Source organism: Marinococcus sp. LNHM5E3-2.1 (genome assembly GCF_056034365.1).
In genome coordinates this window covers 1-57,671 of record NZ_JBQLIB010000004.1, presented here as the reverse complement: position 1 = coordinate 57,671, position 57,671 = coordinate 1, and the positions used below count along the sequence as shown (strand labels likewise).

Sequence of the window (57,671 nt, the reverse complement as noted above, 5' to 3'; positions counted from 1 at the left end):
TGCAGCATTTTGTCGTGTATGCCCACTTGCCCGTCGCAGCCGCTAACCGCACCACCTGGAGGGCCTTTACTGCAGCACACGGGGCTTTTTTGTTTTTCAGCCGGCCAGCCTACGACCAGGCCGGGGGTCATGCTGCTGTTAAACAGGCGCTCGTGGATGATATGGCACTTGCCCAAAACATAAAATCAAAACACTTAAAAACACTGCTCGTTTCTCCGGGCCCTGCGGTTACCTGTTATATGTATACGTCCAGCCGGGAAGCGTGGCTTGGCTTCAGCAAAAATATTTTTCCGGGGATCGGCCGCTCGGCGATCATTGCTTTGGCCGTCATCGCTGTTCATACTCTTTTTTTTATCGTCCCGGCCTTTCTTCTGCTGGCTGCCATTGCCATGTCCGAGTGGCAGCTCGCTGTCCCATACGTGCTGACGGCTTTGCTTCGCGCCGGGATTACGATAAAAGCTTCCCATCCGTGGTGGACAGTACTCGTACAGCCTCTATCTTCGGGAGTCATGATTGCTGTGCTGCTGTATTCGATTTATCTGGACAAAACGAAAAAAGGCTATTCATGGAAAGGGCGGACCTATCAATGACAACTACTGCTGTTATCGGCGCCGGACTCGGAGGCTTAAGTGCTGCCATTGTACTCGCTAAAACCGGGGAAAACGTTACTGTATACGAAAAAAACGAACGGGCTGGAGGAAAACTCCGCCCGTTTCAGCTGGGAAATCATACATTTGATTATGGTCCTAACACCATTACGATGCCGGATATATTTCACCGCGTACTTGCTTTTGCCGGCAAGGATCCCGGGCAGCTCCTTCCGTTCAAACAGCTGCCGGAACATACCAGTAATTACTTCCCTGACGGCAGCATGCTCAACGTCTCCTCAGATGCCGAAGAAACAAGACAGGCCATCGCCCGTCTTTCAAAATCCGACGCCAGCCGGTACGATGACTACCTTCGGGAAGTGAAACGGCTTTACATCCTCGCTACTGAAAATTTTCTGCAGCGCACCTTCGAGTCGCCGCTGGATTACCTTTCACCGGGGCTCGCCCTTGCCCTTCGCAAAGTGCGTCCGGCCACTACCATGCATGCTTTCCACCGGCGGTTTTTCGAGCATCCGGATGTGCAGCAGGCGTTCGACCGTTATGCGACCTATATCGGCTCTTCGCCGTATGATGCTCCGGCAACATTCGCGCTGATTGCCCACCTCGAGCTCGCTGACGGCGTGTACTATACTCCGGGCGGAAACGTAAAGATTGCCGACGTGTTTTATGAAACAGCCAAAGAGCTTGGCGTTACCTTTTCGTTCAATGATCCCGTATACCACGTTTCCACCCGCAATGGACGTGCTCAAACCGTGCATGCAGCCTCAGGATCTCTGGAAGTGGACAGTGTATTATTAAATGGGGATCTTCTCAGCCAGTATCCGTTACTTTTCCCGGGCTTCAGTCAAAAGAGCCGGACCGTTCCAGATCATCCCGAGCCATCTATTTCAGCATTTGTGATCATGGCCGGACTCAACACCCGCCTTCCGCAGTTAAAGCATCACCAGGTCTACTTTTCTGCCAATTATCCAAAAGAGTTTGAGCAGCTCAAGCACGGAGCATTTCCAGATGATCCGACCATTTATATCAGCAACTCCTCCTACAGCGACCGCGGCCAGTCCCCGGACGGCGACAACCTGTTTATTCTTATTAACGCACCAGCACTTCCCGGCGGCGCCATGACAGAAGAGGAAAAACAATCGTACAGAAATCTTGTCTACGACAAGCTTGAGGAGTTTGGCCTTTTTCTCCGTCCGCATATTGTGGAGGAACGAGTACTCGGTCCGTCTTATCTGGAAGAAACGTTTGGCGCTTACAGGGGCTCCATTTACGGTCTCGCATCCAACCGGCGGCAGGATGCGTTTCTACGGCCGTTTAACCGCTCCCAGGATTTTAAAAATGTCTACTTTGCCGGCGGTTCCACCCACCCTGGCGGCGGCTCGCCCATGGTGACCACCAGCGGCGTTCTTGCTGCCTCCGCCCTCCTTAAGGATAACGGTGTCTTGCTTGATTTCTGGGGGAAAAATTAAAATGAGAAGCTTTCTGCTTTTCTAATAACACCAGCGCATACAAGCAGCCCCGCTTTTATCGTAAGCGGGGCTGCTTGTAATAGAAAGATGAGAATTATTCCTCTCTCTCCTCTACCGGAATCCATATCTCACTTTTGAAATCAGGCTTATCAAACTGATCCCCCTCCATCCAAAGCATTTCTGGACCGAATGCCTGCTGATAACTGGAAGAAGGAAACCATTCCGAATATACTTGTCCCCACGTTGTTTGAAGATGACTTGGAAAAGGTCCCTCAGAGGTAAATACAGCCCAGGTGGAAGCAGGCACTTCCAGCACGTCCCATGTTCCGGTACTTTTTTTATCAGTGACTGCGCCAATATAATGATCCAGCCCTCCCTGTTCTTCCATGCGTGCTTCAGAGAAATTCACGGAAGCTTGAATGAGCCCCGCCGGTTCACGGTTTGACAGCGCAAGTAATTCATTTATTTTCTCCTCGTTCAAGGATTTCCACATGGCATTAATTTCAGGGTTCTCTCCCTCAAAGATGATAGGAACTCTTTTACTTATACCGACGATTCGAAAAGCTTCTTTTTTCTCTATACGGTAGTTCATTTCGTTTCCTCCCTGGACAGATAGTTGAAAGGTCATCCCTGGATATGCTTTTAAAGAAATTCCGTGCCGTTTTACTTCTGAAGGAGTTACACCGTGCAGCTTCTGAAAGGCCCTCGTAAACGAATCGGGCGAATCATAGCCATATTTTAACGCTGTATCGATAACACGTACCTGGCGACGCTGAAGATCAAGCGCTGCCATCGTTAAACGGCGGCGCCGGATATATTCCGATACCGGGACGCCTGCTAAAGAAGAAAACATCCGCTTAAAATGGTACTCCGAGCAGCAGGCGATACGGGCCACTTCCTGAAAATCGATTGCCTCCGTTAAGTGATTCTCAATATAACGCAGGGCGTTATTCATTTCCTGTAAACTATCCATAATAATGACCTCTCTTATTTAGAGAATATCAATCCCCTGAAATACGTGCCCTGCTTTTCGTGCCTGATAAAGTCGGATGATAACTATTAGCTTTCTGATTAAGAAGCGCACCGGACTATGTATATCATAAAAAAGAAATAGAAGCCCCCTTACGGGAAAACTTCTATTCCTTTTCATTATTTGTTTTTAAAATCGCCTTTTTTATCCTGGGCGACGCCTTTAAGCTTGTCTTTCTTTCCTTCGCGCTGCATCTTTGAATTGTTTGTGGCGCTTCCCATACGGTCTTTTGCTTCCCCTTTAACCTTGTTTGCGTTTCCTTTCAGTTTGTCGCCAAAACCTTTTTTATCGCTCATCTGTGATCCCTCCATGATGTCTGTCTACATCAGCAGTTCCCTTCAGCAGGCAGCGTCAAACAGAAGACTTTCCCACCGTGCATATTTAATTGGCAGACTGCTTCGGGGCCAGGCTGGCCATCAGTGCCTGTTTTATGACATTGGTGATAACGAGTGAAACAAAGCAGGCACCTTTCTGCTGTGCCTGAAGCACCTCTTCCCGGGAGCTTGCAATCGTACCGAGGGGCATTTTCATTTCTGCACTTTTTTGATACAGCCCTGTAAGCACCTCCTGCACTTCCGGATTGTCTGCTCCGTCTCTATACCCCATATTAACGGACAAATCTGTCGGTCCTAAAAACGCCATGTCGATGCCGGGAACCTCCATAATTTCTGTAAAATTTTCGGCCGCTTCCGGGGTTTCAATTTGAACGCTCACTAAAATTTGTTCATCGGACGCATTCATAAACGCTTCCCCCCCGTGAAAGCCGTAACCCGCAGCCCTCATTGAAAATGCGGTGCCCCGTTTCCCGTGCGGTGGGTATTTTGCTGCCTGTACCACCTTTGAGGCCTCCTCTCCGGAGTTTACCATCGGTACCTGGATGCCCAGAGCCCCACGGTCCAATGCCTTTTGAATGCTCGAAGGATCATAGCTCACGCGTATAATAGGCACCATTCCGACTAGCCGGGCAGCTCTGATCATTTCTTCCATTTCTGCCCCGCTGTAGGCACCGTGCTCGTCGTCCATAATAATAAACTCATAGCCTGCGTATCCGAGCATCTCTACGATTGCCGGCGAATAAAGGCTTGTGATAGCCCCCTGGGTCAGCTCGTTTTTTTTAATCTTATCTTTAACCTCGTTTTTCAGCATTTTCATCTTCCTTTGTTAGTTTTCCTGAAGCCAATAGGATAAAACTGCTGTTACTGCTTCGGGCTGGTCCAGAGGACTTAAATGGCCGCACTGGTCAATCAAAACCAATTTTGCACCCGGTATTTTCTTCGCGAGATCTTCCTGCATGGAAGGCCCGCACAGCGCATCCTGCCTGCCTGCCAAAACCAGCGCCGGACACTTTACAGCAGAAAGCACGTCTACCGCCCCCGGGCGCGTTTTGTTAGCTTCAAGCTGCCTGTAGTAGCCCTCTTCCCCGACCTCCTGACTCATTTGCCGAATTACTTCTTTAACGCTTCCGCCGGCACGGGCCTGAAATACAGCACCAGGCAGGAACTGCTCCGAAACCATTTGTTCGAAGCCGCCTGCCTGCAGCTGCTTCTGCTGATTATCCCAAAGCTCTATCTGTTCTTTAGTCGGGGGATAGGGATTGGTATCGAGCAGTGCCAGCTTGTTCACCCGGTCCGGAGCCTCTTTCATTATTTCCATAGCCACAATGCCGCCAAGCGACAGCCCGGCAAGCGAAAAGGATCCGGAAACACTGCCAAGTATTCGCTCCGCCATCTCCTTCACGGAGGCGTCCCGGGTCATGTCTGGAATGATGATCTTTCTATCAGCAGAAAAAGCACGGTGTTGATGCTCCCATAACGCTGACGTACACAACGTACCGGGAATTAATACAAGAGGTTCCATGCTGCTCCCCCTCCTTTTGGAGTACTTATTTTTCCAGCCGCACCTCTGCCGACAAACGGTGCCCTTCCAATCCTTCAATTTCGGATTGTGCTGTAGCATAAGCGGCCAGATGCTGGGTGCCTCTGCCTGTAATTTCCTGATGGGTGGCGATTTTCACAAAATTCCCTACCCATAGTCCTCCGGTGTAACGGGCGCCCCGCTGCGTTGGCAGGGTATGATTGGTTCCTGAAACCTTGTCTGAGAAGACCACGGAGCTTTCTTCCCCTAAAAATATGGAGCCGTAATTGCTCAATCTGTCCTTAATCTCCTCATACGATCGCAGGTGCACGTGCAGATGTTCGATAGCGTAGTCATCACACACGTCGATGCCCTGGCTGGTGCTGTCTACAACAACAACCTCTCCCGCTTTTTCCCATGCCGCGTGAGCCGGTGAATCTTCAGAAAACTGCTTCAAATATTTTTCCACCTCAATGATTGTCTGGGCGGCCTGTTCTTCCGAGGTGGAAACAAGAATGGCTCTGGCATTTGGATCGTGTTCTGCCTGGGCTAATAGGTCTGCTGCGCACCATTCGGGCTTTGCATGCTCATCGGCAAACACGAGCACTTCACTCGGCCCGGCAATCAGGTCGATGCCCACTTTGCCGAACACCTGTCTTTTCGCTTCTGCTACAAACCGGTTGCCCGGCCCGGCAATGACATCGACCTCCGGCACCGTTTCTGTTCCTGTCGCCATTGCTGCCACAGCCTGCGCTCCGCCTATGGCGAAAATATCCGTTACCCCCGAGCAATGGAGCCCGTACAATACCGCCGGATGAATGCTGCCCTTATAATTAGCCGGACTGCACGCAATAATTTGTTTTGCACCTGCCACTTTGGCAGGCACCGTTACCATCGGTCCGGAGGAAAGCAGCGGAAACCGGCCGCCAGGCACATATGCTCCCACCTTTTCCACCGGTATTACCCGGTGCCCCATCCGGATGCCTTCCCCAAAGTCTTTATCCAGGGGCTGCAGGCATTCGAGCTGAGCTTCAGCAAACGCCGACACCCTCTCCACTACTCTTTCGATCAACCTCTTCGTTTCATCTGAAAGAGAAGCAATGCTTTCATTCAGCTCTTCTTCAGAAATACGAATGGGCCGTGCGGAGTCACTGAATTTCTCCTCATAGCGTTTAACCGCTTCATCGCCCTCCTGCTTCACGTCTTTAATAATTTGTTTTACAATCTGCTCTGTTTCCTCCGTCACTTCGGACGAAATGGCATCAGCTTTCTTTAAATACTGCATAAACGCCTCCCAGGTTCTATAAATTATTTCACTGCTCCTGCACTCATACCTTTAACAAACTGCTTCCGGACGATAAGCATAAATATAATCGTCGGCAGCACATAGATAATGCCTGCAGCAGCCATTTCATTCCAGATTACACCGTTCTGGCCGACAAAGTAGGACAGAGCCACCGGTAATGTTACGGCTTCCTCGTTCGTTAAAATAAGCGCAAACATGTACTCATTCCACGTAATAACAAAGCAGAAGACGGCGGCAGTAATAATACCCGGCCGGGCCATCGGCAGCAGTATATGCCATATGACACGGAGCCTCCCCGCACCGTCAATCATTCCTGCTTCCTCCATGTCCTGCGGAATGCTGTCGATGAAGCCTTTAATCAGCCAGATCGCATACGGAATCGTGTGGCCAAGATTTACAATAATCAGCGCCAGTGTAGTATCGAGGATCCCCCAGTTCCGGAACATAATGAAAAATGGAATCACGTTGACGATTAAAGGGATAAACTGCGTTGCCAGAATCGCAAACATGAATACCTGTTTCCCCTTCATGTCAAAGCGGGAGATGCTGTAGGCTGCCAGTACACTGACCGGCATAGTGATCAGCAGCGTGAAAAACACGACTATGGTACTGTTGGAGTAAAACCTCCCAAAATTATACTCTGCGCTGAATATTCTGCTGAAGTTTTCCAGGGTCGGCTGGAAAAACACGCTTAACGAATACACTTCCGATACCGGCTTGAAGGCAGTTAAGGTGATCCAAAAAATAGGCAGAAACAAAAACGTTACGACGAGCAATACGCCAATGGTTTCCACTACACCCAGCGTTATTTTTCGTTTGTGCAGTGCTTTGGCTTTCTTCTCTTCCGTAGCAGGTGCCGCTGTAGTATTCATTAGTTCCACTCGCCTCCTTTCACGAGTTTCCTCATGTAAATAAGAACGAAGCCGATCGTTATAATGGCGAGAATGTAGCCAAGAGCCGCTCCGTAACCCATGTCATAATACCTGAAGGACGTATTATAGATGAGGAAGTTCAAAACTTCGGTGGAATTCCCCGGTCCCCCGCTGGTTAGTGTGACAATGGGGTCAAACTGTTTCAGGGCAAACATCGTCATCAGAATAGAGGCGATCAAAATGATCGGCTGCAGCATGGGCAGGGTGATACGGAAAAGCGTCTGAAAAGCGGAAGCTCCGTCGATTTTTGCTGCTTCAAATACTTCTCCTGGCATGCCCATTAATCCGCTGATAAACATGAGACTCATGAACGGCAGCCATATCCAGACAGCAACGGAAATTAGTGCGGCCATTGCCGTAGAAGGGTTGCCGAGCCAGACGACATCTGACAGCGGCGGAACCAAAAATCCGACAATCCGGTCAAACAGCCCGTAATCCGGGTTCAGCATAAACCGCCAGGAATACCCTACCAGCGCCGGACTTAAAGCAAAAGGAATGATCAGCACAGCCCGCAAAAACGATAAATGCTTTTTTTCTTTACTCAGCAGCATACCTACAGCTATTGCGGCTGCAATGGTGATAAAAACAGTGCTTATGGTGAATATTAGTGTCACTATGACGCTGTTCCAGAAATTTCCGTCCGACATTGCCTGAAGATAATTATCAAACCCTACAAAGGGGCCGGTTTCAAGCGTTTCGGTTAAATCCCATTCATGGAGACTGATCCAGAGTGAACGGACCAGCGGGAACACGGTAATCGTTCCAACGATTAAAAGTGCAGGGGCGAGCAGTATATATTTAAAATACTTATTGGTCATGCCTTTATCCTCCTCTTTGAGGCCGATGCCGATAAAACATTGTTAGGGAGCCCCCTTCACCGTAAGGGGGCTGAATGGTTTTATTCGTAATATCCTTCTTCATCCAACAATTGTTCTACTTCCGCAGCCGCTTCATTCGTCGTTTGTTCTACCGGAGCTCCGGCTGCCATGTCTGAGATGGCACTGCTGATAATGTTTGAGACTTCAGGCCACTCCGGAATTTTTGGAAGTGTCTGGGCGTTTCCAAACGCTTCTCCGCCTACTTTGAACAAATCGTCGCCCGCTTCATTTAATTCTTCGTCATTAAAATTCTCCGTCTGGGAAATGTCGGTGGAGAATTGATCAGACGGCGAGTCTCCATTCAATGCATCCAGGACGATCTCTTTTTCGTTTTCCGGCTCGCTTACCCATTTCATGAATTCCCAGGCGGCTTCTTTATTCTCTGAATCCTTCATCATGCCCAGTGGGAAAGTAGAAATATTTGCGGTGCTGCCTTTTCCTTCCCAGCCGGGTACAGTAGTAAAGCCGACATTACCCTGAACTTCCTCGTCTGCTGAATCACTCAGGTTAAAGTCGGAATATACCCACCACCAGCCGACCCACATGGCGGAATTTCCCTGTTTAAAGTCAGTTCGTGCATCCTGCTCCCCAAAGGAAACAGAACCCGGGGAGGCAATTTCATCTTCCACTAACAGGTCAACGTACCTCTGGGTCGCTTCGATACCTTCCTCAGAGTTAAACACCGGCTTCATATCCTCGTCGAAAATATCGGCTCCGTTGCTCCACAAGTAAGAGGTCCACATGTACATGTTCTGCCCGTTGTTTCCGCCCTGGTAATAAGGGGAAATTGCTGACATTTCTGTATTTTCTGTAATTTCTTTACCTGCTTCCTCTAATTCCGTCCATGTCTCCGGTGGATCGATACCTAAATCCTCAAAAACATCCTTACGGTAAAACATCAATTGCGCGTTTGCCCGGACCGGCAGACTGTGTACCTCATCGTCAAATGTGGATAAATTTAACGATGATTCCGGAAAGCGGTCAAAATTATAGTCGTCCTCGGCAGCGTACTCATCTAACGGCTCCAGAAACTGCTGCACGGACGGTCCCATCGTGTCCAGGTACGTGACCAGGTCAAAGGTGCCCTCTCCCGAAATACCTTCAGTAGTAATGCGGTCAAGCAGATTATTGTAAGGCACCCCGATGAATTCTACTTCGATGCCCGTTTCTTCCGTGAATTCTTCACTTCTCGCTTCCCATGCATTAAACTGGCCGATATCTCCTTCGGTAACTGCTACAGTGACTGTCTCCCCTTCTAAATCTTCATCCCCTGAAGAATTACCGCAGCCGCTAAGCGCCAGTGACGAAACCAATGTTCCGGACAGTAGTAACAGTGATGGCTTTTTATACATTTTTATACCCCCTATTTTTTATGCCTGCAAGCTGTAAACCAATTTCACTGCTGATTCTGCAGCATTATTTGCCGGCAGTTGCACATTGCTTGTTTCTCTGCTCATAAAACGGTGTTAAAAACAAACGTTCATATTCTTCAGCAAGCTGCAGCACGGTTTTCTCCTGATGCCAGCCTCCAACTAATTGAATCCCCACTGGCAGCTGACCGCCCGAAAGGCCGCCGGGCATGGACAGAGCCGGATGCCCTGTAATGTCGAACGGGCACGTGTATCTGATCATTGCTTCGTTTATATGCTCCCCGTCCAAAACCTGGTTTTCTCCCAGACGCGGCGGGGTAACAGGAAGAGTAGGAGTTACTAAAATATCCATCTGTGTAAATAGTTTGGAAAGTTTGAGTGTCATTTCTTCCTTCTGTTTAAGAGCTTCCAAATATTCTAACGCCGAAGCTTTTTCTCCCCGTGCAAACGTGGGGCCGATATCTTCTGCGTAATCTTCAAGGGATGCTTTTCCCTGATGTACAAGTGTAACCTCCGGTGCGGCAATTTTCCGGGCCAGCTCAATGGAGCTGTTGAAGAAAGCCGTGTCCACTTCTATTAGCTCGGCTCCCATTGAACGACAGTTTCCTAAAAACTGGTCGTACACCTTCTGCACCTCCGCACTAAGGTTTTCATTAAAGTACTGCTTGGGCACGCCCAGCTTCAGTGGTCTTCCAATATTATTTGAATAACCCGAAGCTTTTTTTTGCATGCCGTGAAGCAGCAGTGGGATGTCTGATACATAATTAGCCATTGGTCCTGCATGATCCATCGAAGTGGATAACGGAAAAATGCCTTCGTTGCTGATGAGCCCATACGTCGGCTTTAACCCGGTGATTCCTGTACATGAGGACGGTATTCTGATGGACCCTGCGGTGTCCGTGCCAACGGAACCGCAGCAAAAGCCGGCAGCTACAGCCGCCGCCGAGCCGCCGCTGGACCCGCCTACCATATAGTCCTCATGCCACGGATTGAGAACGTCCCCGTAAAAGGGATTTTTTGATGTAATCCCAAACGCATACTCATGTAAATTGTTCTTCCCCAAAGTAATGGCCCCGCGGCTTTTTAGATTCGTTACCACTGCAGCGTCTTCACTGGGAACGTAATCCCTGTCAATCCAGGATCCGTTGGTCGTTTTTGTTCCTTTTGTATTAATAATGTCTTTGTAGGACACAGGAATTCCCGCCAGCTTGCTTTCGAAATGGCCCTTATTAAATTCTTCAGTTATGTTTTTTGCTTCAAGTACTGCTTCTTCTTCTGTTATGGAAATAAAGGAATGAAGTTCGCTGTCCCGGGCTTTTATTTTTCGCAGGCAGTCCGTAACTATTTCCGCAGGAGAAAACCATTTATGATGATATCCTTCGTGCAGCTTGCGGATGGAATTCATGATACCTCCCTCCAATGATTGTTATGAAACACCGGTAAAGTTACCGTCCTCAGAGGAAAACTGGTTGTCGCCGCCCTCATTATCTTCGTCCATTTGAGCATAGATCTGGCGCAGCACTTCCATGCCGTCAAACAGCATCCATTCCTCCTGAATCTTTTTGTTGCGGACTTTGAAATGATTCATCCCGTTGATTTCCACCGCTTTTCCGCTTGGTGAACCGAAATAGCCAATACCGCCATGTACACCTTGAATTCTCCAGCGCACAGCTACATCCCAATCGTCATCCGAGCCTTTTTTGTTGCACGTCACACGGTCAAGCAGCACCTTGGCATTCGGTACAGAGGCAAACAGGTTAATGAACATGCCCTGGATTTCACTATGTCCGACCATGTCTTTATTGCATACATAATGAATCACGGCATTGCTTTCGTAAAAATTCTTTACATAATTAAACGACCGGCGCTCCCACACTTTGTTGAACATTTCGAGTATAAAATCACCAATTTCAAATTCTTCGTGCTGCGGGATATACTCTTTTGGCGGAAGCCCTTCCTCTGCCGACTGGGACAGGCTGAACTGCAGGTTAGGAGCCAGCTGCTTTGTCTGCTTCGCGGTACGCTTAGCTATTTCCAACGGATCATAGCCGAGCTGCTGCACGAGGTGGTGCGTATCCATCACGAGCCATTCTTCATATATTTTGTTTTCATGAATCAGGCAGTCGGCGGTTGTCCGGAAAACGACTCTTTTCCCTGTTGCAGGACCATAAAGGGTGTCACCAATATTAGTCGCTACGGACCTGCCGCGGTGGGAAGTGAAAAAGCCTTCTTCATCATTGCCGGACCATACAATGCTCCACCCGAGGCCTGTACGGTCTGGAAAAGCCTGCAGGGTTTGCAGCGTCCCCGAGATTACTTCGTTAACGCCGTGGCTGTTAATGAGTCCGCGGTGGATCTGCACGCCGTGACTGTACGTATCATAAATAAGTCCAATGTCCTTCTCCTTCCAGATCTGACGGGTAATCCGTACAATATAGTCGACGATATTGTGGTAATCCCCGTAGCCCTTCATCGATTGCTTTTTGATTTCATGCTCCGGGATACGCAGATAATCCTCATCATCCCGGGCGTCCATCGCGTTTACTTCACTGCCGTCAGCGTAATGTACTAGATGCTTATAAACGGTAGCCTTTCCGCCTTTTGTTTCTGCCTTCGGGCTTTGTGTCACTTCCTGGACCGGTTCTCCGTTTCCGGCTGTCAGAGCCTCTTCCTGTTTCTTACCTGTTTTGGCTGCATTCTTGTTTTCCATAAAATACCCTCCTGAGCATTGGTTGTGTCCCGCTTGCCTATAGACTCTCGTCTACGTAATTCTTCTATTATATATTTTTTCACTCTCCCATTTTCAATTTTTCTGCCATTTCTTTTTCTCTTTCCTTAAAATCCTCCGGCGGCACCATTTTGCCTTTTTCGTCCGCATTAAACCCGTATTGGGCTGCTTGTTTCATCACGTCGGGCGCCCAGTAAGGATCCTTTCCTTCAAACACTTCATGCTGCTCGAGCACCGCAAACAGCCACGCGTCCTCATCGCTCACATTTTCCAGACCGCGATACAGCCCCTTCGGCAGTGTGATTAAATCCCATGCTTCCAAAATAGCTTCGCCTTCAATCTCGTCCGGACCTTCTCCCCAATAAAAGCGCCATTTTCCACTCAGCGGCATGAACGATTCAATATAATCGTGCGTATGAAAAGCCGGGCCGTTTCCGGGCGGAGCCTTGACCATTCCAATCTGGAAGCCATGCGGCTCGGTAATGATCGGGTTGTATTCAGGATTTTCGCTTGCCGTGTCCCCGATCACCGCGTAATTAATCCGGTTGTGGCCCGGAATGATGCTGTCGATAAACATCAACGGAATACCCTGCGATTTCATGTCCTTAAATCGTACAATTCGATCCTTCATTTGTTCATTAATGCTTTTTGTCGAGTTTTCATTCATGTACTAGTCCTCCTAAGACGATTGTTTTATTGTGTATTATCAGAAGCTCTCACCAGACGGTCCAGCCGCCATCGACGACGATCGTCTGGCCGGTAACCATATCGGAGGAAGCCGAGCTGAGAAATGCCACCGCTCCGAATAAGTCTTCAGGCCGGGCCAGTCTGCCAAGCGGAATTCTTGCAAGCACTTCCTCTTTAAATTCTGTATCCTCAAACATTTTTTCTGTCATTGGTGTTTCAATAAAGGTCGGAGCTACAGCATTAACATTGATGCCGTAAGAAGCCCACTCAATTGCCAGCGATTTGGTCAGCTGCGTAATTCCTCCCTTGCTTGAGCTGTAGGCTGTGCGGTTGTAATACCCTACAAAAGCCATCTGGGAGGACATATTAATAATCTTTCCGCGCCCCGCTTCACGCATCCATTTTCCAGCAGCCTGACAGGCAAAAAAGACGCTTTTTAAATTAATGTCGTGGATACGGTCCCATTGCTCCTCCGTGACCTCTTCTGCCGGGGCCGGGATATTCGTGCCGGCGTTGTTCAGGAGCACATCGATCCGGCCAAACCTTTTGTAAATACTTCCGAACAGCTCATCCAGGTGTTCGATGTCGGTTAAATCAAACGGAAATGAGTCAGCCGACCGGCCTTTCTCCTGAATAATCCGGGCCGTTTCCTGTAAAGCCTGCTCATCCCGTGCTACCAGGGCTACGCCGGCGCCGGCCTCAGCCAGCATAACCGCTATTTCCCTGCCTATGCCTTTATTAGCACCAGTAACGACGATGGTTTTCCCTTCTAAAGAGAATAGATTAGAGCTGATGGCTTTTCCTCCTTTTTGTATACGTATTCAAAAACAGTTAAAAATTTTATGAATACGTATACAATAACAGGCAGCATTTTATTTGTAAACGCTTTCTTTGTTTTTTTTATTATTTACGTGGTGCTCCGCTCAATTAAAATTGGCTCAATAACCTCGTCCGTATAGGCTTCCTGCTTTTCCCCGGATGCCAGTAAATTAATTAATTTTTCCACTGCCAAAAGCGACATACGTTCATGCTGCTGGGAAATAGTCGTTAAATCTATTAAAGGATTAGCCGCAAGGTTGATATTGTCAAAGCCAATAACTGCCAGATCACCCGGCACATCCAGATCCATCGTTTTACAGCTCTCCATAATGGCCAGCGCCATCTGGTCTGAAGCAGCAAATACAGCTGTTGCCGGGTCCGGGCCTTTCATTATTTCTTTTATATAATCCGAAATCGCTGTATGCTCCAAATCCCCAACGTAAACGAGCGCTGGATCATAGGGAATGCTATGTTCTTCAAGCTTATTTTCATAGCCAATATTTCTTTCATAAAGCGTCGAATACTTTGTTAACAGCGTCGCAAACCCTATCCGCTTATGACCTTTGCCGATCAAATGCTCCATCGCCATGTGAGCGCCCTTAACGTTGTCGAGTACGAAGGAATGACCCTTTTCTGAATACGTTTTTGTATTATACAAAACGACAGGGGTATCCGAGCTGTAAAGCCGGTTGATTTCTTCTTCATATCTTTCCACCGATCCGACAATGATCCCTTCCACACGCTTTCCGATCAGCGTATCTATCGCTGTTTTTAAATTGTCACTGCTGTGATTGGTATCTGTTAATATGACGTCGTAGCCTTTTTTTCTGGCTTCGGTGATAATAATTTTCGCGGTTTCCGCAAAAAAGGTATTCGCTATGTCCCCGACAATTAAACCAATCGTTCCGGTTTTTCGTTTGTTTAAACTTCTCGCGACTTCATCCGGCGTAAAGCCCATTTCGTCTATCGCACTTAACACCTTCTGCCGTGTGGCTTCCTTGATATAAGGATAGTTGTTAATTACTCTTGAAACCGTTGCCTGGGACACGCCTGCTTTTTTGGCTACATCGTTGGACGTCACAGTTAACTTCATTACTTACCAATCACCTTTTCATGTTCCCGAAATTAGTTGAATGCGTATTCAACTAATTTTAAATTAGCACATTTATCCATATACTTCAATTTTTGTGCCGCGTTCAATCGGTGGCGCTGTATCTCTGCACACGTAATGAAGCCTGGGCTTTATGACCTTTGAAGCCTTCAAGCTCGCACAGCCGTTCGGCGTATCTGCCTATTTCTACACTAGCTTCCTTCGTCACACGCTGATACGTGCAGTTTTTCAAAAACTTGCCTACCCATAAGCCGCCCGTATATTTTGCCGCCTGCTTGGTCGGAAGTGTGTGGTTGGTTCCAATTACCTTGTCCCCGTACGCTACATTCGTTTCAGGCCCGAGAAAGAGTGCACCGTAGTTTGTCATGTTTTCCAGAAAATAATCCGGATTGCTCGTGAGAACCTCTACGTGTTCATAGGCAAGCTTATCTGCTTCCTGAACCGCTTCCTCCACATCTTCTACTACGATAATTGAACCATTGTCCTGCCACGCCTGCTCTGCGACTTCCGCTGTCGGGAGTGTTTTTAACTGACGGGCAATCTCCTCCTCCAACGACTCGGCAAGCGATTGGGACGTGGTAATAAGAGCGCCCGGAGACGTCGGTCCATGCTCTGCCTGGCCGAGAATATCGGTGGCCACCATTTCCACATCGGCTGTTTCATCAGCAATGACAAGCGTTTCGGTCGGGCCTGCAAATAAATCAATGCCCACTCTGCCGTACAGCTGCCGCTTTGCTTCCGCCACAAAAGCGTTTCCCGGACCGACGATCATATCCACCGGCTGAATCGTTTCCGTTCCGACAGCCATGGCGGTCATTGCCTGGACTCCTCCCAGCAGATAGATTTCATCGGCTCCAGCCATATGCATAGCTGCCACCGTAGCTGCCGGTATTTCTCCATTACTCGGAGGCGTGCAGGCGATCACTCTTTCAACCCCGGCTACCTTCGCTGTCACAATACTCATATGGGAAGAAGCCACCATCGGATAGCGTCCGCCCGGAATATAGCAGCCTACGCTGTTCACAGGGATGTTTTTATGCCCTAAAATAACGCCGGGACGTGTTTCCACTTCAATATCCTGAATCGACTCCCGCTGATGCCTTGCGAAATTTTGAATTTGTGCCTGCGCAAAGGTAATATCGTCAATTACCTGCTGAGGGAGCTCATTGATTACCTGCTGAATGGTTTCCGGCGATAGACGGAACGCTTCCGGCGACCATTTGTCGAATTTTTCGGAGAGCTCCCGGACCGCTTCATCTCCCCGCTTTTCTACGTCATGAATGATCCCCTGCACCGCCTGCTGAACCTTCGTGTCCGCCTCCTGCTTTTCCTGATCGCTTTTACCTCTTTTCAAATAAGTGGGCATCAAGCATCCTCCTTTATTTTTGAATACGTATTCAATATAAACTAAACCACCTATTTTGTAAACGCTTTATTAAATAATCCGGCTGCTTTTCAAAAAAATACGGCACCTGTTTATCAAGAACAGGCACCGTACGATTAAAAATTAACCCCATACTTTTATTTCATTTTTGCCGGCCTGCAGCTGACCGATCGGCCCCGGGACGTCTGCGCCGTCTTTTTGTTCTCCGAAAAAGTCGGTGTCTATCCGCAGCCTGCTTCCGTCCGGATTTTCAAAATCTGCATCCACGATGCGCGCCCGCTCCAGATTGCCCGTATGCATTATCTCCCCGCGCATTTGCTCAAATCCCTCTGGCAGCTCACAGGACAGATACACTCCGTCCCCTTTTTCGATGATCGTAAGCTGGGGGTCAAAGGATTCTTTGGTGAATGCCTCATTTTCTCCTTCAAACGGAACCGCCCCGTTAAAGTAGGCGTTATGATTAATATAGACCGGCTGCTCGATACTATGGAATGCTTCATGGTCGCCGCCTACCTGGTCAACAGCTTCGATGTACTCCTCAAGCGATGCCGTATATCCGTTAAAATGGGAGGTTCCTACATTATCCAGGTCCGGTTTTCCCACAAACATGTTATTGTAAAAGCGGTCATCCCCGCCGTAGGTAGCCGCAAATCCTGCCACCTCCGTGCTGTGGGGCACGTGATACGGTGTTGCCCGGTCCAGCATTTTTTTGTGAACCATCCTGCCCGCAATCAGATTGTTAACGTAGGCTCCGCCCTGCGCATGATTATCCAGCGCGTAGTCTGCTGTTAAAATATTATGGTCCACCACGTACGGCCCGCTGCTCACTTCTACAAAAAGATCGCGGCTGTTCCTGTAAAATAGATTTTTGCTTACCCTTGTTCCCTGGGTCTGCCAGTCGAGCCATACCCCAAGCGAGCAGTCATGGATGTGGTTGCTGTGAATCTGGACATCAATTGCTGCGTGCAGTTTAATTCCGGCAATTTCGTGACCGAAAAATTCCCGCTTTAATGCGATGTTATAAATGTGGTTATGATAGATTTCGCTGAACACGCAGCCCAGATGACCGACCACCCCGTTTTGGCCGCAATCGTAAATGGTGTTATTCCGGATAATGTGAGAGCCGATACGCTCCTTGCTCCACCCAATCTGACGGGCAAGAAATACAGATTCCAGCTGGTACTGGTAGCCTGGCTTGTCTTTTCTTATCGTCCGGTAGTTATCGCCGTTCGATGCTTCCTTTCCAATACTGATCGCGCTGCATTTGGAATCGTGAATCACGTTGTTTTCAATAATCCATCCTTTGCTCCAGTTCGGTCCGATCAACCCCGGCTGATCCGCTGTCGGAGGGGTCCACGGCGTTGCTGCCTGTGCCATTTCAAACCCCTGCACCGTAATATAGTTGAGCCCCGTCTCTTCCGGGTAAAAGCAGGCCTTCCGCACGTTGATTTCCACCAGCTCTTTATTCGGATCAGCTCCCTGGAAATTGGCGAAAATCGTCGTATGGCTGCTGTCTGCTTCCGTATACCAGCGGTACGTGGTCTGCTCCGGGCGATGAACAGGAACAATCGTTTTTGTCCAGTGGTCCAGAACCTCGGTCTGCTTTTCCGGATTTATCACTTCGGCGAAGGTTTCAGCTTCGTAAAAGGACATTCCGTTTAAATATACATCTCCCAAGTGCCTGCCTGGGTTGTGTACGATCCAGTCCCCGAATATTTTTTCTGTAAACGGATTGTAGTCGCCAAATAACGTGTTTGGAATAACTGCCTTCCAGACCGTTCCTTCCACCTGTTCCCAGTAGTCAATTTGTTCCGAACCTTTAATCACTGCTTTTTCTCCGGGAGCAGCGGTATATGTAATTCTTCGATCCTCACTCCGGCCTCCATTTTTCGGCCTCACCCATTCTCTGTATTCACCTTCATGCACTACTACGGTATCGCCTGCAGAGGCTGTCGAAGCCGCTTTATTAATTGTTAAAAATGGGTTTTCCCGTGTACCGTTACTGCTGTCAGAGCCGTTTTTTGCTACATGATATTCAACTGCCATAAAGCTTCCCCCTTTTATCAATCTATTTTTATTATAGGCAGGAAGCTTCTTATGCTTCTATTCAAAAAATAGTATAATATAAGACAATATTAGTGTTTATGAAAGGGGGAACCGGCTATGGTCTTTTTTGAGCCTCACGGAGTCGAAGAGCAGGAATCATTTCAGAGCGTTACCTTGACTAATTTCAGCTTCCCGCTTCACTTTCACCGTGCCTACGAACTGATCATCGTGCATAAAGGACAGGTGCGGGTCACCATTGACCAGAAGGAGTATCTTCTGCAGCAAAACGAAGCGGTTTTTATTTTTAATAATCAGATGCATGAATTTACAACGGTCGGGCATTCCGCTATCACCATCATCATTTTTTCCCCTGAATTGATTGGCCGTTTCTTTATGGATTATAAAGGCTTTATTCCCGTCAATAATACGTTTTCTCTCTCACCGGACGTGCAGCTGCCGTCCCGGGGCTCCGTCTACAGGCAGAAAAGCTTTTTGTACGGCATATGCAGTACATTAGAGGAAAATACCGATTTCAAGCCCGTACAGTATTCCGCGAAAACAAAAATACTTCATCAAATGCTCCTGTATGTGGATAATAATTACGCCGCCGAATGTACGTTAAAAGCGGTGGCTGAACATTTGCAGTATGACTATCCCTACCTGTCCAAGCTGTTTGTTCACATGGCAGGCATGACCTTTACCGAATACTTAAACTATTACCGGATCTCGCGTGCCTGTTATTTACTGAAAAGCAGCCAGAAGCCGATCGGGGAAATTGCTGCAGACTGCGGCTACAGTAGCCTCCGCTCCTTCAACCGGAATTTCCAAGCCTTCGTGCGCGATTCCCCACGCAGTTTTCGGGAGCTTTCCTCCCAGCAGGCTTAATTACCGGCGGAGGATTTCGTGATTCGGAGAAGCGAATTCGCCTTTCTTTGAAATTCATACGAAACGGAAACCTCTTCCACCCTATGGCCCTCCGTTGTTAAATATTCAATCACTTCATCCAGGTGTTCGTACCGGTCGCCCTTCAGATCCACCATTGGAAAAATACGCACTTCCTCTTTTGCCACTCTCAGCAATTCTGTAAGCGTGGCGATATGAAAGTCATAGCTCAGACGGTCGGCGTACATAAACAGGAAATGGGCGGATAAAACCATATCGAAGGCACTATCCTTAAAGGGAAGCGCCGGAAGTTCCGCTGGCACATACCGGCCGCCTGAATGATACATATCTTCCGCACAGTCGTGCAGCGCCTGTTTGCGTCTGCTTTTTAAATCTTCAACACTACGAATGTACGCCCATTTGTAATTATCTTCGGCCTTCGTTATGTGTGCCGCCGCGTGCTCAATATCCTGCAGCCCTTTTTGTTTCAGGTCTTCGCCCCGGTGGTCGTACGCAATATCACAGGCTGTCACATCTGCCCCCAGACTGTTTCCAATAGCCGTAAACGAACAGGCCCCGGCTGGGCAATCAAGAATGCTCCTTCCCTGGATTTTTGCTTTGGAAAGTGCAAACATATCCAGGTATTCGTCAAATGTGCGCCCGATAAAAACAATACGATCCAAATCAAGCTTCGTCTTCTTCTCTTCTCTGCTCAACTCTGCTCACCTCAAATAAAAAAGATTACCCTCACGGTAGCATATGTTCTGCTACCAGGGTAATCCTTACTGGAAAAATAATCTATTTTTCAACCGTTATTTTACAGGCTGTTAAGCTAATGATCCTCCGTCAACAACCATCTCGTCCCCGGTGACAAACCGGGATTCATCAGAAGCATAGTACAGGGCGGCATAGGCAATATCCACCGCTTCCCCGTGGTGAGGCGGAAGAGGCACAACGTCCTGATTATCCTGCGAAATGGTTTTCTGCCGCTCTCCCATGATAGGTGTTCTGATCGGCCCGGGATGAATGCTGTTTGCCCGGATGTTTTCTTCAGCAAAGTGCGCGGCCACGTGCGTCGTCATCGAACGGACCGCTCCTTTTGCTGCGCTGTAGGCTGTACCGTTGCCGCCGGCCGCTCCGGATCCGGTCAGTGCAGCCATCGAGGCTATATTAATAATAGAGCCCTGCCCGGCCTTCTGCATTTCCGGAATAACCTCGCGCATGCCAAGAAAGTAGCCTGTCGAATCCACGTTCATGACTTTATTCCATTCTTCAAGAGAAGTATCCAGAATCTTGCTCGGATAATGGATGCCTGCGTTGTTTACCAGGATATCCACCTGGCCGTAGGCGTCCACCGCCTGTTGGACCGCTTTTTTCCAATTTTCCTCTGAGGTGGTATCCAGTTCAAAGGCGGTGATGTCTGCCCCTTCGTCCTGTATTTTCTTTACTTCCTCCTGCAGCAGGTCGAGCTGAACGTCAGCTGCTATCACCTTCGCTCCCTCTTCTGCAAACAGTCTGGCAGTGCCGAGGCCAATCCCACCGGCTGCCCCGGTCACAATCGCAACTTTGTTTTGTAAACGTGCCAATCTATTTCCTCCTTCAATGATTCAGACTCATCCGTTTTCTCTCGTACAAATACCCATTATGGAGAGCAGGTAATCAAGGCCCCTTTAAATGGTATACTTTAGACAAATCTGTAAAGCCTTAAGGAGGGATTCATATGGACGCGAAAAATAATTCATCTCAACACCTTGCATCAAAACAGAAGAAAGACATACTGGCCATACTCGAAGACCGTTTCGGGCAGCACATGCACCGCCATGAAGAATTAGCATGGACTTCTGTTTTGGAAAAGCTGGAGGCTGATGACGAAAAACTGTGGTCATTGAACGAGATGGAAGCAACTGGCGGAGAACCGGATGTGATTGGCTATGACCGTGAAGAAAACAAATATTTATTCTGTGATTGCTCAGCAGAAAGCCCTAAGGGTCGCCGCAGCGTCTGCTATGACCGCGAAGCACTAGAAGCAAGAAAGAAATATAAGCCCGAAACAAGCGCTGTCGACATGGCCGACGCTATTGGCATCGAGCTTTTAACCGAAGAGCAGTACCACTCGCTGCAGAAGCTGGAAAAAGTCGATACGAAAACGTCAAGCTGGATTCAGACGCCTGCGGACATAAGAAAACGGGGCGGCGCTTTGTTTGGTGACCACCGCTACGGCCGCACGTTCGTCTACCATAACGGAGCCGAAGCGTACTACGCCGCGAGAGGTTTCCGGGGTATATTGAAAGTATAAAATACTATTGCTCTTCTTCGGCGCTTCCTTTGATCCGGGTGTTTACAATTTGATTGCTGCGTACAAACGTTTCCGATTCAATCATGCTCGGTTTCCCCATAGCGACTCCCTGAATAATGCGAAAGGCGTTCCACCCTTCTTTTACTGGGGGCAACATTTTATGGGCCGTTAAATAAGCGCCTAAGGCTGAGGCAGCTACCCCGGTGGCCGGATCTTCCGGATAGCCGGCTCTCCGGGGAAACTGGCGAGCCTGCACGTATTTTTCATTTTGTTGTGAAATAGCGAAAGGATAAAATCCTGTCGTGTTGAACTCGTCACATAAATCCCAAAGATATTCAAAATCAGGATGAATCGCGTTCAATGTATCTACGCTTTTTAAAGGGATAATCAATTTATACCGGGATGTGGAAACGGACTGAACCGGCCCTTCCGCCAATTCTTCTATTCCAATATTCAGTGCCCTGCCTATTTCTTTTTTCGACGGCACGGTGTTCAGAAATTCGGGCGGGAACTGTTCGACACTTATCTCCAGCTTCGAATCACGCTTTGTCCATTCTACATTCACAGGGCCAAGCCTGGTCTCCACAATGACCGGGGAATGGCTAATGACTCCTTTGTTAACTAAAACCGTGATGCTCCCTATAGTGGCATGAACGCACATCTCCATCTCATGGGAGGGGACAAAAAAACGAAGCTTAAGATCGCAGTCCGGGCGGGTTGAAGATATGACGAAGGCTGACTCATGCTTAAACTCTTTCGTCATCTGCTGCATTGTCTCTGTGGAGAGGTGATCCGCGTTTAATACGACCGGGCACGGGTTGCCTCCTCCATTTTCTAAAGAAAACACTGTGGTGTGCACAACCTGATAGCTCACTTTTCTCCCTCATTTCGTTAGCCTTCAGGCTTATTATAGCATTTAGTACATATTTAAAACTGTTGTTTCTCTCCGGACTTTTATGCTTACTTATTAAACTTCTGTTGAATTTGCATCATCATCATAAACCTTGCCACCTCTCCGCCATTCGCCGCTGCCGCTATCAGCTGGCTCCCAAAGTTGTCCTTGGATTCTCCAGCCACATACAGCCCTTTAACGGAGGTTTCTCCGAATTGACCGACCACAAATCGGCTGTTTTCATCCCGTTCCACGTCCAGACCGCTTAAAAATTCATAATTGGTGTTCCAGTGCACGTACGTAAAAGCACCCTCCACGTCCACCGTTTCCCCGTTGGCCATTCTGATCGTCTGTAGCTGTCCCTTCTCTCCAGACATTTCGGCGATTTTCCCCAAATGATAAGGGATATTTTTATCCTCAAGCATCTTTATGTTTTCCGCCATCAAACTGTCATGGCCATCAGTGAATACTTCGAGTTTGTCTGTCCAGTTGGAGAGAAGTGTAACCATATGCATGACCGATTCATACGGATTGATAACGGCAAGCTTTTTGTTTCTCATTTCCCAGCCGTCACACCACGGGCAGTAAAAGACGCTTTGCCCGTAATAGCTTTCGATATTTTTAATGGCCGGCAGCTGTTCGATTAAGCCGGAGGCGATCAGCACCTGCTTTGATTGAAACTGCTCCGTAGACGTTTGGACGATTAAGCCGTCATTATGCTGTTGTATTGTAGTCACTCTATCCTTTAACAGCGTATTTCCCTCGTACTTCAGCACGTCTTCTCTGGCCCGCTTCCGGAACGTCTGCGGGGTCACTCTGTCCTGTGTTAAATAGGAATGCGTTTCATGCGTTACGATGTTTCTCGGCTTATCCTCATCAATAATCAGCGCCTGCTTTAAACCCCTTCCAAAATACAGGGCCGCACTCAATCCCGCCGGGCCTCCACCAATAATAATCACATCATAAATCATTTTAAAACTCCTTCCTGTATATTAAAGATTCTTATTATCCATAATTATAATAAAGTAAAAGGATTTGCTACACCGTCAAATCCTTCAGCTTTTTGTTTTTTAACGTGCTGATTAAATTGTCCTGCGCTTCCATCATGGCCGCCTGAATTCTGCATTCATTTCCGTGATCAAAGCTGTCCTCAAACAGCGTCTGCACGCCGTCGATCGCAACTACAATATCGTACACGCTCACGTTTTCCCAGTTCTTCTGCAGCCGGTAGCCGCCCTTGGCACCGCTCGTGGAAGTAATGTAATTTGCCTTTACGATACGCGTTAACACTTTGGATAGGTACGTCGTAGAGACATTCAGCGCTACAGACAGATCCTGTACCGGAATTTTCACCGTATCCCCGTCACGATGAATCATATACACCAGCGCATGCAGCGCATAATCCGTGGCTTTTGAAAATTTCATACCGCTTTTCACTTCCAATTAAAGATATTATAAATCTATTATATACTTGTATGGTTTAATTCGCAAGCTTAAATGCTAATCCAAATAAAAAGACTGATGACAGAGAATGATCTCCGGCATCAGTCCTTAAACTTTCGGGGGCCTGCCCCCTTTGATTCTTATAACAGGTTAAGCTACTGTTACATCCACTTCAATGTTACCACGTGTCGCTTTTGAGTACGGGCAGTTTTCGTGAGCGCCTTCGGCGAGTTCTTTTGCCTGCTCTTCCGAAACGCCTTCCACATGAACCGACAGCTGCACGGCCAGACCGAACCCGCCTTCGTCCTCTTTGCCAATGGAGACATTAGCAGTGATTTCCGTATGGTCCGGCTTGATTTTTTTCTGACGGGCGACCATGTTCAGGGCGCTTTCAAAGCAGGCCGCATAGCCGGCAGCGAAAAGCTGCTCAGGGTTTGTGCCCGGCTCGCCGCTTCCACCGAGCTCTTTCGGTGTACGAACGTCCAGGTTTAAATTACCGTCCTCTGAAGTGACACGGCCGTCGCGTCCTCCGACAGCGGTAGCGGTAGTTGTATAAATTGGCTGCATGTTAATTCTCTCCTTTTTGAATATGTTCCGTAATTTGGTGCAGCTGACGAAGCAGCTGCTTCGCACCTTCCTCATCAATCCCCAGCCGGGTGCCGAGGCGCGCAGGCAGACACGCTGCGTCGCGTTTTAATTCTCTTCCCTTCCCGGTGAGATGAACAAGCACGATTCGTTCATCCTCCGGAGAGCGCTCCCTTGTTACCAGGCCGGCGCCCTCCATCCGTTTGACCATTGGGGTCAGCGTCCCGGAATCAAGGTACAGCTTCTCGCCAATGGCTTTCACGGACTGATGATCCTCCTCCCAAAGGACAAGCATCATCAAATACTGTGAGAAGGTGAGCCCGAGCGGCTCCAGCTCCTCGCGATACATTTTTGATATTTCCTTGGAACAGGCATAAACAGCAAAGCACAGCTGATGATCGAGCGATAATGGTGAATCATTCATGCGGATGGCCATCCTTTACATTTGATTGTGCACAATCAAATAGTACACAATATTATACTGAAGCACAAACAATGTGCTTATATCATTCGGGCAATCGGGCTCTTACCCCTCCGGATTTTCGGGAAAAGAATAGGAGTTCAGCATACAATTGACCGTATAGAAAAACGAAATCATATAGGAGGAAAATATGAAATATGACATAGTTGTCATCGGCGCCGGACACAACGGCCTCGCCGCCGCCATTCAGCTCGCCAAACAGGGAAAGCAGGTACTCGTCCTCGAGAAGGAACCCCGGCCCGGAGGAGCGGCTAAATCCGGCGAAGTAGCTGCTCCCGGCTTTATTCATGATTTATTCTCCATGAACATCAGCTTGTTTTTAAAGTCCCGATTTTATATGGAAAATCAGCAGGAGCTTGCCGCGAACGGCTTTACCCCGGTCTACAGTCCCCACCCGTATGCAAGTGTTTTTCCGGACGGAGGCGGGCTCGCAATTGATACAGAGGCGGAAAAAACGCGCCAGAATCTCGCCAGCCATTCCCCCGCTGATGCGGAGGCCTGGAAAGAATTTGATGCCCTATACGATCAGGTAGCTCCTTATTTGTACAAACTGATGCAGCGGGAGCTCCCTTCTCTCCGAGCCGGGCTTGTCGTGTTCAGGGCACTTCTGGACTTAAAAATAAAAACCGCCCTGAGGGTTTCAAGTCAGCTTGCCAAGTCCCCGCGGCAGTTTGTCGACTCCTGGTTTGAAAACGATAAAGTTAAGTCGCTGGTCGTTCCGTGGGGCTATCAGATGGATTATGCACCTGATATCAGCGGTGGAGCCGCTTTTCCTTTAATAGAAGCCATTGGACATTACCGGGAGGGAATTCCATTTGCACGCGGCGGAATTCAAACGATGATTCAGGCAATGGTAACAATGCTCGAAGCGAGAGGTGGCAAGCTGCAAACCAATACCTGGGTGAATGAAGTGCGCGTCGAGGACGGTGAAGCCAGAGGTGTGATCCTGGCCGACGGGACGTATATAGAAGCCGGAGACGTGATTGGCACCGCTACCCCGACCCAAATAGCCGATCATCTGGTCGATGCCAAACATCTTCCAGCATCCTTTGTTTCTAAAGCAAAAAATTATCAATACGGTCCAAAAACGATGGTCATTCACCTGGCGCTGAATGAACCGCTTCGATGGGCAGCCGGCGAAGACATTGCCCAATCTGCTTATGTGCATGTGGGACCGTACGTGGAGGATCTGGCCCGTACCCATACCCAGGCACTGAATGACGTTCTTCCGGACAGCCCCCTGCTGATTGTTGGCCAGCCCAGTGCCGTCGATGCGAGCAGAGCACCGGAAGGAAAGGCAACGGTATGGATCATGGTTCGTTCTCTGCCAGCTCATCCAAAGTATGATGCACTAAATGAAATCGACCCGGGGCCCTGGTCCTCCATCAAAGAGCAATATGCCGACCGGATCATTGATAAACTGGCGGAATATGCACCTGATGTGAAGGACACTATTGAAGGCCGGCACGTCTTTTCACCAGAGGATCTGCCGAAGGAGGATCCTAATCTTGTCGAGGGTGACCATATGGCCGGCAGCCATCAGCTGTTTCAGCATTTTCTTTTCCGCCCTATGGTGGGCTACTCCCGTTATCAAACACCGATCAGCCATTTCTATATGATCGGAGCCTCCACGTGGCCCGGCGGAGGATTAAACGCAGGTTCCGGGTATTTGTTGGGGAAAAAGCTAAAAAGCAGATCCTTTTTTAAATTTTCGCCTTTATGATTGGACCGCTATTGACTATCATTTCATTGCTTTAATAGTTCATTTGGAAAACCTGCAAGAGTTTATCCACTCCAGGGAGGAGATTTATATGAAAGCTATTGTAGCGACAAAATACGGTTCAGCAGAAGTTCTTCAGCTCAAGGAGGTAGAAAAACCTACTCCCAAAAACGATGAAGTACTGATTAAAGTACATGCAACTACGGTAACAGCCGGGGACGGTGAGCTGCGCAAATTTAAAATGCCAATCTTGTTTTGGCTCCCCATGAGAATTTATTTCGGCATATTTAAACCAAGAATTAATATATTGGGACAAGAGCTATCCGGGGAAATTGAATCTGTGGGTAAAGAGGTTACTGAATTTAAAAAGGGAGACTTGGTTTTCGGTTCTACCCAGCTAAGGTTTGGTGCTTATGCCGAGTACGTTTGTTTACCGAGCAAATATGCGATAGCGATTAAACCAGACAACATGAGCTATGAAGAAGCTGCTGTCCTCCCCACTGGCGGCCTAAATGCATTACATTTCATTAGAAAAGCAAATATCCAGCAAGGCCAAAAGGTTCTTATCGTTGGCGCTGCTGGAAGTATAGGTACTTTAGCATTACAAATGGCCAAATCAGCTGGAGCTGAAGTGACTTGTATTGACAGTACGAAGAAATTAGATATGCTCCGCTCCATTGGTGCAGACCATGTTATTGATTACACTCAAGAAGACTTCACTAAAAGCGGTAAGAATTACGATGTAATTATAGACGTGGTTGGGCAATGTCCGTATGCACGAACCGTAAAGTCACTGAGCCAAAATGGACGTTTTATTTTAGGGAATCCAAGTCTTCCAGGGATGCTCAGAGGACTGTGGACTTCAGTGACATCAGACAAGAAAGTTTTATTTGAGTTAGCAGGCTATAAAAAAGAAGACTTATTTTATCTCAAAGAACTTTTTCAGGCCGGAAAGATTAAACCGGTTATAGATAAACTCTATCCATTGAACCAAATGTCAGAGGCACACAGGTATGTTGATCAACAGCATAAAAAAGGGAATATCGTGGTCACAATACCGGAACCGCCTACAGATTAAGACTATTAAGTTCCATAAATGAGTCTATGCAGCTTCTATTTATATAATTTAATGGTTTCCTCTAAGAAGCTTAAATAATTTTCAATATAGCCTAAACCTCCAAACGAATAACAAGCGATCACATCTTTATAGCAAACTTTTAAACTGCCTCCAAATAAGTCACTGGAGGCAGTTTTCAACAATTTTTTAATTTTGCACGATTTTTAACCGATTTTTCTCTATCAATGTCTTTATTTAAAACTAATGTCGGCAATGAGTGTTTCTATAAGATCTTTGCTTTTGATGTGGGATTGTTTTAACGCCTGTGATTGGTTCAAGAGTTTGAATTAATTAAAATTTTTATTGAACTTCGCGGTGACTTCTATCTTTTCTATCAGTCACTAAATCTTCAAACATAGTCGTTGGCAGGCTCTTTGCCCGATATTCTAAAAGATAACGGATTTAAGATTCGGAATGTTGTTACAGCGGATCTTACAACCACCCGGGTTAGGTATGTTCTTTGGAGAAGAGGTAGACCTTTTCGAACTTTCGAAACCATTAGATTGTTTACTCTTCTACATGCGGATCAGCCTGTAGCTTTTCATGAAACAGCACACATAAGTTCAACACTCTTTTATTCGAATTCCGCTGTACCTGCCGTCTGCTTCCCACCGCGTACAGGCTACGATTAATTTCCCAAACTGGGACCCATGGCTAATTTTGACCGGGACGCGTCCTCGGGGGAGTAATCGAAATTAAATGATCATCTTATAATCTAGGATATGTTGTATTTCCTTAGGTATTGAAAAACCCTTTTTAACAATATCCTTTCATGAGTAGTATCTTTAAATGTTGTAAATATGATACGTGAAATTTTACATTGACTTATATGACATGGCCGCTATTATTCTATGCCAACCATGTCATAATTAAAAGCAAGTCATTTATAATTTAATCCAACTTGGTTTCTCTATTTCATAAAAAGAGGTCGAAACAAGTTGTTTGTTCTTCAATTGATAAATTTTTAAATCATCAAGATTAAAATGATTAAATATTACTGTTAGAATAGATTCTCTAAACTTTTCAGGAATATATTCAGATAGGCTGATCATGGCTTGTAAATCTATGTCACTGGGTTGCAAGTTATTAGATAAGTGAGTGTGCCAATCCCCCACGTAATAAAGTTTATGGTCAGATAATCGATTAAGATTATTACAAAATTCAGTAGTTGCTTGACCATCAATGGTTACCGAAGATGAATTCATTATAGCATTTTTCCCAGGATTTGAAGCGTGAGTAATAGTTATCGTATTATTAGAATGGTAACCAACCAATGCACCGCCAACCTCTGCCTCTTCTCCAAAGCAATTTACAGTCTTTCGTATTTGAGCTTTACACTCTTTAGTAATTAAAACCTTATCAATTTCCATTACAAACACCGCAATTTTCTAAAGGGTAGAGGGACAAACGCTCTATGGTGTAATCACGTTGTCCATTTTTATTCTTTTCACTCCATCTAATATAATGAGAATCGTTATCTTCATTAAAAAGTGTATCCATAACAGCTTCAGCTATTAAACCCCCAGCTATATTGATGCTAGCCATGCCTCCAACAAATGTAGGTTGATCACACCCAGGTGCAAATTGCATTTCTTCAATTGGCGCACTTGGGGGAGTAAAGTCTCCAAAAGCTGTATTCCAACATCCCCAACAACCTGAAACATTTGGAATATACTTAAAGATTTCTGTACTCCATGCTCCATTTGTAATTGAACTTATTACCAATGGTTTTTTTTGATCAACACACAACCTATTTAGATAATGTGAAACACTATGTTCGCCAGTAGCATCAACTACAATATGAGAACCATTTATGCATTCTAAGAATTCATTATTTTTTTCTGTAATTTTTGTTTGACCAACACCAAATCTATTAATATTCACTTCCGCGTTAGGAGATAGTTCTTTAATTCTATGCTCTAACCCAAAAACTTTAGATAGAGCAAAGAAGTTTTGACCAACTTGGTGCCTAATACTATTTGATGGCTCATAAACATCATAATCAAAAAGATTAAAGTCACTTACACCCTCTTGGGCCAACGTAGTAGCAACTATCGAACCAATTGAACCTGTCCCGACTATAGTTACTTCCACATCCCGAAGTTTTATGCCACTTGGAGTGCGCATTGCAATATCATCATCACTAACAATAAAACATTGCACCCAATAAAAATTGCCCTGTATTACCTTTAGAGCAACCCAAGCCAATTTTTTATTATCTTTAACACCCCATTCATCTTCAAAAACAAAAAATATAAAATTATTAGGTTTTTTTTCTATCTTGATATTTCTTTTTTTTAACCATTCTAAAACAAGCTTTGTCTCAACAGGTGGAGGGGAATCAACTTTGTACACATTAATGTTATGCACAGTAGATTTATCATACCAAGATTGATATCCTTTATCTGCCGCTACATAATGATCGTCTATACGTAAAGACTTCAGTATTCCGCGTTTAAAATTTTTTAAATCGTATGAAAGTTTTCCTGACATTTTTCCTGGTAAATTTTCAAAGTCTAAATCCCCAAATGGAGAAGGAATTAGTATTCCACCTTCAGAGTAGTTATATTGATTTATTACAGGTTCGGGCACTTCATCGATTTCTAAAGAGCTTTCTTCATAAGATATTGGAGAATAATTTACTATTAAATCTTCTGCTTCTTGTAAAACCTCTCTAGCTGTAAAATTAGCTCTCCATCTTTCCGAAGCAAACCCAAAACAACATAAAACTTTACTTATTTTAGCTTGATGTCTCACTAATATAAGATCATCTTCCACATCGCTTATAATAGTGGGTGGAAAAGAAGGGTAACCAGATGGATATATTATTCTTAGTGGGTAATCGGATATTACAGAAGATTTTCCTATAAATTCAATCATTTTTGTGTTATTTTCATTTAAATAAAACCCTTTATTTTCGAGAATTTCTCTTTCTCTTGTAAAAATTTCAGGCATTTCTTCGTACCACAGCATTTCATCACCCATGCCTTCTATTTGGTTGCCTTCCCCAGTCACTAGTATTTCTCTTAGTTACATTCGTTGAAGAGCTATCTTGACTTGAATCTCTCGAAAAATCATTAAAAACTTTTTTCCAAGCTGATAATTCAGTTTCTTTTTCTTCTTCTACATCTTTAAGATAGCTTAAGCTTGTATATGCAGTAGTTTTCATAAAAGATTTCCTATAGTAGTCAATTGCATCTGACACTTTATTATTAGAGTTAGCAGGATCAATAAGAACTACTGTTTCAATGTTCTCTTCAATATATTCTAACACTTCTTTTAACTTATCTTTGGAAGTTATTGCTGAAGAGGATTGCAGAGCTTCTATAATTAATAGTTCTAAAGCAAAAGACTTAAACTTTAAGTGCTGATTCTTTTTCCATATTTTCATTAGTTTAATTATTTCTCGGCAACCACTATTAGTTATATGAGTTTTATGTTTTTCAATATTTGTCTTAATTCTGCTGTCTTTATCCGAAACATATAACGAGACATCATTATTAGTAGTATCATCTTCATCAACTCGTCTTCCAGGCACTACATCTACTTCAAAATCTGGTAAGCCAATTGATACCTTTTGCCTTCTTACATAATATCTATTATTCAAAAATTCATAAACTTCGTCATACATATTTTTAAGTGTATCAAATGAATCAGATTTAAAATGAACTGCAAGATCTAAATCTTTACTGGAATTAATCGCTGTGCTTTTAGCGATTGATCCTGAATATTTTATAGTTTGAACTTTATTTCCAAAGTTGTTTATAATTGCTTCCTCAACTTCATCTCTCTGTTCTCTTATTCTGACCTGCTCTGCTTCATCAATTTTTTCTTCGTCAAGCAGATTATTAAAGTAGTCATTTACAGTCATTATATTACTCACCTTTCATAAGATAATACACTAGCCAATGAAATCATATTACTAGTGAGACTTGTTGGCATATTCGCTATTGCTGAGTATGGATAAGTATCAACTATATTAGCAGTTTCACCTTCTAACTTATTGCCAAACTTAGCGTACACAATAACTGGAATAGCTTTGTCAATATCTATCAATTTTTGTAGATATTGTCTTATCGGATTATTATTTTGTTCTTCTTCATCTATCTCGTACCTATAAATCACGATATCTATTTCATCTTTCTCCACTTTGCCTTTAAAAAGTTCATATTCATCTATATTAATTATTTGTGCTTCACCCACTATTTTTCTTACTCTCATAAGCTCTAATTCTTCCATGCATGCTTTCTTATCTTCAGGAGCTACTACTAAGACTCTGCTGTTACGAAGTGAATATTGATTTTCTACAAATCTTTCCAATTCCTTATATTTCTCTTCATACTCAAAGATTTTAGGATCAATTAAATTTTTGATATTATTTTTTGAATCTTCTTCTATTTGTTCAATAGATGTCTTAATTTTTTCATCAGCCGCGGACCTGATTTCTGCTATAGAGGAATCGATAGTTACCCTCGCATTTTCTTTAACCTCATTTCTTGTTTGGCCAAAAATCCAATAAAGAACAATGGTTCCTCCAGTAACTAGTACGCCTAAGGCAACAAAAAAAAGATTTACCAAATTAAAAAAACTTTGCCGATCACTATTAGCAAAATCTTTATAATCTGCAAACTCTTCTTTTAGAAAATTAATTGTAGAGGTATTTGACTCTTCTTGATTATTGTTGTTGCTACTTAACTCTTCTATTTCGTTAGAGAGAGAAATTATATCACTCTCTAATTCTTCAATTTGTGTATTTTTTTCATGTATTATATAAGCTACGAAGAAAAAGTTGAAAACTAAAACAATTATAATTGCAATACCTAATCTCTTTCCAAATGAATCATTAAACATTTAGCCCTCCTATATTTAACCTAAGCCTATTTTATCACATAACATTCCAAATAATTAACAATTTTATATTTTGAATGAGTTCATCTTGATTTATTTAACAGACTTATATCTCTCTTTTATCATTTATGTACACAATCATTATTCAACCTGTAACATAAGACTATTCCTTAACTTGTAAATTCACTTTCATTCACTTTCAAACCGGCATGCTCTCCATAGTTTCTTCTTCGAAGGAGATAGCGCTCTGTCGTTCGTATCGACGCATGTCCCAACATATCCCGTACCGAAGCAAGGTCAGCCCCATGTTCTAACATGTAATAGGTCGTATAATGACGACACGTGTGTGGCGTAATAGGATCTCGACGATGCTGGACAAATGGATATGGAGCTGTGGCCACGAGCTTGCTGAAACGATCCCCGAGGTAGTTTACATGATAATGTCCCCCATTTTTCTATGGGGAAAAGCGCACATCGATCGATTGAAACAAGCATTACAGTGCCTCGAGTTAATATAATCTTAGCGGTTGCTCAAGTGCTCCATATTACGTTTTCCATTAGAGGAAATCCTACAGATACAATGTATATGGTTTGGATTTAGCTATATTAATTAATAACAATTTAATTATTCTGAGGAATTAAAAGATTTTCTGCTTTTTCATACACTTGATGTGTTATCGTGTGTCCTGACATAACAGGCATATAAACAATATGAGTAATTGAAAATTTGCCGTCAGGAAAAATGGTGTAGTGTAGATTATTAGTTTCAAATGCTTCAGAAAAACGATGGATTTTCTTTAAAAAATTTTTCATATCTATATTTCTAAGATCTTGATTACTGTCAAAGTCATTTAAATATATATATGTAATATCCCCATCAGGATCAACGAGTTTGAATCTCATATTTTTTTCTCTTCGACTTCTATCATACATTACACCGGCGGTTAAAAAAGCAACTTGAATACCTGCACTTATCAATTGGATCTTAGGAGGATGAGTGATGGTAGGATCTTCATCTTTAAAATAATTAATTGCTTCCTTACTATAATGAACTGCTATTTCTAAGCCAGCATACAAAAAATCCTCATAGCTCTTTTTTATTCCGCAACTAATATCAACATTATTTTGTGCAACTTGAGTTGTTTGTAAAGCTCTTTTAAATTCTTCTTCTATTTCTTCACTAACTGGATTAGATTTATGATTAATTTTTATGCTTAACATAATCATTCACCGCCTTTTTTCACAATTGTAACAAATACGCTAATGATTAAAATTATATAAGAGATTTTTCAGTATATAATCTTTATGAACAAATTAATTCTTAATGTGTACATTTTTGAGAGGCCATTTAATAAAGAAGCCGACCTTCATGAAAAAGTCGACTGCTTGACTAGATATGCTGCATAGAGAAAAAACATTCTTCTTTGGCCATGGATTTTCACAGAAGCGGTCCTACTCCCAACCATTGAAGACAAATTGTGATGAGGCTCAGCCATAACACTGTTCCCCCCAGACTCAACCATTCATACGATAATTATCTTTATTATTGCTCACCTGCTTCCATAGAGAGGTACCTACAGCCATATATAACAGGAAGCAAGGACCAAAGATCGCCAGGAAAATCAAAGGAACATAGGCGCCGTCCAGATTAATGATGAAGACCAAAGGAAGCATTAGCACCGAGAACTACAGGGAGATTTTCCGATGATTATCATTAGCATATTTCTCCGGTTATAAATTATGATTATTTTTTAGGTCAATTAAGAAACGATTCGCGTATCCCTAAGTACTTACATCAAGGACTTGATATATTACGTTATTTTGGAAATGAAGGCGCATATCCAGGTACTATCAATCTTAATGATAAAGAAAACGAAGTTTTATTTCTATTTAAGTTGATCAATCAAATTATAAGTGTCACTATTACTGAACCTGAGAACATTAAAGATTTATATTCTGATCTTCCTCCAAATTATTTAAAAAGTATTCAAAAGCGTGATTCTAACAATTAGAAACAATCAAGTTTGAATTTATGAGATGACTTATCTAGTACCTAATATACTAGACAGAAGCTGCCTAGTAGGAGATAATACCAACGAAAGTGACACTTAGTTTTCAATGAGCTAAAGATACTCTCGATTTATCTTGTGCAAAGGTCATGCGTTGTTACCATATTATTGTGCCTTAACAAATTTTGAGCACGGAAAAGGTCCTATCCCAAAAACGGGACAGGACCTTTTGTTAAAGTGATAAATCTTCTAAAAGTAATCTAAATTATTCAAAATTAATATCCATGAGCTTCTTTAGGGTCTATTTCTTTTTCTATATCTCGAAACTCACGTTCCATTTTTACGATAGCTTGAGTTATAGTTCGAAGAACTGACGCCTCTCGCTTTGAAATATTTGGTTCCTTAGTAGAGCCATGACCAGACAATGGTATCTTACCTCGTTCAATATAAACTCTTTCAATATAGGCGACTATTGGTTCAAGAAGTTTAAATTCCTCTTTATAGTGTTTAAGAATCTTACCTAAAGTTTTATTTTCAACTTTTTTATCTTTAAGAATGTCCTTAGCCAAAGTTTCAAATATCGAAGCCGAAGCGTGTAAAACATTTGAATAATCTTCATTTTGATAGGCAGTATCCATTCTTTTAAAAAGTATTCTTATATTCACTATTTCTTCTTGTTCCGGACGTTCATCATCTAGTTCATTCACAGAAGGAATTTTTATTTGCATTTCGTCATCTCTATCGCTTTCAAACTCTACGAAAATACTTCCATCTTTTAAGATTTGATTTACCTTATCCTCTTCTATTAATCCTTGATTTACATAATCCCCTATTATCTCAATTAATTTTGCAGTATTTGGCCTTTTCATTATGAGTTCAATCTCAGCATTATGAAAAGCGTGTTGGTGAGGATCATAAAACCCGGATTCATCCTCCATTAAAGTGAAAATAGGATAATGTAAGGCGTTCCTTGCTATATTAATATATTCATTCATTTTGATAATCTGTGTGTCAGGTGAAAAAGATTTAACATAATGTTTAATTAAACGGGTTAATTTAAGTCTAGTTTCATTGTCTATCAACTCATAATTTAATCTTTCTATCTGTTGGTCAGTTAATCCTAAATACATCCAGAACTTCCCTTCTTTCATTACTAAAGTTTCGTTCTTGTTATATTTATTAACATATTTTTCAAAATAATTAAAGAATAAGCTAATGTAATGAAATGAACAAAGCCTCCGAAATTAAATTTCCGAAAGCTTTTATTTAACATTTATAATGATATTTTACCGTTTGTATCAGACAGCGCTTCCCCAATCGAAAAGGTCGTGTGTAATACCTGAGCAATAGCCAAAAGGGTAGAAACCTGTGGCACCGTGATCCCTGCTTCAATACGCCCAATGGTAGATTTAGGCTTTCCAATCGCATCTGCCAACTCCTGTTGAGAAAGACCTTGGCGTCGACGCTCGGTTTTGATGGTCGCTGCCAAAGCTGCTTCTTGCTTTAGCCGATCAATGTGTGCTTTTCCCACGGCTTCTTGGTAATGATCGAATGCCTTACTCATATCAATTGCCTCCTTTATCTTAATCCTTTTTATTCGGTATCTTTGGTTAAATAAGTTTCATAGCATTGTGCAGCTGGGGCAATATCCGGTCATCGAATCGCGCCGTTATACGTCTTATCAAAATGATGCAGCAATAACACCCTCTGCCCTTCATAAATCAAAAACAACAAACGATGATTGCCTGTTTTAGCGCCATCGATCCCCCAACGATACAGTTCTTCTAGTTCCGTATTTCGATATACCTGTTTAATCGACGGTGGTACAGCGTCTCTCCCTGTTTGGAGTTCTTCCGGCGGATATGGATTATATTCGAGGATCGCTCGCTGCCGGATGTACTGATCTGCGGTTTTGCCCCAAATCCCCTGGCGATCTCGTTGCTGCCATTCCTGTGTCGCGGCATTAAAAAGCCAATCTTCGAACATAGGGACATTCCCTAATGCTTGTACATCATATGCCATCGTTGGTCCATCCATTCCTATGAGAATATCTATACCCCTATGATAGCACAAACGCTATCAATTTAATAATAAATCTACTTTTCGTTCACATACTATAATCAATGCTTTTTTTTACCTCGAATTTTTAACTAAAAAACCTGGAATTGCATAAGAAAGGAAGAATACTTCAGATGCTATCAAAGGATAAAACGTGCCGTCTGGATAGTCATTCTTGGGGTAAATTAGAAAAAGTTAATGGTGCAAAAACTAAAGAAGCCCCCAGAGATGAATACAGGAGCAGGCTGATAAGCTAACATTTTAAGACGTAGATTCTTATCCGGCTTTTTTAACTTGTATTTGTTTTCCTGCTCAATAACTTATCTAGTACAAAAGCAAACAATACAATGAAAAATGAAACGCCCAATATATCGATAAATGTTACATCTGCGCTTTGGTGAATGAAACTATAAAAAGTAAGTTGAAGAAGGAAGGAAATAATGAAATAAGCAGTGTACTTGGCAAACATTGGAAACATTCCTCATCGTACAGTGTTTTTAAGCATTAAAAAGCACATCTCGCGTCAAGCCATACTAGTGTTACAACCAAATAAACAGTCCTGCCTTTAACAGCGTCCATATTAGATTAAAATTTTGAAGCGGAAATTTTTAATGCTTTACTTTAACAAATATAGAAAAAACTATTGTATAATTATTTTAAACGTGTGGCTAGATTTTCTTACTTGTGTTTCGCAAGTAGTGACAAAAATGGGAGGGACATTTGCTTTCTCTACGTTATTTAATATATTAACGTCTTAGCAACTTCGCTTCACTTCGCCTAATGAGTGGCCACACGTTTTTCCAATAAAGGGGCGGCTTCAATCTATATGAAAAAATTACATGAAATAAAAACGCGAAACGAACTTGCAGATATTCTCGAAATACCTATAAAAAAATTAACTTACATATTGTATAAACAAAAAATTGATAACTTATACCACTCCTTTGAGATACCCAAAAAAAACGGAGGAGTAAGAAAAATTAATGCTCCTACAGAAGAACTTAAAGACGTACAACAAAAACTTTCGATAGTTTTACATAAACACCAAGTAGATAAATGGAGAGAGAAGAAAAACAATATTTCTCATGCTTTTGAAAAAAAGAAAAGCATTATAACCAATGCAAGGATTCATCGAAATAAAAGGTTTGTTTTAAACATCGACTTAGAAAGTTTTTTTGAAAGTTTTCATTTCGGACGCGTTCGCGGATTTTTCAATAAGAATAACAACTTACTTTTACCTATTGAAGTTGCTACGATCATCGCTCAACTATCTTGTTATCAAAGGAAACTACCCCAAGGAGCCCCTAGCTCTCCAGTCATTACGAATTTAATTTGTGAAATCCTTGACCTTAGATTATTAAAAATTGCAAGAAAATATCGGTTGAATTATACACGTTACGCTGACGACTTAACCTTTTCAACTAATGATAAAAATTTTTTGAAACACAAGTTAAGATTTCACGAGGAAATATCTAATGAATTAAAAAGTTCAGGATTTGATATTAATAAAAATAAAACAAGATTGCAGTTTAAAGATTCGAGGCAAGTAGTTACTGGCCTAGTTGTTAACCAAAAAGTGAATGTACCTAGAGAATATTATAAAAATACCAGAGCCATGGCGCATAAGCTTTATACTCAAGGACATTTTGAAATTGATGAAGAAGTGGGAACTGTTGACCAATTAGAAGGAAGGTTTTCTTTTATTAATCAACTTGATTGGTACAATAATAAAAGAAAGGGTAGAAACAGTAGAGATTATAAACATCGATTTGATAACTTCAAAGCGAGTGAACGTGAATATCAAAAGTTTTTATTTTATAAGTATTTTTACGCTAACCCAAAACCGCTTATTGTGACCGAAGGTAAAACAGATATTACTTATTTAAAATCAGCTTTAAAAAATTTATACCGCGATTATCCTAACCTAATTACAAAAAAAACAAATCAGACATTCGAATTCCATGTTTCATTTTTAAAAAAATCTAAAAGATTAGACTACTTTTTGAATATTAACAGAGACGGGGCTGAAGCACTTAAAAATATTTATTACTTATTTAGCAATATTAGCAATCAGGGAAGCATTCGTAATAACTATTCAAATTACTTTAAGGATATAAGTGCCTATTCTCCTAGCAACCCTGTAATTTTATTGTTCGACAACGAATTGGTTAAAGGTAAACCTCTTCAACAAATTATGAATGAGGCTAATTTCGATGAAAATAGTGAAGAAATGAAAACCCTAAAAGAGAAATTAGCAGTTAAACTTGTTGATAATTTATATCTTTTCACTGTTCCATTAGTCAAAAAGAAATTAGAATCTGATATTGAAGATTTGTTTGATGAAGTAACATTATTACATAAAATTCACGGTAAAGAATTTAATAGAAAAAACGATTCAGACAATGCAAAGTACTATGGAAAAGAAAGATTTTCCCAACACATATCAAAGAACTATTCTGAAATTAATTTTGATAACTTTAGAAGTATTTTAGATAATATAAGCGAAACTGTGAAAAAATATACAAATGAATGACTTACGTTAATAGTTACCTAAACCTTCTTTGTTGTTTATTCTTTTTTTATCAAAACATAAAGGATGCTAATTATATTGGAATTAAAGCTATCAACTTCCGATAATAATGGTTATGTTAATATACTTCTAACAAGAAAGTTTATTAGTTCTTCGCACTCTGTAATATGTACGGAGTACACGAACAAACTTATGGAATTCTGTTTCTTTTAAGGTATGCCCTGCCTGTTTAAATACTACCGATTGTGCGTTTTTCATTTTTTGTTGGTATTCTCCGGCCTCTTCTTCAGATAAAAGTGATTCTTCTCCCGTACCTCTCAGGATGAGCGTCGGACAGGAAATCTAATGAAGAGAGGAACGAAACGAGAACTCCCGGGCATCTCGTTCGATTCCCCGAACGACCTGCTCGTCCATGAGATCGCTACCTCTTTGGTCTCCATATGAGGTCTGCAAGTAATGATCAGCCCATCCCGGACCCATTTGTTTATCGACTGCGGGGTATTCGGCTAAGATTAATCCCTCCAGCCTGGAGGGTTGTCGTAGCGCATAACCCAAGGCGTAGGAAACGCCACACGAATACCCCATCAGATAAAAGCGGTGAAGGTCAAAGAAATTCGCAACTGCCTCTATATCATTCACATGGTCCTCCAAAGTATATCCTGATGTTGGCGCACTGCTTTTCCCTCTACCCCGATGCGCAAAAACAATACACCGCCGGGGCTCTAACGCCCGGATCGTATCAATATAGTTTTCAGCAGGTTCGGATAATCCCGGACTAATAAATAAAGGAGTTGTCTCCCTAGTATCCGGAGAACTGTCCAGGCAGTGTAAAACCGTATTATTGCCAGAAATCCAGTATTCTCTCATCGATAACCCCCCTTTTTGCTGAAGTTTAGCCGAATCATTATTTTTTGCTCCCGCTCTCCTCCAAACGTTTCACAAAGCTCGAGCCTTCGCGAAGATACCCATGTTTTTGATAAAACTGATGTGCCGCCTTCCGTTCATTTCGATTACCACTCGAAACTACTACACCATCACATCCAAGGTGGTTCGCCCAGACCTCTACGGCTTCGATTAAAATTGTTCCAATGCCTTGGCGCTGTTTATCTGCTCTCACTGCCATAGCTAAAATAGCTCCATATGTGCCCGTTCTTTCAAAATAATGCATATGCCCCAAGCCAACAAACCCGAAAATTTCTTCTTTATCATTTACAGCGACAATTGCTTCGTATTGCGGCAGCTGCATTAAGTGGTCCATGCGATTAACGATATCCTCTGGCGTGCTCGTGTACCCCAATACATCAAAAAGCAACGGTAGAGAAATATAGTCCCGTTTCCTGATCGTTCGGCAATGAATCATCTTAGTAACACCTCCTTGTTTAGTTATAGAAGCTTGAGAAAACTATTACAGACGATAAATGTAATCACTATACCCCGACACTAATACTTGCCGCTGATGGAGAGGCAGCCAAAAGAAAGAAAACGTCTTTCCTTCTTCCTCCCCCGGGCGGTTGATGGCTCCGTTGGTTTAACGGGGTATATTATTAGTTGAATCTCTTCTACATTTCTTCGGGTGCCTGAACACCAAGAATACGCAACCCCTCCTGCAACACAATCGCCATTGCATGTACCAGGGCCAGTCTGGCTGGCAGCTCCTCGTCCTCCCTCCGTATGCGTACCTGATTGTAGTATTTGTTGAAGCTCTGGCTTAAATGAATCAAATACTTGGCAATGACCGAAGGCTCACTCTGATGGTAGCTTCTTTCAATAACCGACGGAAAAGCTGCCAGCGCTTTGATGACATTCCAGCTCGGAGCATCCGTTAATCCCTGCTCCACTGAAGACGGCTGATAACCGGCCTTCTTTAGAATCGAAAAGGCTCTTGCATGCGTGTACTGTACATACGGCCCTGTCGTTCCTTCAAACCGCAGCATATCCTCGAATTGAAATTCGATATTATTTTGCCGTTCGTGCTTTAAGTCATGAAAAATAATCGCTCCAACACCGACTATACGCGCAGTTTCTTCCTTCTGCCCAAGCTCCGGGTTTTTCTTCTCAATATTTCGCTGCGCCAGATCAATGGATTCCTGAATCACTTCTTCCAGTAAAATCACTTTTCCTTTTCTCGTCGACATTTTCTTCCCATTTTGCAGTATAAAGCCGAACGGGATGTGGATCATTCCCTTCGCCCAATCGTATCCCATCTTTTCCAAAACCAAAAACAGCTGTTGAAAATGCAGGCGTTGCTCGTCTCCGACAATGTAGTACGATTGATCGAACCCGTACTTCTGATGCCGATAGATTGCCGCGGCCAGATCCCGTGTGGCGTATAGCGTAGCCCCATCGGATTTTCGAATCAGGCACGGCGGCAGCTGATGGTCGCTCAAATCGACTACTTCTGCTCCTTCGGATCTTACCAGCAGCTCCTTCTCTTGAATCAGTTGCGCCACCCCCTCCATCCGATCGTTATAAAAGGCTTCGCCGTGGTACGTATCAAACTCTATACCCAATAGATTATAAATCTTTGAAAATTCCTGCAGGGATTCGTACCGGAACCAACGCCAGAGAAGGGCTGCTTCTTCGTCCCCCTGTTCGAGCTTTCGGAACCACTGACGTGCCTCTTCTTCCAAATGCGGCTCAGTCTTCGCTTTTTCATGGAACAGTACATACAAATCCAGCAGTTCTTTAATCGTATTCTGCTGTACCTGCTCCTCCGATCCCCAGCGCGTATAAGCCACCATTAATTTTCCGAACTGGGTCCCCCAGTCCCCCACATGGTTAATCTTGACCGGGGTGTATCCACACTTTTGGACAATGTTCGCCATGGCATTACCGATCACCGTCGACCGTAAATGCCCCATCGAAAAGGGCTTCGCAATATTAGGTGACGAAAAATCCAGCGTAATGGTCTTCCCTCTCCCCCATGCATGCGTCCCGTAATTCGTTCCTTCTTGTTGAATGCGCTGAAGAAGTTGCTGACTGACAGCTGCTTTATCTAAAAACCCATTCACATATGGTCCATCTGCCACCACGTTTTCAAATAACGGGCTGTTGATGCTGTCGGCCAACTCGGCAGCGATTTCCTTAGGATTGGTTCGGAAATGCCTGGCCAGCGCAAAGCAAGGGAACGCCAGATCTCCCTGCCCCTCATATTTTGGATATTCAATCAACGCCTGGACCTCCTCGACATTCAACACATGCTGAATGTGCGGGGTAATGGCTTCGGCATAATGCTTTTCGTATTCGATCATCTGCTTTTCCTCCTGTTTATAGCATAAAAAAATCCCGCCTCTGTATAGAGACGAGATCTTACCCGCGGTACCACTCCGATTGTTCCGAAGAACCTCCTTGCCCATTGATAACGAAATGACCCGACGGTTCCTACTTGGTTTCAGACCGTTCCTCCGAAGTGCGCTTCATCATGCACCGTTTCCCAGGCTTCCACCGTCCCTGAGTCGCTGCCAGACCGGCCGCATCATTACTCTCTTCTTCCCCGAATATGATTTATTAATGAAGAAGTGTATATGTAAAAGATAGAAAAATCAACCTTAAAATTACAAAAATGGTTTTCGAGACTGTGCTTTTTCCATAAATTGTGATATTTTAATAACAACCATATTTAAAGCATCCAACAAAACTATTTTCACGAAAGGACGAAAGCTCATGTAGGCAGCTCATCTTCCCCATATAAAAACTAAATACAGTGGGTGATATGATGAGCAGCACACGTTCGTTCTTTTTGTTGTTGAGTAATCAGTCCATCGCCAGTGCCGGCGATATTTTTTATCTTGTAAGTATCATCAGCGTCGTTTACGAACGCACTTCTTCCGTGTTTCTCGTTTCTCTTATTCCTTTTATCAATACGTTTTCCCGGTTTCTTGGCGGCTTGTTCGCTCCTTTGATACTGGAAAAAGGGAACCTGAGATCGATTTTAGCTTCGGCATCTATCGGTAAAGGGCTGCTGTTGATGACCCTGCCCATGCTTCTTTTAACAGCTATCGGGTCTTCATTTTTAATTTGGGCGTTGATCATTGTGGGCCTGATTGCCGTATTGGACAGTTGGATCACGCCTGCCCGGAACGCTTCTCTTCCCAGAATCGTCCCTCGGCGCTTTCTGGTTTGGGCAAACAGCCTGATGTCCGTTTCTGACCAAACGATTCAATTAACCGGGTGGCCTGTTGGCGCTCTGTTCATCGTACTGTTTCCACCAGGTGCAGTGTTTATAGGCACTTCCCTTACTTTTATGATAATTCCTTTACTGCTTCTTGGTGTTCGTATTGAGAGCAGCGACGCTTCTTTGCAAACCTCGTCGGTTTCATCGATGGCAGAAACCATTCAATCGGGATGGAAGTATGTATGGAAGCATCGTCCGCTGCGCACCATGTTTATTGTCGATGGCATCACTTCTTTAACAGCAGCCATCTGGATCGCTGCGTTACTGTATGTGTATGTTGCCGATGTGCTTCAGGAAAATGAGTCGTGGTGGGGTTACATCAATGCTTCGTTTTTCGCCGGCCTGATGATTGGCGGTATGCTCTGCTTCCGGTTTGAAAAAGCTCTTCAGGCTAAAGCCCGGTATTTTTTAATCGGCAGCTCGTTTTGTGTTGCGATATTCACCTTTTGGTTCGCGTTTCCAGCTTCCAACGCTTTCGCCCTGCTCATTTCCCTTTTGATCGGTATTCCGACGCAGGTTCAGGAAGTTACGCAAATTTCTCTGATTCAAGCCCATACGGAAGAAAAGCAGCTGGCAAAGGTATTTTCTTCCAGAGACGTTATTTTGACCAGCTTTTTTGGCCTTTCTTCATTATTGGTTGGAGGACTGGCGGAAACAGCGGGAGTGCGCATCGTTTTCATCATTGCTTCCCTCCTTTTGGCCATCAGCTGTCTGATGTATATACGGCACCGAAGAATATTATCGGTTTCTGCCGAAGAACAAAAGCTTTCTGCGTATAGGACACTGAAACAATAAATCATTATAAATAAACAGCAGCGCTATCTTTCTAGAGGGCGCTGCTGTTTATTTATGCTTTTTATTATCGGCTTCGTTACTTCAGCTGTTTTATAGAATTACGACAAGCCTATTAGAAGGTCATTCCGACTCCGAATCAAGTAAATATGGCAAAGTAGTTTAATAGCGTGCCAAAACATCCATGTTCTTTTTAGAACGTGCTAAAAATAATTCAAGACCTTTTGGTACGCAATAGTGCTTTTTTAGGTCGACATATACAATGACTAAAAAGGTCTACCTTTTGCAACGCTCCATAAATAGAAATTTGATCCAAAGAATAGTTGGCAATAGTTTCCTTGTTATGTACTTGATTTGGATTATATGAAAAAATAAGTAAGGAAAGATAATCTCAATATGAAATAAAAATGATTTTTTGTAATTTACAATCATATAGGTAAAGCACATTTGGAAAAAGGAGTGTCAATAATTGAAAGATAAGACGAAAGAAGTGGGCCATGCGATTGCAAAAGGAAGTTTAAGTGCAGTTCCAGTGGCAGGAGGGCTTTTATCAGAACTTTTTGGCCAAGTGTTTGTAGGTCCTGCTACAAAAAGAAGAGAACAAGTACTCTCAGATATGGACGAGAGGTTGAAAATATTAGAAGAAGAAGGACATGATATTCAGCAATTAGCAGAGAGTGAAGAGTTTTTAACGATTGCTATGCAAGTATATAATGTGGCCTTGAAGACGCATCAGTCAGAAAAAAGAGTGAAATTAATGAATGCCCTTTCTAATACACCTAAGCTTCATATTGGAGAAAATAAAAAGCAAATGTTTCTAACTTATATTGATGAATTTAATGAATGGCATTTGAGGATACTCTATTTTTTGGATAACCCAAATATTCATTTTAAAGAGGGGAGTAAACCGAATATTTCAATGGGGGCAAAATCTTCTATACTGACCATGGCCTTCCCAGAACTAGATTCTGAACGTGGGTTTTACGATCGAATAGTCATTGATTTATACAACAATGGATTGATTTTTCACGAATCGCTTCATACGACTATGTCTGAACAAGGACTATGGCAGTCAGGCACTTCTGAATTCGGCAAAGAATTTTTAGCCTTCATTTCTAATTAAATTTATTATTCATGATTTCTTCCATCAAACGGGTACCTCTGCGAAACAATTGTATATACTCTATCTTTTTGACTCTTAATGTGTACTTTTTGGGAGGCATTCTTGATAATAAAAAAATAATCTCTCCTAATACGTTAGAGAAGATCATTTTTTTATTATGTTTTTATGGAACGACAAAAAAACATATCGTATTGATGAGGAATAATCCGCCTAACACCCATACTACGATCATTTTTGCCGCTCGATGCTTGTGATAGACATGAACAAGAAGAAATAGGAGCGGTGTTACCGTACAGATAAATAGGACCCCTTTGTTCTTGTCTTCTATCGTATAGTGCATCTGATCTAATAAAAGCATCAAATTCCATGAAATAAATAAAACGATGCCATACATATAAAGAACGTATTTTGCACTGGTCATCGAACACCTCCATGAATAGCTGACCATATTTCTTTTTCCATAATAGCAGCCAATTATTTGAAAAGGACTATGATGGATGTTGTTCGATCTATTCCTTGTTATAAAGGTAAACTGCCTAGAGAAATGCCTGTTTTCCTTTAATATTACATGTCCTTCTCATTCATTTCTCATTTTCTTATAAAGAAATGCTCATCTCATGCCTTTATTGTAGAAGAAGAACCACAAATATCGGGGAGAAGTGGCCTTAAAAGAAAAATGTTTGGAGGCACTCTAGGGTGTGCATTTTCATGAGCACTCATTAGACTTAGTAGTTTCGAACGAATAGCAAAAACCATTCAAGGAGGAATCCATCATGAAATGGAAAATAGAAGAAGCGTTTCATCGCCTAAATAAGCACGCGGAAGAAGACGTTTCCACTCTCTTAATAAAGGGCCATCCGGCTTTATTATATTTAAGTGCGAAACAGGAACAACAATTACAGGACGTGTTTTATTTTCTTCGCGAAGAAAACTTGGTGCATATCGAAGCTATCGATGATCACTATCCCCGGGGGCGTCAAGCTCATGTGGTTCTCAAAGCCCTTCCCCTGCCACGGTTGGTGCAAATATGGGAGGAAATCGAATATTCTTAACACATTAAAAGCATGCACTTAAAAATGAAATAAAATTTTGTATAAATTAATTACGGTGCATGAAATTTTTAATATCACTGAAAGAAAGCCAGCTCAATCGGCTGGCTTTCAAGGTGGGTATCACATGTTAAGGGAGATGGCGATTGGGAGATCGCTCCCATCCTCAAGATACCACTTATTTGTCTCGTTGAACACGTCAAAGAAACAATCTTTACAAATATTTAAAACTTCCTTATAGCTAACGAATGATTTTGGCCTAAACCTCTTCCATCGCGTGCCCCGGAGTGTTTTTCCTGTTTTATCGGGAAGGGCTTATTGTTATATTTATGCCGCTATCGGGTATGGCCTATGGAGATAAATCTTCAAATTTCAGAGCCATCTTACATGGTTTACCCAAAAGGAGAGCGAAGACATGAGTCGTTGGTTCAATATTTTTATCGTAACACTTGTCATGCTGGTATCTTCCAGTGCCCTGACCGCCTGTGGGGATGACGAGAAATCGGATGGGATGCCTGAAGAGTTTCCTAATAACGAAGACGAATAATACATGGGGTGTTTTCATCATCTATTTCTAATACCTTCAAAGGAGAGAGCCAATGTTTAAGCTCGTGTTAACCTTAACGAATGGCCACCAGGTTTCGCATAAAGTAGCAGAGGAAGAGGCAGCCATCGATGCGTATTTTGATGTTCAGCGGGCGATGAGCACAGCGGCCAAGGGGACCTCCCAGGAAGTCTTGGCCCTAGGAGACTCGTTGCTCCTTCGCGCAGATGCTATTATATGCTGTGAACTGAAAGGGCCGCGAACTCAATAATCAGCTTCAGGAAAGAAAGATTTTCCCATAGAATCATCAATAATCTTCCATGCAATAACTATTTTCACATGACCACCCAGGAGGCATCCGCTATGAAATGGAAACTCGAAGAGGCGCTGAAGCGCGCGGCGGATGTTATCGTCCTGCAGAAACACTACCATCTCTCGTCACCCCTTCCTCGGAGCGACGTCTTTTCCCCGCGGCCCTGGTATGACTCCCGGCAGTTGAAAAGCACGGGAGCTTTCCTCCTGGCCGGCTTGTTCTATAGCCGCCGTCCCCAGACAGCTTTGCAGCGCCTGTCGCAGCGATCCAAACGTCTGCACCGACGACGGCCATCCAGCATCCGTCACCTCCAGCGCCATATCGGGGCTCATGCCGGTGATCACGGGATCGCCCCCCATCAGCCTCACCCCGTCCAGCACTTCCTGAAAGATGGTGATCACCTGGGATTCCATATGCGCCACACCGGAAAGATCGATCATGACCGTCCGGAGTTTCTGCCTGCCCACCTCGGTGAGAACTTTCTCTTTAATAAACGCCATGCGATGCTCGTTCATGGCCCCCACCAGCGGCAACACCCCAATCGTGGGGTGGATCGGAATGAGCGGGGCCGAAAGATCCTCCACCAGGGCTTCCTGTTCCTCCAGGGCCGCCTGTTTATAGGCGTTATAACTTTGTAAAAAGGTATGTAAAAAGGCGTCGATCTGATTGTTCACGTCCCGCTCCCAGTGAAAAAATTGGGAGGGGTCGACCACCCCGCTCAAGCGTTGATACGCTTCGATGACGATCCACGTCGTCCGTCGCAGGGCGTGGATCCATGTTAATTTAAATGACAGGTCGATCGAGGCGTTGGCCCACATCCGGCCTTCCTGGCGGGCAAAGGCTTGCAGCTCCTCTGCTTGATCATGGATCGCATAGGCCACGATCTGCCGGGCATTCGTCACCAGATCGATGTGACCATACTGCAAAATATCCCGGATATCTTCGCGGATCGCTGCCGCTTCCTCAAGTAAAATTTCTTCAAAATGGTGCGTATTGGCCTCCACAAACGCCTCAAGCGTCATGGATGCCTCGAACGTGTAGCGCATCGCTAAGTCCCTCCATGATTGTTTTTTGGTCCATAAAAATAAACCGAACAAAGCCTCCCAGCTTCATTCGGTTTATTAACAGGCTCTTTGTCCTTTAATTGTCACCAAAAAACATTATTCTTTTCTTTGTTCCCTGCTTCATCTTCCCTCAAACGTCTTTTTCATTTGAAAAAGACAAGATAGGTTTCACCGTTAGTTCTTCCCTGTGCCTAGACAGGGTCGGAGACGAGAAAAATCATGCTTTTGTCGTTTTCGAAGTTCCAGTCCACAAAATGTCACGAATCGGCACCTCTAGAATATCAATGTCGAGAAGACAGTGCTTCTCCCCTTTTTAACTGCCTGAGGCTACCGGAGAACAGGCGGGAACTCGACTACGCGCCATCACTAACCACCACGTTTGATAAAATATGTAACGTATAATACACCAAAGAGGAAAGCTACTTTGGTATTCGATAGCTTCCCTCTCAGCTAACTTAACTCGAGACCTCGAGGCTATTTCTTTTTCTTTCTCACCGCATTAAAAATCATGCTTACAATTAAGACGAGGATAATCGCCCCGATCAAGGCGGGAATAATAGCAAAACCACCGATCGCTGGCCCCCAGCTGCCGAGAAGCGCCGTGCCCAAACTGGCACCGATAAATCCGGCGATAATATTACCAATAATACCAAAAGGGACGCCTCGACCGGTAATAGCCCCTGCAGCCCAACCAATCAATCCACCAATGATTAAACTCCAAATAAACGATAACACACTGTCACCTCCCATCAATGTTAATTTTTATCTATTAACACTCTCTTTTTCCATTTCCTGCTGATGTAAAGATCAAACCTTCTTCCATATTTTTCTGTTAATGTATATTCATTTCTATCAATAATATCTTGTAAATGTTCTCTTTTTCCATTTTTATTTTTATTTGTATTGAATTTCCTCTATGATATTATGCGTACGATATTCTTATTTCAGGGGGCTTTATATTATGAACGAGGAAGAGCGCCAGCATGATATAAGCACCTCCGAAACTTTGGTCATAGTAGCTTCCTTCTGGGCCCCGTGGTGTACGCCGTGCCACCGGTTGCCGTACATTTTAGATAACGTGCAACGAAAAATGGAGGACCAGGTCGCGATTCTCCCGGTAAATATCCAGGACTCCCCTTCTCTTGCTGAGGAATTCGAGGTGACAGTCCTGCCTACCCTGCTGATCTTACGCCAGGGGCATATCCTCGAACGCCTGGAAGGGCTTCATTCTTCGCCGGAAATTATCCATCTCTTAAAACCTCATATGTAATGACAATTGGGATGTATGAAGGAAACCCAAACGTTCGCTTCTTACCCCGTTCCCTCTCTTTGTTCCGTAAATGTGGAGGCTAACATTGGTCTATTGCCTTCGTTCGGCCGACAGGTTTCTACATTATAGGCTTAATTTTCTCCAAGGGATCTCCTCCTACTTTTTTCCTTTTTGGTTTTGCGGATGATGATAAAAACCTTTCAAAATCCTTCAACCACAGGGATTTGGGTAGTTATTTTCCGTTTCGGCAAAGTCCCTTTTTTCTTTATTTTACAAGCAGCGGTTTCCCCCTGGGGACACTTCCGCTTCCCCATTCCCCAGTCCATCCCCGTATAATAAGAAACGAAGGAGGTTCATCGATTTGCAATTATTTTTTATCATCTTTTTTTGCTTATGTTTATTTTTTCCAGTGCTCCACCTGTTCCACTGCCTCCCCTGGTTCCGGGAAACGGACGAACGACAGCCGGTGGTCACCGGCGGCCGGACAGGCATCAGCATTATTATTCCATCCTACAATGAGGCCGGCATTATCCGTACCTCTATGCAGAGCATGAAGGCGTTGGATGCAGAACAAGCCGAAGTTCTCTACATCGATGACGGCTCGCGGGACGATACTTTTATGCTGTTGAACGAGGAGCTGGACCTGCACCTTTGGGAGAAACAAGCCCTTGGCTCTCTCCCCCATCAGCCCGTGGAAGGGGTTTACCGCTCGTCGCTGCATCCGAACATCTACGTCATTCAAAAAAGGAACGGCGGGAAAGCGGACGCCCTGAACGCCGGTATTGAATACGCCGCCGAAGAGGTGGTGGTGACGCTGGATGCTGATACGGTTCTCACCCCGGAGGCACTGCCCGTCATCAACAACAAATTTTCCGATTCGGATGTGGTGGCCGCCGGCGGCATGGTGCATGTCCTGCAGACCAAAACCGCCTCGCCATTGCGGAAGCTCACCCTCGCGGGCACCAGCATGCTGCTCCGTGTCCAAATGCTCGATTTTCTGAAGGCCTTCTACGTCACCAAGCTGTCGCTGGCCCGTTTTCAGGCGCTCGCAATCATTTCAGGCGCTTTTGGTATTTTTCGCAAGGATGCCCTGCTTGATGTTGGCGGGTACCGATCCTCCGTCGGAGAGGATATCGATATTACCCTGAAAATCCACCGCTATATTGGACGGCAGAAAAACAAAAAGGTGTTACTGCTGACCGAAGCGATCAGCTATACCGAGCTCCCCGAAACATGGAAAGACCTGTTTAAACAGCGGATCCGGTGGCAGAAGTCCTACATGGACTGCCTCGTGCACTTTCGTTCGTTTTTTACCCGGACGCTCGTTACAAAGGCGGTTTCCTTTTTCTATATCATCGAATCTCTAATCGTTGGCATTTTGGCTGCTTACGTGACCGCCGGCTTCTTTGTCGCCAACGCCTTCCTGAACATGGCGTTTGTCTTTGTGGGCTTTATCGTCGTCTATATGAGCTACATATTCGTGTTTAATTTCATCTATAATATGCTGGCCCTCCGCCAGGTGAACCACTACGGGTTTACGTTTAGCCAAGGCGACCGCCTCCGTCTGCTTACGACCATTGTCTTTGACGTCTTCGTGCACCGGTTTATTACGATGTACTTTGTCATGTACGGAAGCATTGCTTATTTTTTCAACAAAGACTGGAAAAAAGTCTCCCGCACGGGAAATTACTACGACCTGAAGGCAGCTCCGCCGGAAGCCAAAAAGAAATCTTAAATGCAAGGGGGCAGCCCGAAACATGAAATGGAAAAAAATCGTATTAATCATCGGCACCAGCCTTGGCGTTATGCTGGTTGTCGCCGGCAGCTACGGCTGGAATCTGGTTGCCACCACTTTTACGGCCATCCAGGAAGACGTAGACCGGGCGGAATCCGACAACCGCCTCGACACGATTAATTTGGACGAGGGAGATCCCTTTTCCGTCTTATTGATGGGCGTAGACGAATCCGGGGGCGCGGATGACCCCAACCAGCGCACAGATGCGCTCGTGCTTTTGACGGTCAATCCGGACACGAACTCCACCCAGATGGTAAGCATTCCGCGGGACACCTACACGACCATCGCAGGCGAAGGGGAAAAGGATAAAATCAACCACGCCTATGCATTTGGCGGGAAGGATGAAACAATCCGCACCGTCGAGCAGTTGTTGGACGTGCCTGTCGATTACTTTTTTCAGGCGGACATGACCGGCTTTGAAGACATGGTTAACACCATGGATGGTGTCCGGATCGATAACTCATTCGCCTTCACGTATAAAGGCACCCATTTCGCCGAAGGCTCCCAGGAATTAAACGGCGACGAAGCCCTGAAGTATGCACGCATGCGCAAAGACGACCCCCGCGGAGACCTGGGACGCCAGGAACGGCAGCGCGACCTTCTTCTTGGGATGATGGATAAAGGCACGGACATTTCTTCTGTCCCGAAAATTAAAAGCATTCTTACCGTCGTGGAAGACCACGTGCGCACCAATTTCCAACTAAAAGATGTTTGGACGGTTCAATCGAACTACCAGCCTGCCCTGGACGAGGTGAAGCAGCATGAAATCGAGGGGGAAGACGGCGAAAAGGACGACACGTATTACTACATGCCGGATGCTGAACAGGTGCAGGAGTTGTCCGACCAACTGAACCGGCATCTAGAAATCGAACATTCCGGCGATAGCGCCTAACGTTTTTTCGACCATTTGGACGTGCGTTCTCCAGTCACTTTCCCGTATAACGCCTTTTATTCCCTCCAGATCCCAAGGTCTATTTTCTACGCACAGAGAACTATGTTTATATGGACGTGGTGTGGGGGGGCCTCCTGCTTCCCACCATATCGTCAAAGCCATCCCTCAGCTAAAACTGTGGCAGGCACTTCACGGGATCAAGAGTTTAAATAATTTATTGCCCCCTGGGAACTGATTTGATCTCAGCGGGCAATATTTTCACCTGTAGCCTTACTAATACTTAAAGTATATCGTTATCTTCTAGATTCTTCACGCGTGTGGCAGTACTGCTATATTGTATTTCTTAACGTACAAATTAAAAAACCAACCTTCGTGCGGACAAAAAACTGAATCCGACCATTACGGAACCTAAACACGAAGACACCACAACGAGAAAGACGTTTGCGACGAGTTGGCAAAAGGAAAAGACTTTACATCCCATCTTAAAGGAGGCTTCCAGATGAGCAGCGAAGACCCGAAAAAAGCCGACCAGGAAATTCAGGCGATGGACCAGGAAGACAAGGACGAGATTTTAGAGCATTTCGCTACGTTTAAGGATTATTTAGGGGATCAGGTTCGAAAGGGCGAAAAATTAAATCTTAGCGAAAAAAGCCTCGCCCAGGGCGCAAAGCGCGTCTCGGATTATTTAAATAAACACGAAGAGCCCCGGAATAGGGAAGAAAAAGTATTGCATGAGCTATGGAAGGAAACTGAAAACGACGAGGAAAAAGACACGTTTGCGCGATTACTCGTTCGGCTGGCCCAGCAAACCAACGATGAAAAATAGCATTGGTCCATGAAGCAAGTGCCTGCGGGCATTTGCTTTTTTATGTTTTCGGTTTCGGTTTTATCCTTGGTTACCATATGAATAGCTCTCCCTTTCTTCTGCCGGAATCCGGCAAGAGAAGTAATACATCTTACAGCCGTTCCCTTCTTCCTTTTCTATAATAAAACAGTAGTCATGAACAAGGAAAACGAACAAGATAATGAAGATGAATGATTCCGCTCCGTGTCGTGCCTCCTTTTCAACCTCTAACCATGGGGCTTAACGGAAAGACCAGATCGATTCATGATCCAAGGTAGCAAAACGGCGGAACAGACAAATGATTTCTTCGTCAACTACTTTTATTCCTTCCCGATTGCCGATGTAATCTATCTTACACCCCCCGTTTCAAGACGTTGGGCCAAGGTAATAGCATGAGCAGCATCATCAAGGAACAGAAAATGTACCATACAGGAGGAGTTCTATTATGATCGAACACATTAGCGCCGTATCCAAAGGCATGAATACCGAAAGCACATCTGGAGATCACAAAATTGTGATTGATGAACCCGCGAACATGGGAGGTACCGACGAAGGTGCTAATCCCCTCGGCACATTGCTCGCCTCGTTAGCCGGCTGTGAAAATGCGATTGCCAACTTTGTGGCGAAAGAAATCGACTTTGACCTTCAGGGCATTGAGTTTGAGGTCAAAGGCGAACTCGACCCGAACGGCATGATGGGCAAAGGCGATGCCCGCCCGTACTTCCAGACCATTACGGTAAATGCCAAAGTCCACACCAGCGAATCCGAGGAGCGTGTCCACGAACTTCAACAGACAGTGGATGCCCGTTGCCCGGTCTTCACGACCATGGTCGCTGCCGATGTTGAAATGCAGGCCACCTGGACCAAAGCATAAATCAACCGCATCCAAACCAACGAATAGAAGGAGATGGAGATACCCGTGCCTCGGGCTTCCATGCCTCACTTTTGACAAAGGAGAGATTGATCATGGCTATTGTTCATGTGACTGATGATAACTTTCACCAGGAAACGTCCGAAGGCATCGTATTAACCGATTTTTGGGCTCCCTGGTGTGGCCCCTGCAAAATGATTGCTCCCGTGTTGGAGGAGATCAATGAAGAAATGGGAGATCAAGTAACCATTGCGAAACTCAATGTCGATGAAAATCAGGCGACGGCCGGGAAGTACGGCGTGATGAGTATTCCCACGATGCTCTTGTTTAAAAACGGGGAAGTCGTCGAACAGATTGTCGGCTTTCAACCCAAAGACCAATTAATGAATTACATTCATAAATACACCTAAATGAAAACCTGACCAACGACAGGCCTCCGCTCGTTTCGTCCATCGACAAACGTACGGGGGTGTTTGTTTCCTTCGAGCGTCTCCCAACAGAAGGAAGCTTTCGTTTCATCACCAATTTATAGGAGGTCATATGTTGACACCATCATTATTCACCCAGACATCATTAAAAAATAGAACATTACACAATCGGTTCATGGTCGCCCCGATGACACGCATCAGCGCGCAATCGGATGGCCGGGCGACGGAAACGATGCAGCGCTATTATGAACGCTTTGCTCGCGGAGGGTTCGGCGGCATTATTACCGAAGGGATCTATACGGACGAACATTATAGCCAGGGGTATTACCATCAGCCCGGCCTCGCCAACGATCAGCACGTTCAAGCCTGGAAACCTATCGTTCAGGCGGTACAGACCCATGACGCCGTCTTTATTGCCCAACTGATGCATGCCGGCGGCCAAAGCCAGGGGAATCCGTACACCGATGAGCGTATTTCTCCTTCCGGGATGGCTCCCAAAGGCGAACAGCTGGAGTTTTATGGAGGAAAAGGACCGTTCCCCCCCTCCCGCGCGTTGACGGATAAAGGCATGGACCAGGTGCAGGAGGCCTTTGTGGCCAGTGCCTTACGCGCTAAACAGGCTGGTTTTGACGGCGTCGAGATTCACGGCGCTAATGGCTATTTGCTCGATGAATTTTTAACCGAATACATGAATCATCGCCAGGATGCCTTTGGCGGATCGCTCGAGAACCGTCTGCGTTTTCCTCTCGCTATTATCCAAGCAGTGCGACAAGCCGTCGGAGAGGACTTCATGGTTGGGATCCGTATCTCCCAAATCAAGGTCTCGGATTCGTCTTATCAGTGGTCCGGAGGGGAGAACGATGCGCAGGTCGTTTTCGAACAACTCGGAGCTTCTTCCTTGGATTACATTCATGTCACCGACAGCGATGCCACCCAATCCGCCTTCGGGGAAGGGACCCGGACGCTTGCGCAGGCTGCCAAAACCTTTAGTGCTCTGCCGGTCATTGCGAACGGCGGCCTGGGAGACGTAGACCAAGCCCATACGTTCATTGCTGACGGAGACGCCGACGTTATTGCTTTAGGCACAAGCGCCTTGGCTAACCCCGATCTACCTCACAAAGTAGCCAACGGCGCCCCTTTGGCTTCCTTTGATTTTGCGAACACCCTGCTTCCCCAGGCGGAAATTAAAAATCATGAACTGCAACTGCCCTTGAGCGAAACAGAATAAATTTCTAAAAAAGAGGATGAGGATGGAAGTAAACAGGGTGCCTGCATAAGGTGCCCCTGTTTCACCTGGTTTCTATGTGATTATTTTTTGACGAATAGCCAACGAAAGGATGGATAACATGTCTACAAACTTATTTTCTCTTTCTCAGCAAGTAGCCGTCGTCACCGGCGGTGGCAGCGGTATAGGAAAAACCATGGCCGAAACGCTCGCGGGTGCGGAAGCCCACGTGATTATTCTCGGCCGTACCCAAAGCAAAATTGACGAAGCCGCTGACAACATCAAAAGCGAGACCCACGCAGAAGTGACACCCCTCGTCTGCGACGTCACGGACAAGGAACAAGTTTCGAATACCGTCTTACGCATCATAGAACAATACGGGCGAATCGACGTGTTGGTTAATAATGCCGGCACCGCCGCTTATGGGAAGATCGAAGATATCAGCGAAGAAGACTGGGAGCACGTGTTCCAAACGAACCTGACATCGGCGTTTCTCCTGACGCAGGCCGTTGTCCCTCACATGAAAAAAGCCCATTACGGCCGCATTATAAATACGGCTTCCGTTGCCGGCGGCGTGAGTTTGTTCTTCAGTTCGGTCTATGGACCAAGCAAGGCCGGACTGATTCACTTGACCAAACAATTATCCGGTGAACTTGCCCCGTACGGCATTACGGTGAACGCCATCAGCCCGTGGTTCTTTAAAACGGATTTTAATGCTGAATCTCTGGAAGATGACGATTTCCGCCATTCTGTCGAGCAGCGCACCCCGATCCAACGGACCGGTCGACTTGATGAATTAAAAACGTCCGTATTGTACCTCGCGGCTCCCGGGTCGAGCTATGTGAACGGCCAAAACATCTATATTGATGGTGGCATGACCTCTTTTGGTCTGTAACACGAGGCTTCTTCAGCCATAACCATAGTCGCTTCTCTAACCGATACCACGAAAGGAGCTTTTTAATGGCTGCGAACGCCATTTTTGCCTTTGATGTCTATGGCACCCTGTTTAATGTTCAATCGATCGATGCCACCTGCGAGGAGCATTTCCCCGGACAGGGAGAAAGCATCGGCCAGCTTTGGAGACAAAAACAAATCCAGTACTCCTTCCTGCGTCAGGCGATGGGGAAATACGTCCCTTTTTCCTCTGTCACACGGGACGCCCTGCGCTTCTCATTGGCCGCCCATGACCTTAACTGGTCGGCAGAGATCGAGCAGACCTTCATGAAAGCTTACAGACATCTGTCCCTTTATGAAGAAAGTCTGCACGTGCTGCAAACGTTAAAAGAACAATCAACCACGCTGATCGTCTTCAGCAATGGGTCGAGGGACATGCTGGAGCCTCTGCTGGAACAGGCGGGCTTAAACGACTATCTCGATCACGTCCTCAGTGTGGACGACATTAAGCAATTCAAGCCCTCGCCGGCGGCGTATCAGCTCATATTAGACACCGTGCGCGTTCCCCGGGATCAAGTAACGTTTCTATCCAGCAACGGCTGGGACATCAGTGGTGCCAAAGCGTTCGGCTTCACCACTGCATGGATCAACCGCAGCGGCCAACCGGTTGAAGAACTGCAACTGCCTCCGGATGACCATTACACCACACTCAGGCCATTGATTAGAAGCTGATTTTTCAGGAAAAAACGCCGCTCCTTCTCCGTGAATAGGTGGCGTTATCCTCATGTAAAGCACCTTACGGATATCTGAATTACCGGCCTATATTGTGAGAGGAAAGGAGAAAGTAATGATGACGCTTTATACCATTGACGGCTGCCTGGATTGCCAGCATTGGAGAGAAGAACTGGAAAATCACCGTATTGTTTTCGAGGAAAAAAACCTTTTGACCGACGATCAGGCCGTGGATGAATTACTTGCCTTCATCGGAGAAGTGAAGGTCCCAGTACTTCTCTGCCATCAGAAACAGCTCCACCTTTCCTCTGCGTTGTCTGGTTTCAGCTAAACCTGACCTTTCTATCTCTTTCTTTCCTATTTTCGCTTTTATTGTAAGTGTTTATCTCTACGAGCAGTAACCAAGGGAAGTGTTTCGCATAGGGGCGTCCAGCAGCGCCCATTCGAAACATCATAAATATAAAAAACAGAGAGGGGGATTGAGATATCTCAATCCCCCTCTCAGATTGTTGAGAAACAAAATAAAAGCGTCATGTTTGTTCGTGGATCGTTCGATCCACGTTCTTTTTTGGCTGGTG

59 protein-coding genes and 1 other annotated feature (1 of these 60 running past the window's edge) are annotated in these 57,671 nt (G+C 44.7%); of the genes, 22 read left to right on the top strand and 37 right to left on the bottom strand.

Features of this window, described 5'->3' with window-relative positions; all coding sequences use genetic code 11:
• Both ACTRXH_RS07015 and ACTRXH_RS07010 read left to right on the top strand, forming a co-directional pair.
• A protein-coding gene (locus ACTRXH_RS07015; RefSeq protein ID WP_474281358.1) for a glycosyltransferase family 2 protein crosses the window boundary here: on the top strand, nt 1-590 show its 3' portion. Its footprint begins 517 nt before the window's first position; 590 of the gene's 1,107 nt are visible here — the last part of the coding sequence; its start codon lies off the left edge, out of view; it ends in the stop codon at nt 588-590.
• Nucleotides 587-2,077, top strand: a complete 1,491-nt coding sequence (locus tag ACTRXH_RS07010) for a phytoene desaturase family protein (protein ID WP_474281356.1) — start codon at nt 587-589, stop codon at nt 2,075-2,077. The genes ACTRXH_RS07015 and ACTRXH_RS07010 overlap by 4 nt, the downstream gene beginning before the upstream one ends.
• Nucleotides 2,078-2,171: 94 nt before the next feature.
• On the opposite strand, the gene ACTRXH_RS07005 is transcribed toward ACTRXH_RS07010, so the two are convergent.
• From ACTRXH_RS07005 to ACTRXH_RS06935, 15 genes are all read right to left on the bottom strand, one after another.
• Complete coding sequence (locus tag ACTRXH_RS07005; RefSeq protein WP_474281354.1) at nt 2,172-3,050, bottom strand: AraC family transcriptional regulator; 879 nt, start codon at nt 3,048-3,050, stop codon at nt 2,172-2,174.
• Nucleotides 3,051-3,226: 176 nt separating this feature from the next.
• Nucleotides 3,227-3,403: a CsbD family protein gene (locus ACTRXH_RS07000; RefSeq protein WP_474281352.1), complete on the bottom strand. Its 177-nt coding sequence runs from the start codon at nt 3,401-3,403 to the stop codon at nt 3,227-3,229.
• An 85-nt stretch (nt 3,404-3,488) separates the two neighbouring features.
• A complete protein-coding gene (locus tag ACTRXH_RS06995; RefSeq protein ID WP_474281350.1) occupies nt 3,489-4,253 on the bottom strand; it encodes an HpcH/HpaI aldolase family protein in 765 nt (254 codons plus the stop codon).
• A 15-nt stretch (nt 4,254-4,268) separates the two neighbouring features.
• On the bottom strand, nt 4,269-4,964 hold the full coding sequence (locus tag ACTRXH_RS06990) for an alpha/beta fold hydrolase (protein WP_474281348.1): 696 nt from the start codon (nt 4,962-4,964) through the stop codon (nt 4,269-4,271).
• A 25-nt stretch (nt 4,965-4,989) separates the two neighbouring features.
• Nucleotides 4,990-6,246: a histidinol dehydrogenase gene (gene hisD, locus ACTRXH_RS06985; protein WP_474281346.1), complete on the bottom strand. Its 1,257-nt coding sequence runs from the start codon at nt 6,244-6,246 to the stop codon at nt 4,990-4,992.
• A gap of 23 nt (nt 6,247-6,269) precedes the next feature.
• The gene (locus ACTRXH_RS06980; protein WP_474281344.1) at nt 6,270-7,139 is read right to left on the bottom strand and encodes a carbohydrate ABC transporter permease; all 870 of its coding nucleotides are present in this window, start codon (nt 7,137-7,139) and stop codon (nt 6,270-6,272) included.
• Entirely contained in the window at nt 7,139-8,017 is an 879-nt protein-coding gene (locus tag ACTRXH_RS06975; RefSeq protein WP_474279033.1) for a carbohydrate ABC transporter permease, read from the bottom strand. Before ACTRXH_RS06975 ends, ACTRXH_RS06980 begins: the two co-directional genes overlap by 1 nt.
• 80 nt (nt 8,018-8,097) lie before the next feature.
• Nucleotides 8,098-9,429, bottom strand: a complete 1,332-nt coding sequence (locus ACTRXH_RS06970) for an ABC transporter substrate-binding protein (RefSeq protein WP_474281342.1) — start codon at nt 9,427-9,429, stop codon at nt 8,098-8,100.
• 64 nt (nt 9,430-9,493) lie between these two features.
• Nucleotides 9,494-10,852 (bottom strand): amidase, encoded by a 1,359-nt coding sequence (locus tag ACTRXH_RS06965; RefSeq protein WP_474281340.1) that lies wholly within the window; start codon nt 10,850-10,852, stop codon nt 9,494-9,496.
• A gap of 21 nt (nt 10,853-10,873) precedes the next feature.
• The gene (locus tag ACTRXH_RS06960; RefSeq protein ID WP_474281338.1) at nt 10,874-12,157 is read right to left on the bottom strand and encodes an ester cyclase; all 1,284 of its coding nucleotides are present in this window, start codon (nt 12,155-12,157) and stop codon (nt 10,874-10,876) included.
• Nucleotides 12,158-12,236: 79 nt separating this feature from the next.
• Complete coding sequence (locus ACTRXH_RS06955; RefSeq protein WP_474281336.1) at nt 12,237-12,842, bottom strand: cupin domain-containing protein; 606 nt, start codon at nt 12,840-12,842, stop codon at nt 12,237-12,239.
• Nucleotides 12,843-12,891: 49 nt separating this feature from the next.
• Nucleotides 12,892-13,656, bottom strand: a complete 765-nt coding sequence (locus ACTRXH_RS06950; protein WP_474281485.1) for an SDR family NAD(P)-dependent oxidoreductase — start codon at nt 13,654-13,656, stop codon at nt 12,892-12,894.
• 113 nt (nt 13,657-13,769) lie between these two features.
• Entirely contained in the window at nt 13,770-14,774 is a 1,005-nt protein-coding gene (locus ACTRXH_RS06945) for a LacI family DNA-binding transcriptional regulator (RefSeq protein ID WP_474281334.1), read from the bottom strand.
• Between the two features lie 103 nt (nt 14,775-14,877).
• Nucleotides 14,878-16,158, bottom strand: coding sequence for a histidinol dehydrogenase (hisD, locus tag ACTRXH_RS06940; RefSeq protein WP_474281332.1), 1,281 nt, complete (start codon nt 16,156-16,158; stop codon nt 14,878-14,880).
• A 141-nt stretch (nt 16,159-16,299) separates the two neighbouring features.
• Entirely contained in the window at nt 16,300-18,222 is a 1,923-nt protein-coding gene (locus ACTRXH_RS06935; RefSeq protein WP_474281330.1) for a right-handed parallel beta-helix repeat-containing protein, read from the bottom strand.
• A 117-nt stretch (nt 18,223-18,339) separates the two neighbouring features.
• On the opposite strand from ACTRXH_RS06935, the gene ACTRXH_RS06930 reads away from it, so the two are divergent.
• Entirely contained in the window at nt 18,340-19,107 is a 768-nt protein-coding gene (locus ACTRXH_RS06930; RefSeq protein WP_474281328.1) for a helix-turn-helix domain-containing protein, read from the top strand.
• On the opposite strand, the gene ACTRXH_RS06925 is transcribed toward ACTRXH_RS06930, so the two are convergent.
• Both ACTRXH_RS06925 and ACTRXH_RS06920 read right to left on the bottom strand, forming a co-directional pair.
• Nucleotides 19,104-19,820, bottom strand: a complete 717-nt coding sequence (locus ACTRXH_RS06925; RefSeq protein WP_474281326.1) for a class I SAM-dependent methyltransferase — start codon at nt 19,818-19,820, stop codon at nt 19,104-19,106. The genes ACTRXH_RS06930 and ACTRXH_RS06925 overlap by 4 nt on opposite strands.
• A 111-nt stretch (nt 19,821-19,931) precedes the next feature.
• Entirely contained in the window at nt 19,932-20,690 is a 759-nt protein-coding gene (locus ACTRXH_RS06920; RefSeq protein ID WP_474281324.1) for an SDR family NAD(P)-dependent oxidoreductase, read from the bottom strand.
• 134 nt (nt 20,691-20,824) lie between these two features.
• Between ACTRXH_RS06920 and ACTRXH_RS06915 the strand changes: the two genes are divergently transcribed.
• Entirely contained in the window at nt 20,825-21,400 is a 576-nt protein-coding gene (locus ACTRXH_RS06915; protein WP_474281322.1) for a DUF4256 domain-containing protein, read from the top strand.
• Nucleotides 21,401-21,404: 4 nt separating this feature from the next.
• Here the strand turns inward: ACTRXH_RS06915 and ACTRXH_RS06910 are convergent, their stop codons facing one another.
• The 5 genes from ACTRXH_RS06910 to ACTRXH_RS06890 form a co-directional block, all read right to left on the bottom strand.
• On the bottom strand, nt 21,405-22,274 hold the full coding sequence (locus tag ACTRXH_RS06910; protein WP_474281320.1) for a PhzF family phenazine biosynthesis protein: 870 nt from the start codon (nt 22,272-22,274) through the stop codon (nt 21,405-21,407).
• 86 nt (nt 22,275-22,360) lie between these two features.
• Nucleotides 22,361-23,263, bottom strand: coding sequence for an NAD(P)/FAD-dependent oxidoreductase (locus ACTRXH_RS06905; protein WP_474281318.1), 903 nt, complete (start codon nt 23,261-23,263; stop codon nt 22,361-22,363).
• Between the two features lie 67 nt (nt 23,264-23,330).
• Nucleotides 23,331-23,717 carry an RrF2 family transcriptional regulator gene (locus ACTRXH_RS06900; RefSeq protein WP_474281316.1) on the bottom strand — a complete coding sequence of 129 codons (387 nt, stop codon included), beginning with the start codon at nt 23,715-23,717 and terminating at the stop codon, nt 23,331-23,333.
• A 168-nt stretch (nt 23,718-23,885) separates the two neighbouring features.
• Nucleotides 23,886-24,302 carry an organic hydroperoxide resistance protein gene (locus ACTRXH_RS06895; RefSeq protein WP_474279037.1) on the bottom strand — a complete coding sequence of 139 codons (417 nt, stop codon included), beginning with the start codon at nt 24,300-24,302 and terminating at the stop codon, nt 23,886-23,888.
• 1 nt (nt 24,303) lies between these two features.
• The gene (locus ACTRXH_RS06890; RefSeq protein WP_474281314.1) at nt 24,304-24,744 is read right to left on the bottom strand and encodes a MarR family winged helix-turn-helix transcriptional regulator; all 441 of its coding nucleotides are present in this window, start codon (nt 24,742-24,744) and stop codon (nt 24,304-24,306) included.
• Between the two features lie 187 nt (nt 24,745-24,931).
• Between ACTRXH_RS06890 and ACTRXH_RS06885 the strand changes: the two genes are divergently transcribed.
• Both ACTRXH_RS06885 and ACTRXH_RS06880 read left to right on the top strand, forming a co-directional pair.
• Nucleotides 24,932-26,524 carry a phytoene desaturase family protein gene (locus tag ACTRXH_RS06885; RefSeq protein WP_474281312.1) on the top strand — a complete coding sequence of 531 codons (1,593 nt, stop codon included), beginning with the start codon at nt 24,932-24,934 and terminating at the stop codon, nt 26,522-26,524.
• A gap of 88 nt (nt 26,525-26,612) precedes the next feature.
• Nucleotides 26,613-27,599, top strand: a complete 987-nt coding sequence (locus ACTRXH_RS06880) for an NAD(P)-dependent alcohol dehydrogenase (RefSeq protein WP_474281310.1) — start codon at nt 26,613-26,615, stop codon at nt 27,597-27,599.
• 923 nt (nt 27,600-28,522) lie between these two features.
• Here ACTRXH_RS06880 and ACTRXH_RS06875 read toward each other — a convergent pair.
• The 9 genes from ACTRXH_RS06875 to ACTRXH_RS06835 all read right to left on the bottom strand — a co-directional run bounded on the left by ACTRXH_RS06875 (nt 28,523) and on the right by ACTRXH_RS06835 (nt 36,517).
• The gene (locus ACTRXH_RS06875) at nt 28,523-29,008 is read right to left on the bottom strand and encodes a Mov34/MPN/PAD-1 family protein (protein ID WP_474281308.1); all 486 of its coding nucleotides are present in this window, start codon (nt 29,006-29,008) and stop codon (nt 28,523-28,525) included.
• Nucleotides 28,998-30,653: a ThiF family adenylyltransferase gene (locus ACTRXH_RS06870; protein WP_474281306.1), complete on the bottom strand. Its 1,656-nt coding sequence runs from the start codon at nt 30,651-30,653 to the stop codon at nt 28,998-29,000. Before ACTRXH_RS06870 ends, ACTRXH_RS06875 begins: the two co-directional genes overlap by 11 nt.
• Nucleotides 30,616-31,509, bottom strand: a complete 894-nt coding sequence (locus ACTRXH_RS06865; RefSeq protein ID WP_474281304.1) for an SMODS domain-containing nucleotidyltransferase — start codon at nt 31,507-31,509, stop codon at nt 30,616-30,618. The genes ACTRXH_RS06870 and ACTRXH_RS06865 overlap by 38 nt, the downstream gene beginning before the upstream one ends.
• 8 nt (nt 31,510-31,517) lie before the next feature.
• Entirely contained in the window at nt 31,518-32,489 is a 972-nt protein-coding gene (locus tag ACTRXH_RS06860; RefSeq protein ID WP_474281303.1) for a hypothetical protein, read from the bottom strand.
• A gap of 167 nt (nt 32,490-32,656) precedes the next feature.
• Nucleotides 32,657-32,887: a tyrosine-type recombinase/integrase gene (locus ACTRXH_RS06855; RefSeq protein WP_474281301.1), complete on the bottom strand. Its 231-nt coding sequence runs from the start codon at nt 32,885-32,887 to the stop codon at nt 32,657-32,659.
• A 220-nt stretch (nt 32,888-33,107) separates the two neighbouring features.
• Entirely contained in the window at nt 33,108-33,707 is a 600-nt protein-coding gene (locus tag ACTRXH_RS06850; protein ID WP_474281299.1) for a hypothetical protein, read from the bottom strand.
• 1,063 nt (nt 33,708-34,770) lie between these two features.
• The gene (locus ACTRXH_RS06845) at nt 34,771-35,625 is read right to left on the bottom strand and encodes a hypothetical protein (RefSeq protein WP_474281297.1); all 855 of its coding nucleotides are present in this window, start codon (nt 35,623-35,625) and stop codon (nt 34,771-34,773) included.
• A gap of 143 nt (nt 35,626-35,768) precedes the next feature.
• Complete coding sequence (locus tag ACTRXH_RS06840; protein WP_474281295.1) at nt 35,769-36,059, bottom strand: helix-turn-helix domain-containing protein; 291 nt, start codon at nt 36,057-36,059, stop codon at nt 35,769-35,771.
• Nucleotides 36,060-36,148: 89 nt separating this feature from the next.
• Nucleotides 36,149-36,517 (bottom strand): hypothetical protein, encoded by a 369-nt coding sequence (locus tag ACTRXH_RS06835; RefSeq protein ID WP_474281293.1) that lies wholly within the window; start codon nt 36,515-36,517, stop codon nt 36,149-36,151.
• Nucleotides 36,518-37,379: 862 nt separating this feature from the next.
• On the opposite strand from ACTRXH_RS06835, the gene ACTRXH_RS06830 reads away from it, so the two are divergent.
• Nucleotides 37,380-39,086 (top strand): retron Ec67 family RNA-directed DNA polymerase/endonuclease, encoded by a 1,707-nt coding sequence (locus ACTRXH_RS06830; RefSeq protein ID WP_474281291.1) that lies wholly within the window; start codon nt 37,380-37,382, stop codon nt 39,084-39,086.
• A gap of 339 nt (nt 39,087-39,425) precedes the next feature.
• Here ACTRXH_RS06830 and ACTRXH_RS06825 read toward each other — a convergent pair whose 3' ends face one another.
• The 3 genes from ACTRXH_RS06825 to argS all read right to left on the bottom strand — a co-directional run bounded on the left by ACTRXH_RS06825 (nt 39,426) and on the right by argS (nt 42,331).
• Nucleotides 39,426-39,950: an alpha/beta fold hydrolase gene (locus ACTRXH_RS06825; protein ID WP_474279055.1), complete on the bottom strand. Its 525-nt coding sequence runs from the start codon at nt 39,948-39,950 to the stop codon at nt 39,426-39,428.
• Nucleotides 39,951-39,987: 37 nt separating this feature from the next.
• Nucleotides 39,988-40,443 carry a GNAT family N-acetyltransferase gene (locus tag ACTRXH_RS06820; protein ID WP_474279057.1) on the bottom strand — a complete coding sequence of 152 codons (456 nt, stop codon included), beginning with the start codon at nt 40,441-40,443 and terminating at the stop codon, nt 39,988-39,990.
• A gap of 199 nt (nt 40,444-40,642) precedes the next feature.
• Nucleotides 40,643-42,331 carry an arginine--tRNA ligase gene (gene argS, locus ACTRXH_RS06815; protein WP_474279096.1) on the bottom strand — a complete coding sequence of 563 codons (1,689 nt, stop codon included), beginning with the start codon at nt 42,329-42,331 and terminating at the stop codon, nt 40,643-40,645.
• 46 nt (nt 42,332-42,377) lie between these two features.
• Nucleotides 42,378-42,586: a binding site (T-box leader), on the bottom strand.
• A 212-nt stretch (nt 42,587-42,798) separates the two neighbouring features.
• On the opposite strand from argS, the gene ACTRXH_RS06810 reads away from it, so the two are divergent.
• From ACTRXH_RS06810 to ACTRXH_RS06790, 5 genes are all read left to right on the top strand, one after another.
• Nucleotides 42,799-44,052, top strand: coding sequence for an MFS transporter (locus tag ACTRXH_RS06810; protein ID WP_474279059.1), 1,254 nt, complete (start codon nt 42,799-42,801; stop codon nt 44,050-44,052).
• A 466-nt stretch (nt 44,053-44,518) separates the two neighbouring features.
• On the top strand, nt 44,519-45,172 hold the full coding sequence (locus ACTRXH_RS06805; protein WP_474279061.1) for a hypothetical protein: 654 nt from the start codon (nt 44,519-44,521) through the stop codon (nt 45,170-45,172).
• Between the two features lie 773 nt (nt 45,173-45,945).
• The gene (locus tag ACTRXH_RS06800; protein ID WP_474279065.1) at nt 45,946-46,224 is read left to right on the top strand and encodes a hypothetical protein; all 279 of its coding nucleotides are present in this window, start codon (nt 45,946-45,948) and stop codon (nt 46,222-46,224) included.
• Nucleotides 46,225-46,636: 412 nt separating this feature from the next.
• Entirely contained in the window at nt 46,637-46,768 is a 132-nt protein-coding gene (locus tag ACTRXH_RS06795; protein WP_474279067.1) for an EexN family lipoprotein, read from the top strand.
• 52 nt (nt 46,769-46,820) lie between these two features.
• Nucleotides 46,821-47,036: a hypothetical protein gene (locus ACTRXH_RS06790; RefSeq protein WP_474279069.1), complete on the top strand. Its 216-nt coding sequence runs from the start codon at nt 46,821-46,823 to the stop codon at nt 47,034-47,036.
• Here the strand turns inward: ACTRXH_RS06790 and ACTRXH_RS06785 are convergent.
• The 3 genes from ACTRXH_RS06785 to ACTRXH_RS06775 form a co-directional block, all read right to left on the bottom strand.
• On the bottom strand, nt 47,030-47,197 hold the full coding sequence (locus ACTRXH_RS06785; protein ID WP_474279071.1) for a hypothetical protein: 168 nt from the start codon (nt 47,195-47,197) through the stop codon (nt 47,030-47,032). The two genes, ACTRXH_RS06790 and ACTRXH_RS06785, sit on opposite strands and share 7 nt — an antisense overlap.
• Nucleotides 47,198-47,203: 6 nt before the next feature.
• Nucleotides 47,204-48,124: an STAS domain-containing protein gene (locus ACTRXH_RS06780; protein WP_474279072.1), complete on the bottom strand. Its 921-nt coding sequence runs from the start codon at nt 48,122-48,124 to the stop codon at nt 47,204-47,206.
• A gap of 492 nt (nt 48,125-48,616) precedes the next feature.
• Nucleotides 48,617-48,877 (bottom strand): GlsB/YeaQ/YmgE family stress response membrane protein, encoded by a 261-nt coding sequence (locus ACTRXH_RS06775; protein WP_474279074.1) that lies wholly within the window; start codon nt 48,875-48,877, stop codon nt 48,617-48,619.
• A 226-nt stretch (nt 48,878-49,103) separates the two neighbouring features.
• Here ACTRXH_RS06775 and ACTRXH_RS06770 point away from each other — a divergent pair, with 226 nt between their 5' ends.
• The 10 genes from ACTRXH_RS06770 (at nt 49,104) to ACTRXH_RS06725 (ending at nt 57,424) form a co-directional block, all read left to right on the top strand.
• Complete coding sequence (locus ACTRXH_RS06770) at nt 49,104-49,412, top strand: thioredoxin family protein (protein ID WP_474279076.1); 309 nt, start codon at nt 49,104-49,106, stop codon at nt 49,410-49,412.
• Nucleotides 49,413-49,773: 361 nt separating this feature from the next.
• Nucleotides 49,774-51,147, top strand: coding sequence for a glycosyltransferase family 2 protein (locus ACTRXH_RS06765; protein ID WP_474279078.1), 1,374 nt, complete (start codon nt 49,774-49,776; stop codon nt 51,145-51,147).
• Between the two features lie 22 nt (nt 51,148-51,169).
• Nucleotides 51,170-52,099, top strand: a complete 930-nt coding sequence (locus tag ACTRXH_RS06760) for an LCP family glycopolymer transferase (protein ID WP_474279080.1) — start codon at nt 51,170-51,172, stop codon at nt 52,097-52,099.
• A 499-nt stretch (nt 52,100-52,598) separates the two neighbouring features.
• Entirely contained in the window at nt 52,599-52,925 is a 327-nt protein-coding gene (locus ACTRXH_RS06755) for a DUF3243 family protein (protein WP_474279082.1), read from the top strand.
• A 463-nt stretch (nt 52,926-53,388) separates the two neighbouring features.
• A complete protein-coding gene (locus ACTRXH_RS06750; RefSeq protein WP_474279084.1) occupies nt 53,389-53,817 on the top strand; it encodes an OsmC family protein in 429 nt (142 codons plus the stop codon).
• 92 nt (nt 53,818-53,909) lie between these two features.
• Nucleotides 53,910-54,224: a thioredoxin gene (trxA, locus tag ACTRXH_RS06745; protein WP_474281289.1), complete on the top strand. Its 315-nt coding sequence runs from the start codon at nt 53,910-53,912 to the stop codon at nt 54,222-54,224.
• 133 nt (nt 54,225-54,357) lie between these two features.
• On the top strand, nt 54,358-55,470 hold the full coding sequence (locus tag ACTRXH_RS06740; protein WP_474279088.1) for an oxidoreductase: 1,113 nt from the start codon (nt 54,358-54,360) through the stop codon (nt 55,468-55,470).
• Nucleotides 55,471-55,588: 118 nt separating this feature from the next.
• Entirely contained in the window at nt 55,589-56,362 is a 774-nt protein-coding gene (locus ACTRXH_RS06735; RefSeq protein ID WP_474279090.1) for an SDR family NAD(P)-dependent oxidoreductase, read from the top strand.
• A gap of 65 nt (nt 56,363-56,427) precedes the next feature.
• Nucleotides 56,428-57,093: a haloacid dehalogenase type II gene (locus ACTRXH_RS06730; RefSeq protein ID WP_474279092.1), complete on the top strand. Its 666-nt coding sequence runs from the start codon at nt 56,428-56,430 to the stop codon at nt 57,091-57,093.
• A gap of 115 nt (nt 57,094-57,208) precedes the next feature.
• Entirely contained in the window at nt 57,209-57,424 is a 216-nt protein-coding gene (locus tag ACTRXH_RS06725) for a glutaredoxin domain-containing protein (RefSeq protein ID WP_474279094.1), read from the top strand.
• Nucleotides 57,425-57,671: the final 247 nt, after the last annotated feature.

Excerpts from the sequence above, each read along its gene's own strand:
- ACTRXH_RS06905 (WP_474281318.1), bottom strand. The coding sequence starts at position 23,263 with ATGATTTATGATGTGATTATTATTGGTGGAGGCCCGGCGGGATTGAGT.
- ACTRXH_RS06845 (WP_474281297.1), bottom strand. The coding sequence starts at position 35,625 with ATGTATTTAGGATTAACTGACCAACAGATAGAAAGATTAAATTATGAG.
- ACTRXH_RS06990 (WP_474281348.1), bottom strand. The coding sequence starts at position 4,964 with ATGGAACCTCTTGTATTAATTCCCGGTACGTTGTGTACGTCAGCGTTA.
- ACTRXH_RS06790 (WP_474279069.1), top strand. The coding sequence starts at position 46,821 with ATGTTTAAGCTCGTGTTAACCTTAACGAATGGCCACCAGGTTTCGCAT.
- ACTRXH_RS06785 (WP_474279071.1), bottom strand. The coding sequence starts at position 47,197 with ATGGTAGTGTTTCTGCAGGACGATAACATCCGCCGCGCGCTTCAGCGC.
- ACTRXH_RS06850 (WP_474281299.1), bottom strand. The coding sequence starts at position 33,707 with ATGTTAAGCATAAAAATTAATCATAAATCTAATCCAGTTAGTGAAGAA.
- ACTRXH_RS06980 (WP_474281344.1), bottom strand. The coding sequence starts at position 7,139 with ATGAATACTACAGCGGCACCTGCTACGGAAGAGAAGAAAGCCAAAGCA.
- ACTRXH_RS06770 (WP_474279076.1), top strand. The coding sequence starts at position 49,104 with ATGAACGAGGAAGAGCGCCAGCATGATATAAGCACCTCCGAAACTTTG.
- hisD (WP_474281332.1), bottom strand. The coding sequence starts at position 16,158 with ATGCCCACTTATTTGAAAAGAGGTAAAAGCGATCAGGAAAAGCAGGAG.
- ACTRXH_RS06825 (WP_474279055.1), bottom strand. The coding sequence starts at position 39,950 with ATGAGAGAATACTGGATTTCTGGCAATAATACGGTTTTACACTGCCTG.
- ACTRXH_RS06930 (WP_474281328.1), top strand. The coding sequence starts at position 18,340 with ATGGTCTTTTTTGAGCCTCACGGAGTCGAAGAGCAGGAATCATTTCAG.
- ACTRXH_RS06865 (WP_474281304.1), bottom strand. The coding sequence starts at position 31,509 with ATGACTGTAAATGACTACTTTAATAATCTGCTTGACGAAGAAAAAATT.
- ACTRXH_RS06780 (WP_474279072.1), bottom strand. The coding sequence starts at position 48,124 with ATGCGCTACACGTTCGAGGCATCCATGACGCTTGAGGCGTTTGTGGAG.
- ACTRXH_RS06830 (WP_474281291.1), top strand. The coding sequence starts at position 37,380 with ATGAAAAAATTACATGAAATAAAAACGCGAAACGAACTTGCAGATATT.
- ACTRXH_RS06900 (WP_474281316.1), bottom strand. The coding sequence starts at position 23,717 with ATGAAATTTTCAAAAGCCACGGATTATGCGCTGCATGCGCTGGTGTAT.
- ACTRXH_RS07010 (WP_474281356.1), top strand. The coding sequence starts at position 587 with ATGACAACTACTGCTGTTATCGGCGCCGGACTCGGAGGCTTAAGTGCT.
- ACTRXH_RS06835 (WP_474281293.1), bottom strand. The coding sequence starts at position 36,517 with ATGGCATATGATGTACAAGCATTAGGGAATGTCCCTATGTTCGAAGAT.
- ACTRXH_RS06885 (WP_474281312.1), top strand. The coding sequence starts at position 24,932 with ATGAAATATGACATAGTTGTCATCGGCGCCGGACACAACGGCCTCGCC.
- ACTRXH_RS06960 (WP_474281338.1), bottom strand. The coding sequence starts at position 12,157 with ATGGAAAACAAGAATGCAGCCAAAACAGGTAAGAAACAGGAAGAGGCT.
- ACTRXH_RS06725 (WP_474279094.1), top strand. The coding sequence starts at position 57,209 with ATGATGACGCTTTATACCATTGACGGCTGCCTGGATTGCCAGCATTGG.
- ACTRXH_RS06875 (WP_474281308.1), bottom strand. The coding sequence starts at position 29,008 with ATGGAAATTGATAAGGTTTTAATTACTAAAGAGTGTAAAGCTCAAATA.
- ACTRXH_RS06945 (WP_474281334.1), bottom strand. The coding sequence starts at position 14,774 with ATGAAGTTAACTGTGACGTCCAACGATGTAGCCAAAAAAGCAGGCGTG.
- ACTRXH_RS06915 (WP_474281322.1), top strand. The coding sequence starts at position 20,825 with ATGGACGCGAAAAATAATTCATCTCAACACCTTGCATCAAAACAGAAG.
- ACTRXH_RS07000 (WP_474281352.1), bottom strand. The coding sequence starts at position 3,403 with ATGAGCGATAAAAAAGGTTTTGGCGACAAACTGAAAGGAAACGCAAAC.
- ACTRXH_RS06880 (WP_474281310.1), top strand. The coding sequence starts at position 26,613 with ATGAAAGCTATTGTAGCGACAAAATACGGTTCAGCAGAAGTTCTTCAG.
- ACTRXH_RS06730 (WP_474279092.1), top strand. The coding sequence starts at position 56,428 with ATGGCTGCGAACGCCATTTTTGCCTTTGATGTCTATGGCACCCTGTTT.
- ACTRXH_RS06820 (WP_474279057.1), bottom strand. The coding sequence starts at position 40,443 with ATGATTCATTGCCGAACGATCAGGAAACGGGACTATATTTCTCTACCG.
- ACTRXH_RS06840 (WP_474281295.1), bottom strand. The coding sequence starts at position 36,059 with ATGAGTAAGGCATTCGATCATTACCAAGAAGCCGTGGGAAAAGCACAC.
- ACTRXH_RS06810 (WP_474279059.1), top strand. The coding sequence starts at position 42,799 with ATGAGCAGCACACGTTCGTTCTTTTTGTTGTTGAGTAATCAGTCCATC.
- trxA (WP_474281289.1), top strand. The coding sequence starts at position 53,910 with ATGGCTATTGTTCATGTGACTGATGATAACTTTCACCAGGAAACGTCC.
- hisD (WP_474281346.1), bottom strand. The coding sequence starts at position 6,246 with ATGCAGTATTTAAAGAAAGCTGATGCCATTTCGTCCGAAGTGACGGAG.
- ACTRXH_RS06975 (WP_474279033.1), bottom strand. The coding sequence starts at position 8,017 with ATGACCAATAAGTATTTTAAATATATACTGCTCGCCCCTGCACTTTTA.
- ACTRXH_RS06755 (WP_474279082.1), top strand. The coding sequence starts at position 52,599 with ATGAGCAGCGAAGACCCGAAAAAAGCCGACCAGGAAATTCAGGCGATG.
- ACTRXH_RS07005 (WP_474281354.1), bottom strand. The coding sequence starts at position 3,050 with ATGGATAGTTTACAGGAAATGAATAACGCCCTGCGTTATATTGAGAAT.
- ACTRXH_RS06965 (WP_474281340.1), bottom strand. The coding sequence starts at position 10,852 with ATGAATTCCATCCGCAAGCTGCACGAAGGATATCATCATAAATGGTTT.
- ACTRXH_RS06890 (WP_474281314.1), bottom strand. The coding sequence starts at position 24,744 with ATGAATGATTCACCATTATCGCTCGATCATCAGCTGTGCTTTGCTGTT.
- ACTRXH_RS06895 (WP_474279037.1), bottom strand. The coding sequence starts at position 24,302 with ATGCAGCCAATTTATACAACTACCGCTACCGCTGTCGGAGGACGCGAC.
- ACTRXH_RS06795 (WP_474279067.1), top strand. The coding sequence starts at position 46,637 with ATGAGTCGTTGGTTCAATATTTTTATCGTAACACTTGTCATGCTGGTA.
- ACTRXH_RS06970 (WP_474281342.1), bottom strand. The coding sequence starts at position 9,429 with ATGTATAAAAAGCCATCACTGTTACTACTGTCCGGAACATTGGTTTCG.
- ACTRXH_RS06955 (WP_474281336.1), bottom strand. The coding sequence starts at position 12,842 with ATGAATGAAAACTCGACAAAAAGCATTAATGAACAAATGAAGGATCGA.
- ACTRXH_RS06800 (WP_474279065.1), top strand. The coding sequence starts at position 45,946 with ATGAAATGGAAAATAGAAGAAGCGTTTCATCGCCTAAATAAGCACGCG.
- ACTRXH_RS06735 (WP_474279090.1), top strand. The coding sequence starts at position 55,589 with ATGTCTACAAACTTATTTTCTCTTTCTCAGCAAGTAGCCGTCGTCACC.
- ACTRXH_RS06935 (WP_474281330.1), bottom strand. The coding sequence starts at position 18,222 with ATGGCAGTTGAATATCATGTAGCAAAAAACGGCTCTGACAGCAGTAAC.
- ACTRXH_RS06860 (WP_474281303.1), bottom strand. The coding sequence starts at position 32,489 with ATGTTTAATGATTCATTTGGAAAGAGATTAGGTATTGCAATTATAATT.
- ACTRXH_RS06750 (WP_474279084.1), top strand. The coding sequence starts at position 53,389 with ATGATCGAACACATTAGCGCCGTATCCAAAGGCATGAATACCGAAAGC.
- ACTRXH_RS06760 (WP_474279080.1), top strand. The coding sequence starts at position 51,170 with ATGAAATGGAAAAAAATCGTATTAATCATCGGCACCAGCCTTGGCGTT.
- ACTRXH_RS06995 (WP_474281350.1), bottom strand. The coding sequence starts at position 4,253 with ATGCTGAAAAACGAGGTTAAAGATAAGATTAAAAAAAACGAGCTGACC.